At 58.4% G+C, this 57,671-nt stretch carries 41 protein-coding genes (1 of these 41 cut by a window edge); 19 read left to right on the top strand and 22 right to left on the bottom strand.

Translation table 11 applies throughout. The features are described from left to right. Nucleotides 1–1,920 carry the 5' portion of a transketolase gene (gene tkt / locus B4M48_RS00635; RefSeq protein WP_039380061.1) on the bottom strand. Its footprint begins 72 nt before the window's first position, so 1,920 of the gene's 1,992 nt are visible here — the first part of the coding sequence; the start codon lies at nucleotides 1,918–1,920; its stop codon lies beyond the left edge, outside the window. Nucleotides 1,921–2,192: 272 nt separating this feature from the next. On the opposite strand from tkt, the gene B4M48_RS00630 reads away from it, so the two are divergent. Continuing rightward, nucleotides 2,193–2,948, top strand: a complete 756-nt coding sequence (locus B4M48_RS00630; protein WP_039380063.1) for a M48 family metallopeptidase — start codon at nucleotides 2,193–2,195, stop codon at nucleotides 2,946–2,948. Between the two features lie 45 nt (nucleotides 2,949–2,993). Here the strand turns inward: B4M48_RS00630 and speB are convergent, their stop codons facing one another. The 7 genes from speB to speA form a co-directional block, all read right to left on the bottom strand. After that, a complete protein-coding gene (gene speB, locus B4M48_RS00625; protein ID WP_039380065.1) occupies nucleotides 2,994–3,914 on the bottom strand; it encodes an agmatinase in 921 nt (306 codons plus the stop codon). 144 nt (nucleotides 3,915–4,058) lie between these two features. Beyond that, nucleotides 4,059–5,255 carry an HlyD family type I secretion periplasmic adaptor subunit gene (locus B4M48_RS00620; protein WP_370513594.1) on the bottom strand — a complete coding sequence of 399 codons (1,197 nt, stop codon included), beginning with the start codon at nucleotides 5,253–5,255 and terminating at the stop codon, nucleotides 4,059–4,061. Between the two features lie 23 nt (nucleotides 5,256–5,278). Further along, nucleotides 5,279–7,456: a type I secretion system permease/ATPase gene (locus B4M48_RS00615; protein WP_288655754.1), complete on the bottom strand. Its 2,178-nt coding sequence runs from the start codon at nucleotides 7,454–7,456 to the stop codon at nucleotides 5,279–5,281. Next, the gene (locus B4M48_RS00610; protein ID WP_071668581.1) at nucleotides 7,453–8,904 is read right to left on the bottom strand and encodes a TolC family outer membrane protein; all 1,452 of its coding nucleotides are present in this window, start codon (nucleotides 8,902–8,904) and stop codon (nucleotides 7,453–7,455) included. Before B4M48_RS00610 ends, B4M48_RS00615 begins: the two co-directional genes overlap by 4 nt. Nucleotides 8,905–8,975: 71 nt before the next feature. Beyond that, on the bottom strand, nucleotides 8,976–23,516 hold the full coding sequence (locus tag B4M48_RS00605) for an Ig-like domain-containing protein (protein WP_288655753.1): 14,541 nt from the start codon (nucleotides 23,514–23,516) through the stop codon (nucleotides 8,976–8,978). Between the two features lie 304 nt (nucleotides 23,517–23,820). Beyond that, nucleotides 23,821–24,510: an EAL domain-containing protein gene (locus B4M48_RS00600; protein ID WP_071668583.1), complete on the bottom strand. Its 690-nt coding sequence runs from the start codon at nucleotides 24,508–24,510 to the stop codon at nucleotides 23,821–23,823. Between the two features lie 666 nt (nucleotides 24,511–25,176). Continuing rightward, nucleotides 25,177–27,156, bottom strand: a complete 1,980-nt coding sequence (gene speA / locus B4M48_RS00595; RefSeq protein ID WP_283341199.1) for a biosynthetic arginine decarboxylase — start codon at nucleotides 27,154–27,156, stop codon at nucleotides 25,177–25,179. Between the two features lie 785 nt (nucleotides 27,157–27,941). Between speA and metK the strand changes: the two genes are divergently transcribed. The 8 genes from metK to ruvX all read left to right on the top strand — a co-directional run bounded on the left by metK (nucleotide 27,942) and on the right by ruvX (nucleotide 35,408). Next, entirely contained in the window at nucleotides 27,942–29,093 is a 1,152-nt protein-coding gene (gene metK / locus B4M48_RS00590; RefSeq protein WP_071668584.1) for a methionine adenosyltransferase, read from the top strand. 612 nt (nucleotides 29,094–29,705) lie between these two features. Then, a complete protein-coding gene (locus B4M48_RS00585; RefSeq protein WP_065648236.1) occupies nucleotides 29,706–31,100 on the top strand; it encodes a sugar porter family MFS transporter in 1,395 nt (464 codons plus the stop codon). A gap of 98 nt (nucleotides 31,101–31,198) precedes the next feature. After that, on the top strand, nucleotides 31,199–31,711 hold the full coding sequence (locus B4M48_RS00580) for a SprT family zinc-dependent metalloprotease (RefSeq protein WP_283341444.1): 513 nt from the start codon (nucleotides 31,199–31,201) through the stop codon (nucleotides 31,709–31,711). Nucleotides 31,712–31,790: 79 nt separating this feature from the next. Further along, nucleotides 31,791–32,495, top strand: coding sequence for a deoxyribonuclease I (gene endA, locus B4M48_RS00575; protein WP_039380079.1), 705 nt, complete (start codon nucleotides 31,791–31,793; stop codon nucleotides 32,493–32,495). Nucleotides 32,496–32,569: 74 nt separating this feature from the next. Next, entirely contained in the window at nucleotides 32,570–33,301 is a 732-nt protein-coding gene (gene rsmE, locus B4M48_RS00570; RefSeq protein ID WP_039380081.1) for a 16S rRNA (uracil(1498)-N(3))-methyltransferase, read from the top strand. A gap of 96 nt (nucleotides 33,302–33,397) precedes the next feature. Continuing rightward, nucleotides 33,398–34,342 (top strand): glutathione synthase, encoded by a 945-nt coding sequence (gene gshB, locus B4M48_RS00565; RefSeq protein WP_071668587.1) that lies wholly within the window; start codon nucleotides 33,398–33,400, stop codon nucleotides 34,340–34,342. An 86-nt stretch (nucleotides 34,343–34,428) separates the two neighbouring features. Next, complete coding sequence (locus B4M48_RS00560; RefSeq protein WP_039380087.1) at nucleotides 34,429–34,992, top strand: YqgE/AlgH family protein; 564 nt, start codon at nucleotides 34,429–34,431, stop codon at nucleotides 34,990–34,992. Further along, entirely contained in the window at nucleotides 34,992–35,408 is a 417-nt protein-coding gene (gene ruvX, locus B4M48_RS00555; protein ID WP_039380089.1) for a Holliday junction resolvase RuvX, read from the top strand. The genes B4M48_RS00560 and ruvX overlap by 1 nt, the downstream gene beginning before the upstream one ends. 108 nt (nucleotides 35,409–35,516) lie before the next feature. On the opposite strand, the gene B4M48_RS00550 is transcribed toward ruvX, so the two are convergent. Next, nucleotides 35,517–36,524 (bottom strand): type IV pilus twitching motility protein PilT, encoded by a 1,008-nt coding sequence (locus tag B4M48_RS00550; RefSeq protein WP_286876653.1) that lies wholly within the window; start codon nucleotides 36,522–36,524, stop codon nucleotides 35,517–35,519. A 15-nt stretch (nucleotides 36,525–36,539) separates the two neighbouring features. On the opposite strand from B4M48_RS00550, the gene B4M48_RS00545 reads away from it, so the two are divergent. From B4M48_RS00545 to hemW, 4 genes are read left to right on the top strand one after another with little or no spacing between them, the layout of a single operon-like run. Beyond that, nucleotides 36,540–37,247: a YggS family pyridoxal phosphate-dependent enzyme gene (locus tag B4M48_RS00545; protein WP_039380094.1), complete on the top strand. Its 708-nt coding sequence runs from the start codon at nucleotides 36,540–36,542 to the stop codon at nucleotides 37,245–37,247. Between the two features lie 12 nt (nucleotides 37,248–37,259). After that, on the top strand, nucleotides 37,260–37,814 hold the full coding sequence (locus tag B4M48_RS00540) for a YggT family protein (protein WP_288655750.1): 555 nt from the start codon (nucleotides 37,260–37,262) through the stop codon (nucleotides 37,812–37,814). A gap of 20 nt (nucleotides 37,815–37,834) precedes the next feature. Beyond that, nucleotides 37,835–38,428 carry an RdgB/HAM1 family non-canonical purine NTP pyrophosphatase gene (gene rdgB, locus B4M48_RS00535; RefSeq protein WP_288655748.1) on the top strand — a complete coding sequence of 198 codons (594 nt, stop codon included), beginning with the start codon at nucleotides 37,835–37,837 and terminating at the stop codon, nucleotides 38,426–38,428. After that, the gene (hemW, locus tag B4M48_RS00530; RefSeq protein ID WP_071668589.1) at nucleotides 38,421–39,551 is read left to right on the top strand and encodes a radical SAM family heme chaperone HemW; all 1,131 of its coding nucleotides are present in this window, start codon (nucleotides 38,421–38,423) and stop codon (nucleotides 39,549–39,551) included. The genes rdgB and hemW overlap by 8 nt, the downstream gene beginning before the upstream one ends. Before the next feature lie 31 nt (nucleotides 39,552–39,582). On the opposite strand, the gene B4M48_RS00525 is transcribed toward hemW, so the two are convergent. From B4M48_RS00525 to trmB, 3 genes are all read right to left on the bottom strand, one after another. Beyond that, nucleotides 39,583–40,296 (bottom strand): DUF2884 domain-containing protein, encoded by a 714-nt coding sequence (locus B4M48_RS00525; RefSeq protein ID WP_071668590.1) that lies wholly within the window; start codon nucleotides 40,294–40,296, stop codon nucleotides 39,583–39,585. A 246-nt stretch (nucleotides 40,297–40,542) separates the two neighbouring features. Beyond that, a complete protein-coding gene (locus B4M48_RS00520; protein ID WP_071668591.1) occupies nucleotides 40,543–40,869 on the bottom strand; it encodes a YggL family protein in 327 nt (108 codons plus the stop codon). After that, nucleotides 40,869–41,588 carry a tRNA (guanosine(46)-N7)-methyltransferase TrmB gene (trmB, locus tag B4M48_RS00515; RefSeq protein WP_039380104.1) on the bottom strand — a complete coding sequence of 240 codons (720 nt, stop codon included), beginning with the start codon at nucleotides 41,586–41,588 and terminating at the stop codon, nucleotides 40,869–40,871. Before trmB ends, B4M48_RS00520 begins: the two co-directional genes overlap by 1 nt. Before the next feature lie 154 nt (nucleotides 41,589–41,742). Here trmB and mutY point away from each other — a divergent pair, with 154 nt between their 5' ends. Genes mutY through mltC form a run of 3 tightly spaced genes read left to right on the top strand, consistent with a single transcriptional unit; the run spans nucleotide 41,743 to nucleotide 44,234 of the window. Continuing rightward, a complete protein-coding gene (mutY, locus tag B4M48_RS00510) occupies nucleotides 41,743–42,828 on the top strand; it encodes an A/G-specific adenine glycosylase (protein ID WP_071668592.1) in 1,086 nt (361 codons plus the stop codon). Next, nucleotides 42,828–43,100 (top strand): oxidative damage protection protein, encoded by a 273-nt coding sequence (locus B4M48_RS00505; RefSeq protein WP_039380106.1) that lies wholly within the window; start codon nucleotides 42,828–42,830, stop codon nucleotides 43,098–43,100. Before mutY ends, B4M48_RS00505 begins: the two co-directional genes overlap by 1 nt. A 54-nt stretch (nucleotides 43,101–43,154) precedes the next feature. Continuing rightward, nucleotides 43,155–44,234 (top strand): membrane-bound lytic murein transglycosylase MltC, encoded by a 1,080-nt coding sequence (gene mltC / locus B4M48_RS00500; RefSeq protein ID WP_039380107.1) that lies wholly within the window; start codon nucleotides 43,155–43,157, stop codon nucleotides 44,232–44,234. Nucleotides 44,235–44,283: 49 nt separating this feature from the next. Here mltC and B4M48_RS00495 read toward each other — a convergent pair whose 3' ends face one another. Then, nucleotides 44,284–46,431 (bottom strand): ornithine decarboxylase, encoded by a 2,148-nt coding sequence (locus tag B4M48_RS00495; RefSeq protein ID WP_039380108.1) that lies wholly within the window; start codon nucleotides 46,429–46,431, stop codon nucleotides 44,284–44,286. 161 nt (nucleotides 46,432–46,592) lie between these two features. Between B4M48_RS00495 and B4M48_RS00490 the strand changes: the two genes are divergently transcribed. After that, nucleotides 46,593–47,594, top strand: coding sequence for an MDR family oxidoreductase (locus B4M48_RS00490; protein WP_288655745.1), 1,002 nt, complete (start codon nucleotides 46,593–46,595; stop codon nucleotides 47,592–47,594). Beyond that, nucleotides 47,587–47,868, top strand: coding sequence for a SelT/SelW/SelH family protein (locus B4M48_RS00485; protein ID WP_039380110.1), 282 nt, complete (start codon nucleotides 47,587–47,589; stop codon nucleotides 47,866–47,868). The genes B4M48_RS00490 and B4M48_RS00485 overlap by 8 nt, the downstream gene beginning before the upstream one ends. 34 nt (nucleotides 47,869–47,902) lie before the next feature. On the opposite strand, the gene B4M48_RS00480 is transcribed toward B4M48_RS00485, so the two are convergent. The 6 genes from B4M48_RS00480 to B4M48_RS00455 form a co-directional block, all read right to left on the bottom strand. Continuing rightward, on the bottom strand, nucleotides 47,903–48,694 hold the full coding sequence (locus B4M48_RS00480; protein ID WP_039380111.1) for a siderophore-interacting protein: 792 nt from the start codon (nucleotides 48,692–48,694) through the stop codon (nucleotides 47,903–47,905). Nucleotides 48,695–48,854: 160 nt separating this feature from the next. Further along, a complete protein-coding gene (locus B4M48_RS00475) occupies nucleotides 48,855–48,998 on the bottom strand; it encodes a cytochrome P450 (RefSeq protein WP_223811773.1) in 144 nt (47 codons plus the stop codon). A 250-nt stretch (nucleotides 48,999–49,248) separates the two neighbouring features. Continuing rightward, complete coding sequence (locus B4M48_RS00470; protein WP_039380113.1) at nucleotides 49,249–50,115, bottom strand: helix-turn-helix domain-containing protein; 867 nt, start codon at nucleotides 50,113–50,115, stop codon at nucleotides 49,249–49,251. 194 nt (nucleotides 50,116–50,309) lie between these two features. Beyond that, nucleotides 50,310–50,456 (bottom strand): DUF2474 domain-containing protein, encoded by a 147-nt coding sequence (locus B4M48_RS00465; protein ID WP_369826793.1) that lies wholly within the window; start codon nucleotides 50,454–50,456, stop codon nucleotides 50,310–50,312. Nucleotides 50,457–50,478: 22 nt separating this feature from the next. Continuing rightward, complete coding sequence (gene cydB, locus B4M48_RS00460; protein ID WP_039380114.1) at nucleotides 50,479–51,483, bottom strand: cytochrome d ubiquinol oxidase subunit II; 1,005 nt, start codon at nucleotides 51,481–51,483, stop codon at nucleotides 50,479–50,481. Further along, the gene (locus B4M48_RS00455) at nucleotides 51,484–52,908 is read right to left on the bottom strand and encodes a cytochrome ubiquinol oxidase subunit I (RefSeq protein ID WP_039380115.1); all 1,425 of its coding nucleotides are present in this window, start codon (nucleotides 52,906–52,908) and stop codon (nucleotides 51,484–51,486) included. Nucleotides 52,909–53,740: 832 nt separating this feature from the next. Between B4M48_RS00455 and treF the strand changes: the two genes are divergently transcribed. Beyond that, nucleotides 53,741–55,399: an alpha,alpha-trehalase TreF gene (gene treF, locus B4M48_RS00450; RefSeq protein ID WP_071668598.1), complete on the top strand. Its 1,659-nt coding sequence runs from the start codon at nucleotides 53,741–53,743 to the stop codon at nucleotides 55,397–55,399. 45 nt (nucleotides 55,400–55,444) lie between these two features. On the opposite strand, the gene B4M48_RS00445 is transcribed toward treF, so the two are convergent. From B4M48_RS00445 to B4M48_RS00435, 3 genes are all read right to left on the bottom strand, one after another. Further along, a complete protein-coding gene (locus tag B4M48_RS00445; protein ID WP_071668595.1) occupies nucleotides 55,445–56,269 on the bottom strand; it encodes an alpha/beta fold hydrolase in 825 nt (274 codons plus the stop codon). A 123-nt stretch (nucleotides 56,270–56,392) separates the two neighbouring features. Then, on the bottom strand, nucleotides 56,393–57,364 hold the full coding sequence (locus B4M48_RS00440) for a sensor domain-containing diguanylate cyclase (RefSeq protein WP_039380118.1): 972 nt from the start codon (nucleotides 57,362–57,364) through the stop codon (nucleotides 56,393–56,395). Between the two features lie 26 nt (nucleotides 57,365–57,390). Next, a partial coding sequence (locus B4M48_RS00435) for a hypothetical protein (RefSeq protein ID WP_288655744.1) occupies nucleotides 57,391–57,671 on the bottom strand: 281 nt, incomplete at its 5' end.

The raw sequence follows: 57,671 nt of genomic DNA, 5'->3' as shown, positions 1-57,671 counted from the left end.
CGGTGCAGATTCACCAAATGAGGTCATACCCACGACCGCACCGTGCAGGCCGGTATATTTAAACCAGTAATCGGCAATACCCGCTTCAATGGCAACGCGTGCGCCAACCGCTTTCGGCAGCACCGCTTCACGGTAGGCGGCATCCTGCTTATCAAACGCATCCGTTGATGGCATGGAGACCACGCGCACATTGCGGCCTTCGCTGCTGAGTTTGTCAGCGGCAGCTACCGCCAGCTCAACTTCAGAGCCGGTAGCGATCAGGATCAGTTCCGGCGTGCCGTTGCAATCTTTCAGCACATAGCCACCGCGTACCACATTTGCCAGCTGCTCAGCGGTACGATCCTGCTGCGCCAGGTTCTGGCGGGAGAAGATCAGCGCTGACGGGCCATCGACGCGCTCAATGGCATATTTCCACGCGACAGCAGACTCAACCTGGTCACAGGGACGCCACAGGCTCATGTTTGGCGTCGTACGCAGGCTGGCCATCTGCTCAACCGGCTGGTGCGTCGGGCCATCTTCACCCAGACCGATAGAGTCGTGGGTATAAACCATGATCTGACGGATCTTCATCAGCGCCGCCATACGCGCTGCGTTGCGGGCATACTCAACAAACATCAGGAAGGTCGCGGTATAAGGCAGGAAACCGCCGTGCAGCGCAAGGCCGTTGGCAATCGCGGTCATACCAAACTCACGCACGCCGTAATGGATATAGTTACCCGCTGCGTCTTCATTGATCGGTTTAGAACCGGACCACATAGTCAGATTGCTGGGTGCCAGATCGGCAGAACCACCGAGGAACTCCGGCAGCAGCTTGCCAAAAGCTTCAATCGCATTCTGCGAGGCTTTACGGCTGGCGATTTTAGCCGGGTTCGCCTGCAGCTGCTCAATAAACTGCTGCGACTCCGCCTGCCAGTTAGCCGGCAGCTCATTGTTAACGCGACGTGTAAACTCTTCAGCCAGCGCCGGGAAAGCCGCCTTATAAGCTGCAAATTTCTCATTCCACGCTGACTCTTTCGCCTGGCCCGCCTCTCTGGCATCCCACTGCGCATAGATATCGGCCGGGATCTCAAACGGCGCGTGGCTCCAGCCCAGCTGCTTGCGCGTCAGCGCAATTTCATCGTCGCCCAGCGGCGCGCCGTGTGAATCGTGCGTGCCCGCTTTGTTAGGTGAACCGAAACCGATAACGGTTTTACACATCAGCAGTGACGGCTTGTCAGAGACGCGCTTCGCCTCTTCCACCGCCTGTTTGATCGCTTCTGCGTCGTGACCATCCACGCCGCGCACAACATGCCAGCCGTAGGCTTCAAAACGTGCTGCGGTGTCGTCGGAGAACCAGCCATCAACGTGACCATCAATGGAGATACCGTTGTCGTCATAGAACGCGACCAGCTTGCCCAGCTTCAGCGTACCGGCAATAGAGCAGACTTCGTGCGAAATACCTTCCATCATGCAGCCGTCACCCATGAAAACATAGGTATGGTGGTCTACGATATCATGACCCGGACGGTTGAACTGTGCAGCCAGCGTGCGCTCGGCGATCGCAAAGCCCACGGCGTTGGCGATGCCCTGACCCAGCGGGCCGGTTGTGGTTTCCACGCCTGGCGTGTAGCCATATTCCGGGTGACCTGGGGTTTTAGAGTGCAGCTGGCGGAAGTTCTGCAGCTCGCTCATTGGCAGATCGTAGCCGGCAAGGTGCAGCAGGCTGTAGATCAGCATAGAGCCATGCCCGTTCGAGAGCACGAAGCGGTCGCGGTCAGCCCACTGCGGGTTAACCGGGTTGTGGTTCAGGAAGTCGCGCCACAGCACTTCAGCGATATCCGCCATGCCCATCGGGGCACCCGGGTGTCCCGATTTAGCTTTCTGTACTGCGTCCATACTTAACGCACGAATGGCGTTGGCAAGCTCTTTACGAGAGGGCATGTTCTACTCCAGATCGGATTAAGGCTCCGCCGCGCTTAACGTATTGTAATTAATCAGTTATAAGGCGAAGCGTGAAAGAAGTCGCCCATCAATGTACATGAAAATCGCCACAAAAGTACATGCATCCGCGTGCTAATTATCATGGCTGCGATTGCATTTTAAGCCGCGTCTGCTAGCAACCGCGAAACGGGCGCGCTATAAACATCGGGTTTATACATCTGGCCTGCTTTCAGGTGTCTGTTTTTACGACGAGTTACTTAAAGGATGATGATATGAAAATCCGGGCTACGGTTACGGCAATCGGAGTGGCAGCGCTACTGAGCGGCTGTCAGGGGTTTGATAACAACGCGCTGCTGCAGTCGGGCGCGCAGGCGTACCAGGCCTATTCGCTCAGCGATGCGCAGGTAAAACAGCTGAGTGACCAGTCCTGTGCGCAAATGGATAAAGAGAATCAGGTCGCGGCGGCAAACAGCAGCTATCAGCAGCGTCTGAATAAGATCGCTGCCGCGCTGGGCGACAATATCAACGGCACGCCGGCGAACTACAAGGTGTACGTCACCAAAGATGTCAACGCCTGGGCGATGGCTAACGGCTGCATCCGCGTTTACAGCGGCCTGATGGATATGATGACCGATAATGAAGTGGAAGGCGTGCTGGGCCATGAGATGGGTCACGTCGCGCTGGGCCACACGCGTAAAGCGATGCAGGTTGCCTTTGCCACCGAAGCCGCACGCGGGGCTGCCGCCTCGGTCGGCGGTATTATTGGTTCGCTGTCGCAGTCGCAGCTGGGCGATATCGGCGAGAAGCTGGTTAACGCGCAGTTCTCGCAGACTCAGGAGTCGCAGGCAGATGACTACTCATATGATCTGCTGAAAAAGCGCGGCATTAACCCGCTCGGTTTAGCCACCAGCTTTGAGAAGCTGGCGAAGATGGATCAGGGGCATCAGAGTTCGATGTTTGACTCCCATCCTGATTCAGAAGCGCGCGCGCAGCATATCCGCGATCGTATCGCCGCAGACGGCAAATAAGCGCCTGATGCAGCCCTTCTCCCGGCGGGAGAAGGGCTGCCGCTATCAGCCTTTGTTCGCTGCCTGCACGTGCAGCATATCCAGCGCCAGCGTAGCCGCTGCCAGCGCGGTCAGATCGGCGTGATCGTAGCCCGGTGCCACCTCAACCAGATCCATGCCGACAATATTCATTCCCTGCAGGCCGCGCACCAGTTTGGTCGCTTTGTCGCTGCTCAGGCCGCCAATCACCGGCGTGCCGGTGCCTGGCGCGTGCGCCGGATCGAGGCAGTCGATATCAAACGTCAGGTAGACCGGCAGGTCGCCCACGGTGCGCTTCACCTCGGCCAGAATATCATCCACGCTGCGATCGTTAACCTGCGCCGCGTCCAGCACGTTAAAGCCCAGACTCTTATCAAATTCAGTACGAATACCGATCTGCACCGAGTGCTGCGGATCGATCAGCCCCTCTTTTGGCGCAGTGAAAAACATGGTGCCGTGGTCAAACGTCGGGCCGTTAGAGTAGGTGTCGGTATGCGCATCAAAATGCACCAGCGCCATTTTGCCGAAATGCTTCGCGTGAGCGCGCAGCAGCGGCAGCGTAATGTAGTGGTCACCGCCAAAGGTCAGCATGCGCTTGCCGCTGGCCAGCAGTTTTTCCGCATGCGCCTGCAGTTTGTCTGAGAGATCCTGCGAGTCGCCAAATGCGTACACCAGGTCACCGCAGTCCACGACATTCAGGCGCTGACGCAGATCAAACTCCCACGGCCAGCGGCACCCTTCCCACGCCAGGTTAGTGGAGATCTGACGAATCGCGCCCGGCCCCAGACGGCTGCCCGGACGGCCCGACGTAGCGGCGTCAAACGGCACACCGGTGATCACCCATTCAGCATCGCTGTCATACGGCTGGAAGTTGAGCGGAAAACGCATGAAGCCAAAGGCGTTGGAAACCAGAGAGTTGTCATACTGATTGCCCAGGGTGTTATACATAATTCATCCTCTTTACGTCAGGCAGCACCGGCCTGGTTACGGGTCAGCTATAAAAAAATCCCTTCCGCGTCGTTAAGCCCGACGAGGAAGGGATTGATGGCGTGATTATCACCGGGAATATACTCCCCTGCAATCCTCATCCGCTTAGCGCTCGCGCATCGCCTCTTCAGCTTTATTAAACGGCTTAACCAGATAATCCATCACGGTTTTCTCTCCGGTTTTGATATCCACCGTGGAGACCATGCCGGGCGTGATAGAAAAGCGCCGGCCCGCTTTGTTCTGCACATAGTCGTTATCGGTGCGGATAAACACCCGATAGTAGTAGATCTCTGGTTTCACCTCATCCTGGATAGTGTCAGGTGAGATGCTCTCCACTGCGCCGTTGAGGCCGCCATAGATGGCGTAATCGTAGGCGGAGATCTTCACCACCGCGCGCTGCCCCGGATGAATAAAGGCGATATCGCGCGGCGACAGGCGCGCCTCCACCAGCAGCCGGTCGTTGAGCGGGACAATGTTCATCAGCTCGCCGTTAGGCGGCACCACGCCACCGACCGTGGAGACTTTGATATTTTTAACGATACCGCGCATCGGGGCGCGGATCGTCAGTCGCGTCACCGTATCTTCGCGTCCTTTAATCACTTCAGCGAGGCTGTCCGCTTCCGCGCTCGCTTTGGCCAGCTCTTCACGCGCCTGGACATAATATTGCGAACGCATATCGGTCAGCTTCAGCTCCAGATCGGATTTTTCACGCTGCAGGCGCAGCACCTCCACATTGCTGGCAGCCCCGCTCTTTGCCAGCCGCTGCGTAATCGCCAGCTCGCGGTTAGCCAGCGCCAGCGACGCGTTAAACTGCTTCGTCGCGTCGTTGAGCTGTGCCCGTTTAGTATTGTAGAGACGGGTTTCTGCCGCGATCAGATCGGGCCAGCCGCTGAGCTCATCCGGAAAAGTCAGCCGGGTGTCGTTAACCTCTGCCCGCAGGCGTGACGCCGCCGCCAGCGCGGCGCGATAGCGTGCCGCGCTCTCACCCACGCTTGACTGGGAACGGGTCGGATCGAGCCGCGCCACCACCTCACCCGCCTGCACCTGATCGCCCTCATGCACGTACAGCTCCGTCAGAATACCGCCCTCCAGCGACTGCAGCACCTGCTCGCGCGAGCTGGGGATCACCTTGCCGGTCCCGGTTGAGACTTCATCCAGCACGCCAAACCACGCCCAGATCAGCGCGACCAGCATCAGCGCGGCGCTGATAACAATCAGCCGCACCGCCCCGCTGTAGTGCGTTTCCGATTTCAGTTCGCCCAGCAGATCGTCTGACGCATCTGTTTCAGCAGCCGTGACCAGCCGCAGTTTTGCCGGCAGCTGCTTCATGCGTTCACCTCCGGCAGATTTCCGCCGCTGCGCGCTGGCGGCAGCGCTTTCTCTTTCGGACTGTCCATAACCAGCTGTCCCTCTTTCAGCACCAGTATCCGATCCACGAGCGACAGAATCGCGGCGCGATGAGTCGCCACGATCAGCGTGCGGCCGTTCAGCCATGCGCCGAGGCGCTCAATAAACTCTTTCTCCGTATGGTCGTCGAGCGCGGCGGAGGGTTCATCCAGCAGCACGATATTCGGATCGCGCAGCAGCATGCGCGCCAGCAGCAGCGACTGCCGCTGTCCACCGGAGAGGCCAGTGCCTCCCTCCATGATCGGGTGATCCAGCCCCAGCGGCAGGCGGCGAATAAATTCCGCTCCGCCGCTCACCGTCAGCGCAGAGAAGATGGCGTCGTCGGTAGCGTGCGCCGCGCCGAGCGTCAGGTTTTCACGCAGCGTACCGTGAAACAGGCGCGCGTTTTGCGTCAGCAGCCCGACATTACGCCGCACGTCGGCCACGTCAATGTGCGGCAGGCTGAGGTTATCAAGCCGCAGCTCACCGCTCACCAGATCCATGCCGCCCGCCATCGCCTGCAGCAGCGTGGATTTACCGGAGCCGTTGCGGCCCAGCACCGCAATACGCTCCCCAGGCTGAATGGTCAGGGATTTAATGCGCAGCGCCATGGTCAGCGAGTCGCTGTAGTAGCGAAACATGGCGTCGGTGAACTGATAGTGGCCAAACAGCACCGGACAGTGAATACGCGTCTCATCGCTGCTGTTCTCTACCGGCAGATTCATCAGGCCGTCGAGGCTGGTTTTCGCCGCCCTGACCTGCTGCCAGCGCGCCAGTACGCCGCACAGCGTTGCCATCGGCGCAATCATGCGCGAGGAGAGCAGCGACGCCGCGACAATCGCCCCGGTGGTGATATCGCCGTTGATCACCATCGGCGCGCCCACCACAATGACGCTGGCGTAAACCAGCCCCTGCACCGTTACGCCCCAGCTAATGAGCGAGTGCATCACCTTACGCATCGCCACGCCCGACTGCGCGGTGATACGGATATAGCTGTTCCACTGCTGCAGAAAGCGATCTTCCGCCTGCATCAGCTTGATATCCTCCAGCCCCTGTACGCTCTCCACCAGCACTGCGTTACGCAGCGTGGACTCTTTCAGCGCCTGCTGCGCCAGCTTCGCCAGTTTTTTCTGGCTGAGCAGGCCCGGCAACACCATCAGCAGCACCGCCACCGGGGCGATCCACGCCAGCTGTGGCGCGATAATCGCCATAACCAGCAGAAACAGCAGGAAAAATGGCATATCGACAATCGCCGTCACGGTGGTTGAGGTCACCATTTCCCGGATCGCCTCCAGTTCACGCAGCTGGGAGATAAAAGTGCCGGTAGAGCGCGGCACCACGCTGTTGCGCAGCCGCAGCGCATGACCAAACACCCGATCGGAGACGCGCATATCGGCGCGCTTGCCCAGCAGATCGGTGACGTGATCGCGGCCCACGCGCAGAATATAGGTAAATACCACCGAAATGATCACGCCAGCATAGAGGACATAGAGCGTGGGATAAGATTGCGCCGGGATCACCCGGTCATAAACCTGCATCGAAAACACAATCCCTACCAGCGCCAGCAGATTGATCAAGAAGGACGCCAGCATCACATAGCCGTAGGGACGCAGATCGTGCAGCACCAGCCGCCGCAGCCAGTCGGGGCGAACGGTGGCGAGATAGCGATCGACCCGGCTATCTTTCGCCGCCGCCACCGGTCGCAGCGCGGCCACCACGCGGAGGGCGGGCAGCAGATCGGTGAGCATCACCGGCGTCGGCTGTTCATCGCCGGAAAAGTGCACCCGAACGCGGTCATCACCATCAAACGCCGTCACCACGCCGACCTGGCCATCATCCAGCTCTACTGCCAGCGGCAGGCGCCAGCGCGTGATCTCCCGGCTCTCCTCTGCAAACAGCTGCAGCGACAGCCCCGCCTGACGTGCCAGATGGCGCAACGCTTTATCGCGCGTCTGTTTGCCCTGCCACTCCGCTGCTGCCATGATCATGCCCGGCGAACAGGGCAGCCGGTAGTGGGTGGCGATCTGAATAATGGCCGTGGCCCAGCCGTTAAGCGGCAGCTCGCCGCCGCTGGCGGACTGGCCCTCAGGCGCGTCCGGAATCGGTAATTGGGTCATGGCTGAATCTCCACGGTCTGGATGCGCTGGTTATTAAGCGTAAAGGCTGAACGGATCTGTCCGGTGCTGTAGAGGCAGTCGAGCTGCAGCGATCGCAGCTGGCTTACGGTCTGCTGTAGCGTAAAGCGGGTCTGCCACACCTCCTGTTCGGCATTCAGTACGTCCAGCAGCGGGCGCGTGCCGAGCTGCAGATACTGATCCTGATAGAGCTGGCGGGTTTTCTCGCCCAGCGCCTGCTGGCGCCCCATGATCGCCAGACTCTGCGACAGGCTGAGCGCTTCATTCTGCGACTCGCTCAGCTGCTGACGCGCTTTCAGCCGTGCCGAATTTACCGCTGCGTTCGCCGCCTGTAGCGCGCTGGCGGCGGCGTCACGCGCGGCGGTGATCCCGCCGCCCTGATAAAGCGGCATCTCGACTTTGACAAAGGCAGAGTACTGCGTGCGGTCCAGCGACTGACTGCCGGCGTAGCGATCGTTGAGATAGTGGGTAACCTGCGGTTCCAGCGAGATAGTCGGCAGGTTCTGCGCGCTGGCGTTATCAAGTTTGGCCTGCGCCTGATTAGCCTGCGCCCACGCGGCCAGCACCGCCGGATTGGTTTTGTCATCCGCTTTGCCACTGGCGCAGCCGCGGGTCAGCGTTGCGGGAAACTGGTCGCTGACCTGCTTTACCAGCGGCCAGCCCAGATAGGTGGCTAAGGTTGCGCGCCAGCGGTTAAGGCTCGCCTGATACTGCGTCAGGGTGGTGCGCGCGCCTTCAATACGCGCATCGGTCTGGGTCGCGTCGGAGAGCGAGGCCGCGCCCTCCTCATTACGCTGCCGCGCCAGTACGCCAATCCGGCTCAGGGCGCTGAGCTGATCGCGGGCAATCTTTACCAGCTGCTGATAGCCCTGCACCTGAACCAGTGCCGCTGCGGTATCGTGCGCCACGCTATCGATACTCACCAGCACGTTTGCCTGCTCCTGCGCCACGCCCGCCTCGGCAGAGCGCACCGAGCTGCTGACTTTGCCAAAGTCATAAAGCATCTGCGACACCGACAGCACAAATGAGGGGCTGAAGCCGCTGCCGCTGTAACTGTTGCTATAGCCATTGTTCATGCCCGCACTGATTTGCGGATAATATTTTGCTTTTGCCACATCGACCTGATTCGCCTGCTCCAGCATGGTGCCAATCGCCTGCGCGATATCAGGATGCCACTGCACCGCACGCTGCACCGCCTGCTCAATTGTCAGGGTGTCCGGCACGCTGCCCAGCGCCGGTTCGGCGACTTCGCCCGCGAGCGACGGCAGCTCCTGCTGCTGAACCAGCTCGCTTTGCGTAATAGATCCAGCGCGTATCAGCGTCTCACTGGCGGCACTAAGATGCGCACTGTAAAACAACAGAAAGCCCGCGCTTACTGCGGCGGGCAGAGAGGAACGGCGAAAAGGTGCGCCGGATTGCATCAGATCCATCGATTATCCACCAGTCAGAATAGAGAAAGGGCACCTCCTGTGCCCGTGATGCTTCCCTGCGTCACACACCACTATGCCGTGTGGTTTTGGTGCGGTTGCTGCAGCAGCTCCTCCAGTGACACGTTAACGCCTTCCAGCGTGATCAGCTGCGTAGTGCTGTAGCCCGTCCCGCTACCGTCACGATCGATTGAAAGCACGGTGCTGCCATCAGAAGTATGGTCCACTTTCACGAAATCATTAATATTACTTGTGGAATCATTCCAGCCGATCAGCAGTTCACTGATATCAATCTTGTCTCCCTGGGCGACGTTAAAGTCGGTCCAGGTGTCGTGGCCGTTGCCGCCGGTGGCGTCAGCGCGATCCAGCAGATGGTAAACCAGCGTATCTGCGCCGGCGCCAGCGGTGATGGTGTCATCGTAGGCGCTGCTGGTCAGCGTATCGTTACCGCCGGTTCCGTTAATGGTCGGGTGCAGCTCAATGGTGAAGCTGTGGCTGGTCAGGGTGCCGTCCCGGCCCGCCAGGGTGTAACTGAATACCTCCTTATGCGTAATGTTCTGGACGTTAACATCCGCATTGAGTGAGTAGGTGTAGCTTCCGCTGGCGCTGACCTGCAGCACGCCGAACTCACCGGCTACCTGCGTCATACCGGCCGCTCCCACCGTGGTTTCTGCCCCCAGAGCATTAGTGATGGTTAAGGTTCCGCTGTGCGTGCCGGCGCTGTCAGCCCAGATGCTGCCGCTCGCGTCATGCTCAGCGCTGCTGCTTTCCGCCAGCAGACTGGTGGCGGCAAACAGCGTGGCCGCCGGGCCGTTATGCAGCGTTACCGTCAGCGTGGCGGAGGTTACCGTGCCGCTGGCGTCCCGCACTGAATAGGTAAAGGTATCCGTCGCCGGCAGCGTGTCGATATTCAGTCCCGCTTTCAGCGCATAGGTATAGTTGCCTCGCGCATCCAGGGTCAGCGTACCGTAGCTGCTGTTGATCACCGTATTACCCGTGCCAGCAACCGTTGCGCCGCCCGCCGTTGTAACCGCCACACCGGCCGGTACCGTACCGGCTATCGAACTGGTGTCGTTCGCCAGCAGATTACCGGTGACGGTGGCCGCCGTGGTCACCGCCAGCGTGGTGTAGTCTGACACCGTGCTCACGGTAGTGGTGGGCAGTACGCTGAGGTTGGTATTCGCGCCGACCACTACCGCGTAGTTACCGGTACTCAGATTGCTGTAGGTGACGTTACCGCCGCGAATCGTTCCGATTGAGAGCAGAGAGCTGATGTAGTTGCTCTGCGAACTCACCAGCTGCCAGGAGCCGTTACTCAGCTGCGTGTAGAGGTTTAGCGAGTAGTTAGCCGCCACGCCGATACTGTTTACTGAGCCGTAGAGCGTTACCGTGCGGAAATCGTCCTGACCCACATTGAAGATATAGGCGTTACCGTTATTGAGCACGCTGGCGCCCAGTAGCGAGCCGACCCCCAGGGTAAGCAGCGCCGTGTGCGAAGAGTTCACGGTGCCGTTATTGATGGTGGCCTGCGTGGTGCCGTAATCAACCTCGCTAACATCGTTGGTCGCCACAACGCGGATGGCTCCCAGCAGCGACGCCGATGGCGAAACGTTGCCCGCTCTGTCGCTCTGCGTCACCGAGAGCGTGGCACCGGTAGTCTGCGCAGTGCTCAGCGCCACTGACCAGCTGCCGCCGCTGCCCACCGTGGTGGTGCCGAGCGTGACGCCGCTGGCGTCGCGGACCGTCACCGTTGCGCCGACCTCGCCGCTGCCGGTGACGCTGGTGCCGGCGCTGTTGATCAGCAATCCGGATACCGCCGCCGGTGGAACCGTGTCAACGGTGATGGTGGTCGCTACGTTGGTGCTGCTGACGTTACCTGCCGGATCAGTCACCGTGGTGCTCAGGGTATGCGCCCCGTTGCTCAGCGCCGCGGTGGTAAAGCTCCAGCTGCCGCCCGTACCCACCGTGACGGAACCCAGTGCGGTCGTGCCGTCAAAAATGGTCACCAGCGCGCCCGCTTCTGCCGTACCGCTCAGCGTCGGCGTGGTATCGCGCGTAAAGGCACCGCTGGTCAGCGTTACCGGCGCGCTGCCCGCATCATCCGTAATGGTGAGCGTGCTGGCCACCGGCGCTACGGTGTCAACCCGCAGCGTGACCGAAGCCTGCGGGCTGACGTTACCCGCCGCGTCGGTCTGCGTCACGTTGAGCGTATGGGGGCCATTACCCAGCGCTGGCGTGATGAAGCTCCAGCTGCCGCTGCCGCCGACGGTCGCAGTTCCCAGTAGCGTAGTGCCGTCGTAAACGCTGACGCGTGCACCCGCCTCGCCCGATCCGCTCAGCAGCGGCGTGCTGTCATTGGTCACGCCGTTGTTGGGGATAGCGATCGCCGTACTGCCATTGTTATTAGCCAGGGTCAGGCCGGTTACGGCAACCGGCACCGTGGTGTCGATAATCGCCGTCGAACTGATGCTGCTGCTGACGTTACCCGCGGCATCAGTGGCGGTGATGCTGAAGGTGTGCGATCCCTCGGAGAGGGCTGTTCCCGGCGTGAAGCTCCAGCTGCCGCTGCTGCTGGCGGTCACCGACCCCAGGACAGTGGTGCCGTCGCGCACAATCACCAGACTGTTTGCCTCGGCCGTGCCGCTCAGGGTTGGCGTGCTGTCGCGCGTCGCGCCGCCATTTACCACCGTGGTGTTGTTAATGTCGTTGGTGACCACCAGCGTTGGCGCAGCGGGGGCCACAGTATCAACGGTAATCGACACCGCCGGCGTCGCCGGGCTGACGTTGCCCGCGGCGTCACGTACCGTCGTGCTCAGCGAATGCACGCCGTTGCTCAGCGCAGCTGGCGTAAAGCTCCATGCGCCGTCGCTGCCTGCCACCACCGATCCCAGCACCGTGCTGCCGTCATACACCGTGACGACCGCGCTCGCCTCCGCCGTCCCGCTCAGCGTTGGCGTCGCGTCATTGGTGACCGCGCCATTTGCCAGCGGTCCGGTCACCGGCGCCACATCGTCCGTGATCGTCAGGTTACTGACCGCTGCCGGCGCCACCGTATCCACCGTCAGCGTGATGCTGGCTGGCGGACTGACGTTTCCGGCGGCGTCGGTCTGGGTCACGTTCAGGGTGTGGCTGCCTTCACTCAGCACCGGGCTGACAAAGCTCCAGCTGCCGTTACTGCTGACAATCGCCGTGCCCAGCGCAACATTGCCGTCAAGGAGAGTTACGCGTGCGCCCGCCTCACCGGATCCGGTCAGCAGCGGCGTGCTGTCACTGGTCACGCTATTATTGGGAATCGCGATCGCCGTACTGCCGTTGTTGTTGGCGGCAGCCAGACCGGTAACCGCACCTGGCGCAACGGTATCAATGATCGCCGTTGAGCTGACGCTGCTGCTGACGTTGCCTGCCGCATCGGTGGCGGTGATGCTGAAGGTATGCGATCCCTCAGCGAGCGCTGTAGCAGGGGTAAAGCTCCAGCTGCCGGTACCGCTGGCGGTGACTGAACCGAGTAGCGTGGTGCCGTCGCGGATAATCACCAGGCTATTGGCCTCGGCGCTGCCGCTCAGGGTTGGCGTGCTGTCGCCGCTTGCTGCGCCGTTCGCCACCGTGGTGTTCGCCACGTCGTTAGTCACGACCAGCGTTGGCGCAGCCGGCGCTACGGTGTCCACGGTGATTGCGACCGTGGGCGACGCCGCGCTGACGTTGCCTGCCGCATCACGCACCGTGACGCTCAGCGCATGCGGACCATTATTCAGCGCGGGCGACGTAAAGCTCCACGCGCCGCTGCCGTCGGCCACAGCGGAACCCAGTACTGCAGTGCCGTCATAGACGGTGACCACGCCCCCCGCCTCTGCCGTACCGCTCAGCACCGGCGTGGTGTCGTTGGTCACGGCGCCGTTAGTCAGAGGACCGGTGTTCGGCGCGGCGTCATCGGTGACCACCAGATTGCTTACTGCGGCTGGCGGAGTGGTATCGACCGTCAGCGTCAGCGTCGCATTCGGGCTGACGTTACCGGCCGCATCGCTGGCGGTAACGTTAAAGGTGTGTGCCCCCTCTGCCAGCGCCGGCGTGACAAAACTCCACGCGCCGCCGCTGCCCGCCGTTACCGATCCGAGAACGGTGTCGCCGTCGCGGATCGTCACCACGCTGCCCGCCTCTGCCGTGCCCCTGAGCAGCGGAGTGGCATCGCTGGTGGTGCCGCCGGCGGCAATTGCCACCAGCGCGCTGCCGTTGTTGTTAGCCGCGTTCAGGCCGCTCACGGCGACCGGCGCCACGCTATCCACAATCAGCGTGGTGCTGGTCGCGCCGCTGACGTTGCCCGCCACATCGGTGGCGGTGACGCTCAGGGTATGCAGTCCCTGGTTCAGCGTAGTGCTGACATAGCTCCAGCGTCCTTCCGCATCAGCGGTCACCGAGCCCAGCACCGCGTTACCGTCGCGTACCGTGACAATGGCGTTCGCTTCCGCCACGCCGCTTAAGGTCGGCGTCGCATCGCTGCTGTAGCCACCCGCCGGGATGGTTGCGCTGGTCACATCGTTGGTCACCACCAGCGTTGAGGTGGCTGGCGCAGTGGTATCCACTACTACGGTAAAGCTCACCGGATCGCTGCTGCTGCCCGCCGCATCGCGTACCGTGACGCTGAGCGGATGCGTACCTTCGCTCAGCGCGGCAGGGGTGAAGCTCCAGGCTCCGTCGCCGTTTGCCACCACCGATCCCAGCACCGTAGTGCCTTCACTGATCACCACCACGCTGTTTGCCGCGGCGCTGCCGGAGAGCGTTGGCGTGGTATCGTCAGTCGGCGTACCGCTGGTCAGCGGCCCCTGAATCGCGCCGGCGTTATCCGTTACCGTCAGTGCCGTGACCGGGGCAACCGCTGCGGTCAGCACCGTAAAGCTAATATCGCTCGCCGGGCTGACGTTGCCCGCCGCATCGGCGGCGCTCACGCTCAGCGTATGCGGACCATCCGCCAGCGCGGCGGTGGTAAAGCTCCATGCGCCGTTGGTGCCGGCGGTGACCGAGCCGAGCACGGTGGTGCCGTCACGCACGGTAACGATGCTGCCCGCCTCAGCGGTGCCGCTCAGCTGCGGCGTGTTGTCGCTGGTGGTGCTGCCAGCCGCGATAGTCAGCGGCGTGCTGCCGTTGTTATTGACCGCCGTCAGGCCGGAGATGGCCGCTGGCGCCACGGTATCCACCACCACCGTGGTGACGGCAGAGGCGATACCGGTATTACCGGCCACATCGGTGACGCGCACGCTCAGGGCGTGACTGCCCTCGCCCAGCGCGGCAGGGGTAAAGCTCCAGGCGCCCGCGCCGCTGGCGATAGCGGTACCGAGCAGCGTGGTGCCGTCATACACGCTGACCGTGGCGTTTGCCTCCGTGGTGCCGCTCAGCGCTGGCGTACTGTCGTTAATGGTTTCCCCGCTGGTGAGCGGCGTAGCTGAATCACCCGCGGTGACGTTCACCGTGCCGGCCACAGGGGCTACCGTATCGACCGTAATGTTCAGCGCGCCGGAGCGAGCGCTGACGTTGCCCGCCGCATCGGTCACCGTCACGCTGAGCGCGTGCGCGCCCTGGCTCAGCAGCGGCAGCGTGGTGCTCCATGCGCCGTCGCCGTCAGCAGTGACCGAAGCGATTACCGTATTGCCATCGTAGATGGTCACCAGCCCGCCCGCTTCCGCTGTGCCGCTGAGCTGTGGCGTACTGTCGTTAGTCACGCCGTTATCCGTTACCGGCACCGGCGTGGCACCGTTGTTATTGGCCGCCGCAAGATCGGTGACGACGTCGGGCACGACGGTATCGACAATGAAATTAATCACCGCTGACGGATCGCCAGGATTGCCGGTTTCATCCGTGCTGACTACAGAAATCGCGTGTGCGCCCTCATCCAGTACCGGATCTGGCGTATAGCTCCACTGTCCGTTCGCGTCTATCGGCAGAGTAGCCAACACTGTACCGTTATCAGAAATGGTTACAGTGCCATTTGCCGGGCCCGTTCCCTGCAGGACCGGCGTGTTGTCACGGATAGCGGCCCCGTCTGTTACCGTTACCAGCGTGCTGCCGCTGTTATCGGTGATCTGCAGCGTGCTGTCGACCGGTGGCAGATCGGCTTCAATCGTCAGCGTAAAGGCGTCGGTAGCCGGGCTGACGTTACCCGCCGCATCGGTCACGGTAAACGTAAAGCTATGCTCGCGGTTTGACAGCGCAGCGTCTGGCGTAAAGCTCCAGCTGCCGTTTTCGTCAGCGGTGGCCGTTCCCAGCAGCACGTTGTCGTCATAGACCGTTATCGTGCTGCCCGCCTCCGCCGTGCCGCTGAAAGCCGGGAGATTATCATCAGTGATCGCGCCTGACGTCAGCGGACCTTCAGCGCCGCCGACGCTGTCGGTAACAAGCAGATCGTCAATTGCCTCCGGTGCCACCGTGTCGATAGTGATGGTAATCGGGCCGGTAACCGGGCCGGCGGTGCCCGCCGCGTTGCTGACCGAGACGCTGAAGGCATAGGTTGCATCGTCCAGCGCTGCGGATTCATAACGCCAGACGCCATTCTCACCCACGGTTGTGGTGCCAACGATGGCTCCATCCTGAATGATATTCACTACCGTGCCGGCGACGCCGGTTCCGCGCAGCACCGGCGTGCTGTCACTGGCGAAGCCGTTGTTCGCGACCAGCACCGGCGTGGTGCTGGCATTGTTGTAGATATCAAAGCTCAGCACCGCGGCTGGCGTACTGGTATCGACCGTAAAGCTGACCGTCGACGCCACCTCGCTGACGTTGCCCGCTACATCGGTGGCGGTCACCGTCAGGGTGTGCGCCCCCTCAGCCAGCGCGCTGGTGTTGAGGCTCCAGGCCCCCTGAGGATCGGCGGTGGTTCTGCCAACCTCCTGCGCACCGTCATACACAATAATGGTCGCTCCTGCCTCTGCGGTACCGCTGATGAGCGGCGTCGCATCAGGAGTTACGCTGTTGCTATTGATGGTTACCGGCGTCGCTTGTATATCATTCTGCAGCAGCAGATCGCCTGCCGGCTGCGGCGCAGTGGCATCAATATTGATGGTCAGCGCACCGGACGGTGCGCTGACGTTGCCCACTTCATCGGTGACCGTGGCGCTCAGCGTGTGCTGGCCGTCGGTCAGTACCGGTGAGCTGAAGCTCCAGCTGCCGTCGCCGTCCGCCGTCACCGAGCCAATCACTACTCCGCCGTCATACAGCGTAATCAGGCTGTCGGGTTCCGCGGTGCCGCTCAGCAGTGGCGTATTGTCCGTGGTCAGCGCGCCGTTTGTCAGAGGCTGCGGTGTCGTACCGTTGTCGTTACTGACCACCAGCGATGTGGCATCCGGCAGCGTGGCGTCCACGGTAAAGGCGACAGGAGCAGAAGCCGGACCGGTGTTACCGGCCGTATCGGTCACCGTGGTGGTGAGGCTGTAGCTGCCATCGTCCAGCTGCGGCAGCTGATAGCTCCACTGTCCGTTACTGCCGGTGGTCACGCTGGCCAGTATTGCGGTTCCGTCCAGAATCGTTACCACGCTGCCCGGCTCTGCGGTGCCGCTGAGGAACGGCGTATTATCCGTGGTGATGCTGCCGCTGGCGATAGCCACCGGCGTGGTGCCGTCGTTGTTCGTCAGCGCGATGTTCGCTGCCACCGCCGGCGGCGTGGTATCAACGATCGCACTGAAAGTCACCGGTGCGCTGACGTTACCAAGCGTATCGGATGCCGTGGCGGTAAAGGTGTAGCTGCCGTCCGCCAGCGCGGTGGCAGGCGTAAAGCTCCAGCTTCCCTGTCCGTTTACCGTGGTGGAACCCAGCAGCGTACCGCTCTGATCGGTAAGGGTAATAATGCTGCCCGCATCCCCGCGACCGCTGAACAGCGGCGTGCCATCATTAGTGAGGCCCCCGTTGGGAACGGCTACCGGCGCAGTGCCGTTATCATTACTCAGCGTCAGCTGCGTAACGGCGGAAGGCGCCGTGGTGTCCACGGTAAAGGCGATCGGCGCACCCGGCGCGCTGCTGTTACCGGCAGCATCGGTGACCGTCACGCTCAGGCTGTGCGGGCCGTCGCTGAGGATCGGCGAGAAGCTCCAGTTACCCTGTGCATCGGTCGTGGTGGTACCGAGGATCAGATTGCCATCAGACACGACGATGGTGCTGCCAGGCTCTGCGCGACCGGAGAACTCAGGCGTGTTGTCACCGGTGGTGGAGCCGGATGTAATCGCCTGCGGCGTAGCGCCATTGTTGTTCACCAGCGCGATCTCAGTGGCCGCAGCCGGTGCGACCGTATCCACGGTAAAGGTGATTGTGGGCGAAGCGGGGCTGGTGTTCCCGGCTGCGTCGCTGACAACGGTGCTCAGGTTATGCTCGCCCTGCGTAAGCGCGCCGGTCGTGAACTGCCAGCTGCCGCTGCTGTTCACGGTAACCGAACCGATTTGCGTAGCGCCGTCATAGATCAGCACCACGCTGCCCGGCTCGGCTGAACCGATCAGCTGCGGCGTCGCGTCGTTGGTCACGTCACCGCTGTTGATCGGCACCAGCGTACTGCCTTCATTGTTGTTAACCAGCACGTTCTGCGCTGCTTCCGGTGCCTGCGTATCCACGTTAATCGTGGTTACGGCCGAGGCCGGACTGACGTTGCCCGCTGGCGTCGTCTCCGTAATGCTCAGCGCATAGCTGCCATCATCCAGGGCTGCGGGCGTATACTGCCAGCCGCCATCGCCACCGGCTACCACGCTGCCGATAGCCGTGCCGTCATTATAAATAGTGATGAGACTGCCGGCGGCGGCCGTACCGCTGAGCTGCGGCGTACTGTCGCTGGTGTAGCCGTTACTGGCAACCGGCACGCCTTCGCCGGAAGTGACGGAGAAAGCAGGTGCAGCCGGCACGCTGGTATCCACCGTCAGGGTCACAGAGTTGCCTGTAGCGCTGACGTTGCCTGCGGCGTCGGTCGCGGTGGCCCGTAAGGTATGTGCGCCATCGGTCAGGACCGTGTCGCTAAAGCGCCAGGCCCCGTCTGCGTCTGCCCGGACAGAGCCGATAGCGGCTGTTCCGTCATAGAGCGTTACCAGGCTACCTGCCTCAGCGCTGCCGCTCAGCACCGGTGTGGCGTCGTTGGTGACGCCGGTGATCGGTACGTTATTGTCATCCCTCGCGGTCAGGTCGACTACGGCGCCAGGGGCTGTGGTATCGATGGTGAAGTTATATGCAGAGGAGGCCGCGCCGGTGTTACCGGCGGCGTCAGTCACTCGCGTGGTCAGGCTGTAATCGCCCTCAGCCAGCGGCGCATCCGGCGTAAAGCGCCAGCCGCCGTCACTACCTGCAGTAACGCTGCCCAGTACTTCGCCGTTGTTATACACGGTCACGATGCTGCCCGCTTCCGCCGTGCCGCTTACCACCGGCAAGGTGGTATTGGTTGCACCGGCCTCATCGACAGGGCGCGCCACGCCGCCCGCCTCATTGCTGACCTGCAAAGCCTCTGCAGCTTCGGGTGCCGTTGTATCAATGGTGAAATTCAGCGGTGCCGATGGCGCGCTGACGTTGCCCGCCGGATCGGTAACGGTAGTGGTCAGGCTGTAATCGCCCTCAGGCAGCGGTGCCTCTGGCGTGAAGCTCCAGCTGCCGTCTGTACCGGCGGTTACGCTGCCCAGCACCGTGTCGCCATTGGAAACGGTGATCAGCGCACCCGGTTCGGCGCTGCCGCTCAGCACCGGCGACGTCGTGTTGGTCACGCCGTTATCAACCGGCAATGGCGTTTCGCCGTCGTTGTTACTGAGCTGCAGCTCGCCTGCCGCCGCTGGCGGAATAGTATCAACGGTAAACACCAGCGCAGCAGAAGGCTCGCTGACGTTACCCGCCGGGCTGGTTACCGTAGCCGTCAGGCTGTGCGGACCCTCGCTCAGCGGCGACTCTGGCGTAAAGCGCCATGTACCGCCGTCATCCACGACCACGCTGCCCAGCACCGTAGTGCCGTCAAGTACCGTTACCGTGCTGCCCGCAGCCGCCGTGCCGCTCAGCACCGGGGTAGTATCACTGGTAGTCCCGTTGGTGACCGTCACCAGCGTGCCGCTGCTGTCATTACTCAGCACCAGATCGTCCGCCACAGGCGGCGGCGTGGTTTCAACCGTAAAGTTAAGCGGTTCAGACTCATCGCCGCGGTTACCCGCCGCATCCGTGACCGTAGTAGTCAGGCTGTGCGGTCCGGCTGCCAGCGGCGTTTCCGGCGTAAAGCGCCACGCTCCGGTGCCGTCAGCGCTGACGCTGCCCAGCAGCGTGCCGTTATCATAGACGCTGACCGTGCTGCCTGGCTCAGCGCTGCCGCTCAGCGCCGGCGAGGTGTCGTTAGTTACGCCGCCGGCGTTGATGGCGTTACCGTTTTGATCGTTACTCAGCTGCAGGCCGCCTGCCGCAACGGGCGGTGTAGTATCAATGGTCAGCACCAGCGGTGCAGAAGGCGCACTGCTGTTCCCTGCCGGTGAGGTGGTGACGGCCGTCAGGCTGTGCTCGCCATCTGCCAGCGGTTCGTCTGGCGCAAAACTCCAGCTTCCCCCCTCTCCCACGGTAACGGAGCCCAGTACCTCATCCCCATCTGAAATTGTCACCACGCTGCCTGCGGCCACGCCGCTGCCGCTCAGCAGCGGCGTGGCGTCATTCGTCAGACCGTTGTTAACCGGAACCGGCGTAGTACCTTCATCGTTAGCCGCCTGCAGAGCAGCGGGTGCCGCTGGCGCAGTCGTATCGATGGTAAACACCACTGCCGTGGACGCTGCCCCGCTGTTGCCAGCCGGATCGGTGACAACCGTGGTCAGGCTATGTTCACCCGGCTGCAGTACCGGTGAGGTAAAGCTCCAGCTGCCGTCGCTGCCGGCGGTGGTGCTGCCCAGCACGTTACCGTTATCAGAAACGGTGACGGTACTGCCTGGCTCAGCGCTTCCGCTGAGTACCGGCTTAGTGCTGTTAGTGATGCCGGTGATTTCGTTACCGTTTTGCCCGTTGCTCAGCAGCAGATCGCTGGCGATCGCGGGTGCAGTAGTGTCGATCACCACGCTGACCGGGGCACTGACCGGCCCGGTGTTGCCCGCCGTATCGGTTACGGTGGTGGTAAGCGCGTGCGCGCCTTCATCCAGCGGCTGCGGCGGCGTAAAGCTCCAGCTGCCGTCGCCGCCCGCCACGGTACTGCCCAGAACGTCGCCATTATCAGAAACGGTGATGACGCTGCCCGGCTCGGCGCTGCCGCTGAGGGTCGGCGTGGTTTCATTCGTGGCACCGCCCGCCGGCAGCGCGTTACCCTCCTGGTTGTTCAGCTGCAGACCGCTGGCGGCGGCCGGTGGCTGCGTGTCTACCGTTACCGCCACCGGTGCAGAAGCGGGGCCGGTATTGCCGGCCGCATCGGTGACCGTGCTGGTCAGCGCGTGTTCGCCATCGCTGAGCGGCGGCGTGGTATAGCTCCAGTTGCCCTGAGCATCCGTGGTGGCGGTGCCAAGCACCGTATCACCGTCGCGGACGGTCACCGTGGAGCCAGGCTCCGCGGTGCCGCTCAGCGTCGGCGTAGTGAGACTGGTGCTGCTGCCTGGCGTAACCGGATCGCCATTTTCATTGCTGAGCTGAACGCCGGACGGCGCGGCGGGCACGCTGGTATCGATGGTGATATTGATAACCGATGAGGAGGTCTCCGCCCCCGCTGCGCTGGTGGCAACCGCCCGGAACGCATAGGGGCCGTCGGCTAACGCGGCAGGCGTAAAGCGCCACTGGCCGTCACCGTCTGCGACGACGCTGCCCAGTAGCGTAGTACCGCTATAGAGTCTGACCACGTCGCCAGCGGTGGCGACGCCGCTCAGCACCGGGGTGTTATCGCCGGTGCTGTCGTTATCTGCCAGCGTAACCAGCGTGCTGCCGCTGTCATCTGTTACCTCCAGTGAGCTGGTTGCCGGCACGCTGCCGGCATCAATCGCCAGCGTAAACGCCGGTGACGCCGGGCTGACGTTCCCTGCAGCGTCGGTCACGGTGGTGGTAATGTTATGCTGACCGTTGCTCAGCGCCGGCAGCGTCAGGCTCCAGCTGCCGTTGCTATCCACAACGGCGCTGCCCAGCAGCACGTCGCCGTCATAAATGCGCACCACGCTGCCCGCTTCGGCCGTGCCGCTCAGCGTCGGCGTGTTGTCATCGGTGAGCTGGCCTGAAGTCAGCGGGCCGGTACTAGCGCCTGCGTTATCAGTGACCTGCAGATTGCTGACCGCCGCTGGTGCGACTGTATCTACGGTAAAATTCAGCGGCGCAGAGACGGGGCTGCTGTTGCCAGCCAGATCGGTCACGGTGGTGGTCAGGCTGTGGCTGCCCTCACCCAGCTGCGGCGTGGTAAAGCGCCAGCTGCCGTCGCTGTTGGTGGTCACGCTGCCCAGCACGGTGTCGCCATCACGAATCGTCACCAGCGCACCCGGTTCCGCCGTGCCGCTCAGCACCGGCCGGGCATCGTTAACGGTGCTCTCCGGCGCGATATTGACTACGGTGCTGCCGTCACTGCCGGTTAGCGTCAGCGCATCAGCCGCTGCCGGTGCCACGCTGTCGACGGTGATATTCAGCGGCGCGCTTTGCGTGACGTTGCCTGCGCCATCGGTAGTACGCAGGTAGAAACTGTGCAGCCCCTGGAACAGACCGCGCAGGGCAAACGACCACTGGCCGTTGCTATCGGCGACAACGCTGCCGATTTCAGTGTTTCCGTCAAAGAGTGTAATCAGGTTGCCCGGCGTGCTGACGCCGCTTAGCGTTAACTCCTCGCTGCGCGTGGTCGCGCCGTCGGTCAGCGGCTGCAGCGTATTATCACCGGTGCTTACCGCTTCCAGCGGCGTGGTCGCTGGCGGCAGATCCGCCTGGACGTTAAGCGTGAAAGGTGTGCTGGCCGGACCAATGTTACCGGCCGCGTCAGTGCTGATAACGGTGAAGCTGTGCGCGCCGTTGCTGAGCGCAGGGGTGGTAAACTGCCAGCTGCCGTTAACGTCAACCAGGGCCACACCAAGCAGTACGTCACCATCGTAGATGCTGACCGAGGCGCCCGGCTCCCCGCTGCCGCTCAGCACGGGCGTATTGTCATCAGTAGTGGCGTTTTGCGCCAGCTCAACCTGGCTGTCGCCCGCGTCGTCAAAGACCCGCAGATCGGTTATCGCCTCCGGAGCCGTGGTATCAACCGTCAGCTGCAGCGGAGCGGAAGCGGGGCCGGTATTGCCTGCCGCATCCGTCACGGTAGTAGTAAGAGTATGGCTGCCTTCACTCAGCACCGGGGTGGTAAAACTCCAGCGCCCGTCGCTGTCTGCGATAGCGCTGCCCAGTACCGTCGTGCCGTCACGTACGGTGATGACGCTGCCTGGTTCAGCGCTGCCGCTTAACACCGGCGTGGTATCACGGGTCACGCCATTCGTGGCAATTGGCGCGAGCGGGCCGCTGCTGTCGCTGCTGAGCAGCAGATCGCTGGCGACGGCTGGCGGCACCGTATCAATAGTAATGGTCAGCGTAACGGATGATGTGCTATTTCCGGCGGCATCGGTGGCTACCGCGCGGAAGGCGTAGCTGCCATCCGGCAGCGCTGCAGGCGTAAAACTCCACTGCCCGCTTGCGTCGGCAAGCGTGCTGCCAAGTACGGTAGTGCCGTTATAGAGCGTAACCAGCTCATTGGCGCCCGCCAGCCCGCTCAGGGTTGGGGTGGTGTCACGCGTGCTGGACCCGTCCGGCAGCGTACGCAGCGCAGGGCTGCTGTCATCGGTGATTTCCAGCGTGCTGCTGGTAGGTACGATGCCGGCGGCGACATTGATCACGAATCCGCTGGTGGCGGGACTAACATTGCCTGCCGCATCGGTGACCGTCACGCTTAGCGTGTGGCTGCCGTTATTCAGTGCCGGTGTGGTAAAGCTCCAGCGCCCGTCTGCTCCCGCCGTGACGCTGCCAAGCAGAACGGAACCGTCATACACTTTAACCACGGCTCCCGCTTCCGCCGTACCGGTCAGCGTTGGCGTATTGTCATCGGTGGTTTGCCCGTTGAGTAACGGCCCCTGGCTGCTGCCGACATTGTCGCTGACCACGATATTTCCGGCCGGATCGGGTGCGGTGGTGTCGCCGTTACCAGGATTGCCGCCACCGTTGCCGGGATCGCCGCCGCCAGGATTGTTGCCTCCGTTACCGGGATTAGTGCCGCCGCCGGAATTACCCGTATCGTCATCGCCACCGCCACCGCCGCCACCGCCGCCGGTCGCAAACAGCGCCCCGATACCGGCCAGAGCCGCGCCGCCAATACCGAATGCGGCAATCGTGCCGTTATCCGTTACGTTTTCTGCCAGCAGACCTTCAGTGCTGTCGATCGACACATACTGAAAGCCCTCTGTGCCGGGATCTTCAACCCACCAGAGCGCACCGCGATCGTCCTGCAGGACCAGATCGCTGTCGCCATTGGCGCTGTAAAAATCATGAATAACAAGTGTTTCACCTGATTTAGTGGTTACGACTAAATCATTACCATTGCGTGTGAAAGCCTTAATGTCAGCCTGATTCAGGTTAAGTTTAACCACACTGGGTGCGTTCAGCGTAACCTGAGTACCGCTCACTTCGTTAGCAATCGTCCCACCTTTGGGCGTGATAGAAATATTGTTCATGTTATCGGGATCCCGCGCAGATATAAGTTTATGAGCGTTACTGGCACGCCCGGTATCATCAGATACCGCTTGCTATCGCAAGTAATTCAGGGAATTACTTACATCCTTCATCGGCCGTTCTTATTCCGGTAAAAGAGTAAGAACAGCGCTGAACAGGTTTAATTGCGGATTCAGAAAGGACATCAGGCGTTATGCGGAATACAGAAGCGTGATTCAGAAGTGAATATAAGCGCAGCAGGCACGCTTACCTTTTCAGCTGAAATGACTTTCTGCGCAGACCATAATCGCAAAGCTGTGTGCTGAATTACGCAAATAAATCATCAAGATAAACACTCTGCCAGTGGTAACCCTGCATGCCATAAACGGGCTTATGCGCAAGCAGATCCACATAGTGCTGATTTTCAACCCCCTCAACAATGACGCCGCGGCATAATTGATTAAGGTGATTAAGCAGAATGTCAAAGGTGCGGTCTTCGCTGAATTGCCAGAAAAACGCTTTATCAATCTTGACGATCTCAAATATTCCGCTGTCAAGCATGGTCAGGCTTGAATAACCCGGACCAAAATTGTCTAGCCAGAGAGGAGCCGGCGTAATTTTCGCTACGCCTTTAAGGGTCAGCAGATCCTCACTATTAAAACGCGAGGTGAAAAATGCAGAGATTTCCAGCCGCAATAATGCAACAGACGCCAGTTTTTCCTGAATGACTTCGTCTGCAAATATGCCGGCAACAATATCTCTGTCTACGTTTACGCTGATAACCTGGTTAAACCCCTGCTGACTAAGCTGAATAATATTTTCGACCTGGTGAAGGAATAGCTGCCATTTCTCATCGGCAGAAAGCAGAGAGAAAAAATGCTCTTCTCTGTCGGGATTGCGTTGTGTAGTTGTCGCTTTTTTTTCTTTAAAACGTGTCAGCAGCTCCCATGAAGTCACCTCTCCGGTCAGACTATGAACGGGTTCCAGCAAGAAAACCGGATTAAAACGCTCGGTCATGGCACCCTTCCTGAAGACGCTGCTGATAAGACTCTAAATATCAGATTTATTCATGTTATCTGAAATCGAAACATCGACAAAAATTACTATAGCAACTGGAGATTAGCCTGCAATTTACATTTTGAAAAATAGTTTTCAGCTAAAAATGGCCCTGAAATGATAGCTAAAACCAATCATTTTCTGACAACCGTTCCGGTAATATTCTATAACTGGCACCTGTAAATAAGCCTATTCTCTTGCACTGCGCGAGCATTAGCGCCTCAATTAGCGTTATATTGCTGATTTTAAGTTAAATTAATGTTAAGGCGCAGCGTTATTAGCGTTTCACTTTAGCAATAACCGGCTATTTTTCAGGAAGCCTGGCGCCAGTAAATGCGCCAGATGCATCACGGCTAAAAACATCTCGTATTTATTAAAAACATAAATAAATTATGATTTAAAGATAAGCGAAACATAAAAAAACTTATCAATACATAAGAAAATGCAGAGCCAGAGCGAGCGATATCGGTAGAGGATATTGATTTTTAAGCCAAATTGATTGGACAGCAGCGGCAGAAGAAAACGAGGAAGTGGCGCTCGTATGAAATAGTGAATTACGTCACAAACCAGAAAAAATTTTACAGCAAAAAAAAAAGGGCCCCGCAGGGCCCGATACGTTATTACTGATTATTCATCTTCAAGATAGGTATAGCCATAAAGGCCGCTTTCAAACTCGGCAAGGAACTGCGATTGCAGCTCTTCATCTATATCCTGCTGCTGCTTCACCTGATCGCGGAATAGCGTCATCAGATCGTCCGGATTCAGCTGCACATATTCCAGCATGTCAGCGACGGTATCCCCTTCATCTGATAACTGCACTTCCACGCTGCCATCCTGGAAAGCAAACACATCTACTGCTTCGGTGTCACCAAATAGATTATGCATGTTGCCGAGGATCTCCTGATAAGCACCCACCATAAAGAAGCCCAGCATTGGCGGATTATCCACATCATATTCAGGCATCGGCATAGTGGTTGCGATCCCGTCACCGTCAACGTAATGGTCGATTGTCCCGTCGGAGTCACAGGTAATATCCAGCAGCACAGCGCGACGCTGCGGCATCTTGTTCAGACCTTCCAGCGGCATAACCGGGAAGAGCTGATCGATACCCCAGGCATCCGGCATCGACTGAAACAGAGAGAAGTTAACGTAGATTTTATCTGCCATACGCTCCTGCAGCTCATCGATAATCGGGCGGTGTGCACGATTGCTCGGATCCAGATGCTGCTGGATATAGTGACAAATGCTCAGATAGAGCTGTTCCGCCCACGCGCGCTGTCCCAGATCGTAGGTGCCGGATGAGTAACCGGTGTGGATATCAAACAGATCCATCTGGCTGTCATGCAGCCATTCACGCAGCGAACGGCGCACATTGGGCTCATGCATCTCCTGCCAGGTATCCCACAGGCTCTGAATCGGGCGCGGTGCATCCGTATCAGGTGCGACCGGCGTGCTGAATTCGTTACGCTCTACGCCGATGATGTTAGAAACCAGCACGGTATGGTGTGCCGTTACGGCGCGGCCTGACTCAGTGATCACCGTCGGATGTTCAAGACCATGCTCTTCGCAGGCGTCGCCAATCGCCCAGATAACGTTATTGGCATACTCATTCAGGCCATAGTTTACCGAGCAGTCAGACTGGGAGCGGGTGCCTTCATAGTCCACCCCCAGGCCGCCGCCGACGTCAAAGCATTTGATATTTACGCCAAGCTTTGCCAGCTCAACATAGAAGCGGGCAGATTCGCGTACGCCAGTCGCGATATCGCGGATATTCGCCATCTGCGAGCCGAGATGGAAGTGCAGCAGCTGCAGGCTGTCAAGCCGGCCAGCTTTGCGCATGATATCCACCAGCTGCAGCACCTGAGATGCCGCCAGGCCAAACTTCGATTTCTCACCACCGCTCGACTGCCACTTACCCGAGCCCTGCGAGGCCAGGCGCGCGCGGATGCCGAGACGCGGTACCACATTCAGACGCTCCGCCTCTTCCAGTACCAGACGGACCTCGGTCATTTTTTCCAGCACCAGGTAGACTTTATGGCCGAGCTTTTCACCGATCAGCGCCAGCCGGATATATTCACGATCTTTATAGCCATTACAGACGATAACGGTGCGCGTTTTGCCCGCGTGCGCCAGTACCGCCATCAGCTCTGCTTTTGAGCCCGCTTCAAGGCCCAGCGGTTCACCCGAGTTAACCAGCGATTCAATGACGCGCTTGTGCTGATTAACCTTGATCGGATAAACCAGGAAGTAGTCGCCTTTATAACCATAGGATTCGCGTGCGCGCTTGAACGCCGCGTTGATGGAGCGCAGGCGATGCTGCAGGATCTGCGGAAAACAGAACAGCGCCGGCAGACGCTGACCGTCAGCCTCGCGCTCTTTGACCAGCTTCGCCAGGTCAACCCGCACCTCAGGCCGATCGGGATCCGGACATACGCTGATATGGCCCAGCTCGTTTACGTCGTAATAGTTGTTGCCCCACCAGGCGATGTTATAGGTGCGCAGCATACGGCTCGCTTCCTGATCGCTTATCGCCACCTCCTGCATTGAGCGGAGGACACCCTGTTCGCCAGCTGACGAACCCTTGATATTCTTCATGTCGTCAGACATCGCGAACCTCAGTTTTCTGTTGAAATAGTAGAGAGTTATCAGGTACTGCTGGTGCGTTTGCGGCTAAAAACTTATTCATGCTGCGTGTCCCGCCTCATCAGGTTACCCCGGGTGTTACTGCCAGTAAGTGTAAAACATCGTGCTGCAGTCAGTGGAAATCCAATCGGATTTGGCACGGCTGCGGGTATAAATCACGCGCGTGTGCTGGTGTCTGATTTCAGCCGCAGTTTAATGGCTATGCATGTCGTCATGATTGCGCGGCGGCAAACATCGACAGAAAGAACAGGAAGAGTGAACAGCAGAAAGAGAGGCCAGCGCGCAAAATATGCGCTGTGAACCAGAGAGCAGATGGGAACGGTTCATTACTTTACTCACCTCCAGCGCCTGCGGGCAGCATGCGGAAACGGAGCGGAAAAAAATCAGACACGGTATCTGATCGTGCAACGCCTGACGGCGTCCTGGCATCAATAGCGGCGTTTTATACCGCCAGCCGGGTAAAATTGCAAAATCTTTGTCCCCGCCCTGCGCGCGCTGTCAGCAAAAGCTTCCAGTAAGCCGCTTTTTGAAACAAACCGAATCAGAAAAAGCTCTGGTAAAATGCACATCGGGTAACCTAAAATAGCCGTCCAGATGGTTTTCCATCTAAACTGAATAAGTTCCAGGCGGTGTGAGCCTGGCGTGCTGACACTCCCTGCTGCTCGTGGCTTTGCCTGAAGGGGCGCTAAGCAGGTTTTTCACTGGCGCTATGCAGTCGAATTCAACCCATTTCTAAGGTAAAGAACAGAATGGCTAAACACCTTTTTACATCTGAGTCCGTATCAGAAGGACATCCTGATAAGATCGCTGACCAAATTTCCGATGCCGTGCTGGATGCCATCCTCGAACAGGATCCGAAAGCGCGCGTGGCCTGCGAAACTTACGTCAAAACCGGTATGGTACTGGTAGGCGGTGAAATCACCACCAGCGCCTGGGTCGATATTGAAGAGATCACCCGCAATACCGTACGTGAGATCGGCTATGTTCATTCTGATATGGGCTTTGATGCCAACTCCTGCGCCGTACTGAGCGCCATTGGCAAGCAGTCACCTGATATTAATCAGGGCGTAGATCGTACCGATCCGCTGGAGCAGGGTGCGGGCGATCAGGGTCTGATGTTTGGTTACGCAACTAACGAAACAGATGTGCTTATGCCTGCGCCGGTTACCTATGCGCACCGTCTGGTGCAGCGTCAGGCTGAAGTGCGTAAAAATGGCACGCTGTCCTGGCTGCGCCCGGACGCCAAAAGCCAGATCACCTTCCAGTATGATGGTGGCAAGATTGTTGGCATCGACGCTGTCGTGCTCTCAACCCAGCATTCAGAAGAGGTTTCTCAGGCCGATCTGCGTGAAGCGGTGATGGAAGAGATCATTAAGCCGGTGCTGCCTGCTGAGTGGATCAACGCCAGCACTAAATACCATATCAATCCGACCGGTCGCTTTGTTATTGGCGGCCCGATGGGTGACTGTGGCCTGACCGGCCGTAAAATCATCGTTGATACCTACGGCGGCATGGCTCGTCACGGTGGCGGTGCTTTCTCCGGTAAAGATCCATCAAAAGTTGACCGCTCTGCAGCCTACGCCGCGCGCTATGTGGCAAAAAATATTGTTGCTGCCGGCCTGGCCGATCGCTGCGAGATTCAGGTTTCCTACGCTATCGGCGTGGCAGAGCCAACGTCGATCATGGTAGAAACCTTTGGTACTGAGAAAGTACCGACCGAACAGCTGACGCTGCTGGTTCGTGAATTCTTTGACCTGCGCCCTTACGGTCTGATTCAGATGATGGATCTGCTGAAACCTATCTATAAAGAGACCGCCGCCTACGGTCACTTTGGCCGCGAACACTTCCCGTGGGAGCAGACGGATAAAGCCGCCCTGCTGCGCGAAGCCGCTGGCCTGTAAGCGCAGAGTATTCTGTTTAATAGCCCGCTCTGTGCGGGCTTTTTTATGCCTGAACGTACCCCACCGCTCTGATTTCGTAACTCATCCGGACCAGGGGTGGGTCATGTGTAACCACAGGGGCGGCATTTATGCCGCCCTGGTTACGTACATCATCTGAACCAGGGGCGCATTAATGCGCCCCCTGGGTGCCGTGCCGTTAATCGCCCTGCGTGCTCCCTGCCGGGTGAAATCCTGCGGCATAGCTGGCTTCAGGCTTTCCCGGGCATAAAATTTTTCACTGGCTACACTCTTATCACCGCTGTGATAACAAAGTGTTAACGATTACATTCTAAAACTCTTTTTTAATCTGTAATTTAGAGATTTTTCAGCGTAGTCATCACTCTGAAAATGCGTTATTTTCAGCGTCGTCTGATAGGCAATATTTAAAGCGATGTCAGAAACTTGAAGGGTGCTATACCTTACTGGCGAAGAGACTGTTCCGGGCAAAAAATGCTGGATTACAGGGTTTCGGCGTGTGTAAGCGGTTACATTGGCGTGATCGTGCTCACTTTTTATCGTGTACAGGTCTCTTAGCATTAATAAAAAACAAGACAAATAACTTTCGGAGGCTTTATGCCTGGTAATACTCACAAAAGCAGAACCTCAAACAAGGCGATGACCCTGTTTGTCTGCTTTCTGGCGGCGTTAGCCGGCCTGCTGTTCGGGCTGGATATCGGTGTCATCGCAGGTGCCCTGCCCTTTATCGCTAAAGATTTCAACGTTACTGCCCACCAGCAGGAGTGGATTGTCAGTTCGATGATGTTTGGCGCGGCGGTCGGTGCAATCGGCAGCGGCTGGATGTCATCACACCTGGGTCGTAAAAAGAGCCTGATGGCCGGCTCTGTGCTGTTTGTTATCGGTTCGCTGTGGTCCGCTATGGCGCCAAACCCGGAGATGCTGATTGCTGCCCGCGTAGTACTGGGCCTGGCAGTTGGCGTGGCTTCTTACACCGCTCCGCTCTATCTCTCTGAAATTGCACCAGAGAAAATCCGCGGCAGTATGATTTCGCTCTATCAGCTGATGATCACCATCGGTATTCTGGGCGCCTACCTCTCTGATACCGCGTTCAGCGCATCCGGAGAGTGGCGCTGGATGCTGGGCGTGATCACTATCCCTGCGATTCTGCTGCTGGTTGGCGTCTTCTTCCTGCCAAACAGCCCGCGCTGGCTGGCTGCGAAAGGTAACTTCCGCGATGCGCAGCGCGTGCTGGATCGCCTGCGCGACACCAGCGAACAGGCAAAACGTGAGCTGGATGAGATCCGTGAGAGCCTGAAAGTAAAACAGTCTGGCTGGCAGCTGTTCCAGGGCAACAGCAACTTCCGTCGTGCGGTGTTCCTCGGCGTGCTGCTGCAGGTGATGCAGCAGTTCACCGGCATGAACGTCATTATGTATTACGCGCCGAAAATTTTTGAAATTGCCGGCTTCGCCAACACCACGCAGCAGATGTGGGGTACGGTGATTGTTGGTCTGGTCAACGTTCTGGCGACCTTTATCGCTATCGGTCTGGTCGATCGCTGGGGCCGTAAGCCGACGCTGGTGCTGGGCTTTATGGTCATGGCGGCCGGTATGGGCGTTCTGGGCACCATGCTGCACCTGGGCATCCACTCTCAGGGCGCACAGTACTTCGCCGTGGCGATGCTGCTGATGTTTATCATCGGCTTTGCCATGTCAGCCGGCCCGCTGATCTGGGTGCTCTGCTCTGAGATTCAGCCGCTGAAAGGACGCGATTTCGGGATTACCGTCTCGACCACCACGAACTGGATCGCCAACATGATCGTGGGCGCCACCTTCCTGACCATGCTGAACACGCTGGGCAACGCGCCGACCTTCTGGGTCTATGCCGGCCTGAACCTGTTCTTTATTGTGCTGACGCTGGTGCTGATCCCGGAGACCAAAAACGTCTCGCTGGAGCACATTGAGCGTAACCTGATGGCAGGTAAAAAACTGCGCGACATCGGTCAGCAGTAATGTTTTTCTGAATGACAAGGGCTGCCTGCGGGCGGCCCTTTTTTATGGGTGCGACTGCGCGCTGCCGCGCCAGCGCAGCGTATGGTATGCTGCCCGCCATGAAAACTACCCGCGTACCTGTCGCCTTTCAGCAGGCGGTCATGCGATCGCTGCGGCACTTTTTGCAGCTCGCCGCACAGCGCCTTGAATGCACCTTTGATGAACCCGCGCTGCTCTACCAGCAGCGCGGCACTGCCGCAGGCACCGCCTGGCTGGAGAAGTGGGAGATCCGGCTGAATCCGGTGCTGCTGCAGGAGAATCTGCAGGCGTTTACCGACGAAGTTGTGCCGCATGAACTGGCGCATCTGCTGGTGTGGAAGCGCTTCGGGCGCGTTGCGCCGCACGGCAAAGAGTGGAAGTGGATGATGGAGACGGTGCTCGGCGTGCCGGCACGCCGTACGCATCAGTTTGCCCTGAACTCGGTGCGCACCAACACCTTCACCTATCGCTGCAGCTGTCAGCAGCATCAGCTGACCGTGCGCCGGCATAATCGCGTGCTGCGCGGAGAAAGTGAATATCGCTGCGTTCGCTGTGGTTCACTGCTGCAGCCCGGCGAATTCAGCAGCATATAGCGCGCTAATCCCATTTCCCCGCTCCGGTCATTCTGCTACCCTGCCGCCCTTTTTTGGGTATCGGGTAAATTTCTGGAATATGTCTCGCAAAACGCTGTTACTTCTTCCTCTGCTGCTGGCACCGCTTAGCGCGTACAGCCTCAGCTTCTCTTCGTTTCATCAGAATAATTTTCGCCAGGCAAAAGTGGTTGCATCGCAAATCAACGCGGATGCGCCCGATTTCTACTGCGGCTGCACGATCAGCTGGCAGGGAAAAAAAGGCGTGCCCGATCTTAAAAGCTGCGGCTATAGCGTACGAAAAAATGCCAACCGCGCCGGGCGCATTGAATGGGAACATGTGGTTCCGGCGTGGGAATTTGGCCATCAGCGCCAGTGCTGGCAGGAGGGAGGGCGAAAAAACTGCGCCAAAGATCCGGTCTATCGCCGTATAGAGAGCGATCTGCATAATCTTCAGCCCGCTATCGGCGAGGTTAACGGCGATCGAAACAATTTCCAGTACAGCCAGTGGAACGGCGGCGAGCAGCCTTACGGGCAGTGCGCGATGAAAGTGGACTTCAAACAGAAGCTGGCTGAACCGCCGGCCCGCGCGCGCGGCGCCATTGCACGCACCTACTTTTACATGCGCGATCGCTATCAGCTGCGCCTCTCCCGCCAGCAGACTCAGCTGTTCAGCGCCTGGGATAAGCTCTATCCGGTCAGCGTCTGGGAGTGCGAGCGCGACAGCCGTATTGCTCAGGTGCAGGGAAATCACAACCCGTATGTACAGCGCGCTTGCCAGCGCTAAAAGCGCTACCCTAAACTAGCTTATTATTTTTGCGCCGCATCACGGGATGCGGCAATAACGCTGGCAGGAACCGCATGCGTATACCCCGCATTTATCACCCCGAACCGCTCTCTGTTGACAGTGAAATCTTTCTTGAAGATGACGCGGCTAACCACGTTGGCCGCGTGCTGCGCATGGGCGCCGGGCAGATGCTTGAACTGTTTGATGGCACTAATCTGACTTTTAACGCCGAAATCACCCAGGCGGATAAAAAGCGTGTAAAAGTAAGGGTTCTTAGCGGTCAGCCTGATGACCGGGAATCCCCCTTGCATTTACATCTGGGTCAGGTGATGTCGCGTGGTGAAAAAATGGAATTCACCATCCAGAAATCGATAGAGCTGGGCGTAAACGTGATTACGCCCTTGTTTTCTGAGCGCTGCGGCGTGAAGCTGGATGCAGAAAGGCTGGCAAAGAAGATCCAGCAGTGGCAGAAGATTGCTATCGCCGCCTGCGAGCAGTGTGGCCGCAACCGCGTACCGCTGATTCGTGACGCGATGACGCTGGAAGCCTGGTGTGCCGAAGCTGATGAGGGCATCAGGCTGAATCTTCATCCACGCGCCAGCCACAGCATCAACACCCTGCCGCAACCGGTTGAGCGGGTGCGGCTGCTGATTGGCCCTGAAGGGGGATTATCTGCTGAGGAGATCGCCATGACGGCGCAGCAGGGCTTTACGGATATATTACTGGGGCCGCGCGTGCTGCGCACGGAAACCACTGCCCTCACCGCTATAACGGCACTTCAGGTGAGGTTTGGCGATCTCGGTTAAGGGATAATTCGGGCCGTAAAAGAGACGCAGACTACTACACAGCACGACGCTTTCGCATGGAAGGACGTCGCTGATATCCCCTCTGAGGAGAGAATAATGATTAAGCTTGGCATTGTGATGGACCCGATTTCGTCTATCAATATTAAAAAAGACACCAGCTTCGCCATGTTGCTGGAGGCACAGCGTCGTGGCTACGAAATTCATTACATGGAGATGGGCGACCTCTCTCTGCGCGGCGGCGTGACCTGGGCCCGTACGCGTCTGCTGAGCGTGGAGCAGAATGCTTCGCAGTGGTATGAGTTTGGCAGCGAGCAGACTATCCCGCTGGCCGATCTCAACGTTGTGCTGATGCGTAAAGATCCACCTTTTGACACCGAGTTTATTTACGCGACCTATCTGCTGGAGCGGGCTGAGGAGCAGGGTACGCTGATTGTGAACAAACCGCAGAGCCTGCGCGATTGTAACGAAAAGCTCTATACTGCATGGTTTGCAGATCTGACGCCGGATACGCTGGTCACGCGTAATAAAGAGCAGCTGCGCGCTTTCTGGCAGGAACATGGTGATGTCATTCTGAAGCCGCTTGACGGTATGGGTGGCGCATCCATTTTCCGCGTTAAGCAGGATGACGCAAACTTTGGCGTGATCACAGAAACCCTGACCAATCACGGCCAGTTCTTCTGCATGGCGCAAAATTATCTGCCGGCGATTAAAGAGGGCGATAAGCGCGTCCTGGTCGTCGATGGCGAGCCGGTACCTTACTGCCTGGCGCGTATTCCACAGGGCGGCGAAACGCGCGGCAACCTTGCAGCCGGTGGTCGCGGCGAAGCGCGCCCGCTTTCTGACAGCGACTGGGAAATTGCACGACGTGTCGGTCCCACGCTGAAAGCGAAGGGGCTGATTTTTGTTGGCCTGGATATCATCGGTGATAAACTTACTGAAGTGAATGTCACCAGCCCAACCTGCGTACGGGAAATTGAAGCGGCGTTCCCGATTTCAGTTACCGGAATGCTGATGGACGCGATCGAAAAACGTCTGGGCTGAGGACGCAGCCGGAGTGCAAACTCCCTAACCCCTTTGATACCGGCGCTGCCGCACTGGCGCCGGTTCTCTTCGGTAAATGAATGACAATGAATTTACAGCATCATTTTTTGATAGCGATGCCCTCTCTGCAGGATCCTCTGTTCAAACGCTCTGTTGTCTATATCTGCGAGCATAATGAAGAGGGTGCGATGGGTTTGATTATTAATAAACCGATGGAGAACCTGACGGTAGAGGGTATTCTGAAGAAGCTAAAAATCACTCCGTCAGAGCGCGATCCGGCGATTAAGCTCGATAAACCGGTGTTTGCCGGCGGTCCGCTGGCGGAAGATCGCGGTTTTATTCTGCACTCTGCGCAGCATACTTATGCCTCCAGTATTCGCATCTCAGACAACACCGTGATTACTACCTCGCGCGATGTGCTGGAAGCGATCGGCACTGCTCAGCAGCCGGAGAATGTGCTGGTCGCACTCGGCTACTGCGCCTGGGAAAAAGATCAGCTGGAGAACGAGCTGCTGGAGAACGCCTGGCTTACGACCCCGGCCGACACGCAAATTTTGTTCCAGACGCCGATTGCCGGACGCTGGCGCGAAGCCGCCCGCAGCATGGGTGTCGATATTCATAACATGACCAGCGATGCGGGACACGCCTGATGCAGAATGCAACGCTGCTCGGCTTTGATTTTGGCACCAAAAGCATCGGTGTTGCCGTGGGTCAGCAGCTCACCGGCACCGCACGTCCGCTGACAGCGCTGAAAGCTCAGGAAGGCACGCCAGACTGGAACCTGATTGAGAAACTGCTGAAGGAGTGGCAGCCTGACTACGTGGTGGTCGGCCTGCCGCTGAATATGGACGGCACCGAACAGCCGCTGACTGCCCGCGCACGCAAATTTGCCAATCGCCTGCACGGCCGTTTTGGCGTACGCGTTGAGCTGCAGGATGAGCGCCTGAGTACCGTTGAGGCGCGCGCCGATCTCTTTAAGCGCGGCGGCTTTCGTGCACTGCAGAAAGGACAGGTAGACTCACAGTCGGCCGTGATTATTTTGCAGGACTGGTTCGAAACCCACTGACGCTGCAAGCAGCGTAAACGCGATAAAGCGCACTCCGGTCAGCAGGTGTAGCCGATGCCGGGAGCTGACCGGGCGCACAGCTGCAGCATCAGTGCTGCTTCAGCTCCGCTATCCGCTTGCCTGGTCAATAATGCCCTCCGCGCGGCGTGCCTGTTCACTTTGCGCAAAGGTCTGCATGCCATGCTGCGCACCGGTCTGCAGCACGCCCGGCAGCTGATGTCCTTTGCCTTCACGGATCAGGCTGGCTACCGCAGGCGTGGCGATCAGCACCTCATACAGCGCAACACGTCCGCCCGCTTTCGCCGCCACCAGCCGCTGCGCCACTACCGCTTTCAGGCTGCCCGCCAGCTGCGTGCGCACCAGGTTTTTCTCTTCGGCCGGAAAGACATCAACCAGACGATCAACCGCCTGCGCCGCGCTGCGGGTATGCAGCGTAGCGAGCACCAGATGCCCGGTCTCAGCGGCGGTCAGGGCTAAACGGATCGTCTCACTGTCGCGCAGTTCACCCAGCAGAATAACGTCGGGATCTTCACGCAGCGCCGCTTTCAGCCCGTGCTGAAAAGAGAGGCAGTGCGTCCCCACTTCACGCTGCTGAATCAGCGAACGCTGACTCCGGTGCACAAACTCGATCGGATCCTCCAGAGTGATGATATGCCGCGCCTGCTGCTGGTTCAGCGCCTGTACCAGTGCAGCCAGCGTCGTCGACTTGCCGCTGCCGGTTGCACCGCTAATCAGAACCAGTCCCTCCTGCAGCTGCAGGAGCTGCTGCACGGCAGGCGGCAGGCGCAGCTGCGCCAGCGGCGGGATCGTCTGCGCAATCAGCCGCAGCGCCAGTGATAATCCGTGCCGCTGGGTGAAAAGATTGGCACGCAGCCGTATGCCGCTGCTGAGCGTCAGGGCAAAGTCCGCCTGTCCGGTGACGTCAAGCTCCGACTGCTGCGCAGCGCTGAGAAACCGCGTAGCAAACCTCTCCAGCCATGCAGATGGCAGCGGCAGCTGCTGCGGCACCGGCTCCAGCACGCCCTGCCGCCTCCAGTGCGGTAAATGTCCGCTGCACAGGTGCAGATCGGCGGCGTTATGCTTTACACTAAGGGCCACAATTTCATCTAAATCCATTTATTTCTCCTGACTATGACTTCCATTGAGCACAACTTACATCAGGTACGCGAGCGTATCGCTGCCGCTGCCGTGCGTTGCGGCCGGGCGCCAGAAGAGATTACGTTGCTTGCAGTAAGCAAAACCAAACCTGCGAGCGCTGTCGCAGAAGCGGTTGCCGCCGGGCAGCGCGCGTTTGGCGAAAACTACGTGCAGGAAGGGGTGGAAAAGATCGCGGCGCTGATGACGGAAGGCGATCTGCAGTGGCACTTTATCGGTCCGCTGCAATCCAATAAAAGCCGTCTGGTCGCAGAACATTTTGCCTGGTGTCATACCGTTGATCGCCTGCGTATTGCGCAGCGGCTTAACGACCAGCGTCCGGCGCACCTGCCGCCGCTGAACGTGTTAATTCAGGTAAATATCAGTGACGAAAACAGTAAATCTGGCATCATGCTGGAGGCTGTTCCGGCGCTGGCCGCGGCTATCGCCGCCCTGCCCCGCCTGAGCCTGCGCGGCCTGATGGCGATTCCGGCTCCCGAGCAGGATTATGCACGCCAGCTGGCCGTCTGCCAGCAGATGGCCAGTGCGTTTCATGCGCTGCAGCGCGACTATCCCGCCATTGATACGCTTTCACTGGGCATGAGCGACGATATGGAAGCGGCAATCGCGGCCGGCAGCACTATGGTAAGAATTGGCACCGCCCTGTTTGGCGCGCGGGATTATGCGCGACCTTCACAACAATAACTGAGGAACTCCATGTTAACACTGACGTTTTTAGTCAAAACGCTGATCGATCTCTACGTCATGGTACTGCTGCTGCGTATCTGGATGCAGTGGTCACGCTGCGACTTCTACAATCCGCTGGCGCAGTTTGTGGTGAAGATTACGCAGCCGGTGATCAAACCGCTGCGTCGCGTGCTGCCCGCTATCGGCCCCATCGATACCGCCTCGCTGCTGCTGGCGTTTGTGCTGACCACGCTGAAGTATCCGATTCTGCTGCTGATTCAGGTCGGCGCTTTCTCGGTTGATCCCACCAATCTGCTGGTAGGACTGCTGTCGCTGCTGAAGTCAGCCGGTAATCTGGTGTTCTGGGTCATTATTATCCGCTCGCTGATGAGCTGGATCAGTCAGGGACGCGGGCCGCTGGATCACGTGCTGATACAGCTTACCGAACCGCTGATGGCACCTATTCGCCGTATGCTGCCCGCTATGGGCGGTATCGACTTCTCCGCCATGATTGTCATTCTGATGCTCTATGCGCTGAATTTCCTTGGCATGGACCTGTTCCCGGGTCTCTGGTATCTGCTGTAATTTGTTAATCTGGAACTGTTATGCAAAAAGTTGTTCTCGCAACCGGTAATCCGGGCAAAGTTCGCGAACTGGCCGATCTGCTCGCTGATTTCGGGCTGGATATCGTGGCGCAAACGGAGCTTGGCGTGGAGTCAGCCGAAGAGACCGGTCTGACCTTCATTGAAAATGCGCTGCTTAAATCGCGTCACGCGGCGCAGATAACCGGCCTGCCGGCTATCGCGGATGATTCCGGTCTGGCGGTAGATGCGCTGGGCGGCGCGCCCGGCATCTACTCCGCACGCTATGCTGGCGCAGAAGCCAGCGACCAGCAAAATCTGGAGAAGCTGCTGCTGGCGCTGGAAAATGTGCCGGATGGCGCGCGTCAGGCGCAGTTTCACTGTGTGCTGGTCTATGTGCGGCACGCCGCTGACCCGGTACCGCTGGTGTTTCACGGCAGCTGGGCGGGCGAAATTACCCGTACGGCGGCTGGTGAAGGCGGCTTTGGCTACGATCCCATCTTCTTTGTACCGGAAGCGGGTAAAACCGCCGCTGAACTGAGCAAAGAGGATAAGCGTGCCCTCTCCCACCGGGGTAAAGCGTTAACGCTGCTGCTGGACGCGATGCGCAATGGCTGAGTTACCACCGCTGAGCCTCTACATCCATATTCCGTGGTGCGTACAGAAGTGCCCCTACTGCGACTTCAACTCACACGCGCTGAAAGGGGAAGTCCCGCATCTGGAGTATGTGCAGCACCTGCTGCAGGATCTTGAGCAGGACCTGCCTCTGACCGCCGGACGCGAGGTACGCACCATCTTTATTGGCGGCGGCACGCCAAGCCTGCTGAGCAGCCACGCGATGCAGACGCTGATGGATGGCGTACGGGCGCGCCTGCCGCTGGCGGCTGATGCGGAGATCACCATGGAAGCGAATCCCGGCACGGTGGAAGCCGATCGCTTCAGCGGCTATCAGGCTGCGGGGATCAATCGCATTTCCATCGGCGTGCAGAGTTTTAGTCCGCAGAAGCTGGAGCGGCTGGGGCGTATTCATGGACCGCAGGAGGCGAAACGCGCCGCTGAACTGGCCGCCGCGCTCGGGCTGCGCAGTTTTAATCTGGATCTGATGCATGGCCTGCCTGACCAGTCGCTGGAAGAGGCGCTGGACGATCTCCGTCAGGCAATTGCGCTTAACCCGCCCCATCTCTCCTGGTATCAGCTAACCATTGAGCCGAACACGCTGTTTGGTTCCCGACCACCGCAGCTGCCGGATGATGATGCGCTGTGGGATATTTACGAGCAGGGGCACCAGCTGCTGACGGCTGCCGGCTATCAGCAGTATGAAACCTCAGCCTACGCGAAGCCGGGCTATCGTTGTGAGCACAATCTCAACTACTGGCGCTTCGGTGATTATCTCGGTATCGGCTGCGGAGCGCACGGTAAGCTGACGCAGGCGGATGGCCGCATTGTGCGGACGGTCAAAACCCGTCATCCGCGCGGCTTTATGAAGGGCAACTATCTTGATAAGCAACATGAAGTGGCGGACGAAGATAAGCCGTTTGAGTTCTTTATGAACCGGTTCCGCCTGCTGGAAGCGGCGCCGCGCGCGGAGTTTCAGCGTTATACCGGGCTGGATGAACAGACGATCCGCCCGCAGATGGAGCAGGCTATCGCCGCAGGCTATGTCACTGAGAGCGCCAGCGAGTGGCAGATCACCGAGAAAGGCAAACTGTTCCTGAATTCGTTGCTGGAACTGTTTATGTAATCAGAGCGGCCCGGTGGCCGCTCTTTTTTTGCTAGTTAATACTCTTCACCAGCGTTTTACGCTGGTTTTCCAGCGCGATGACCCGGTTGCAGACCTCATGGCCAAAGTTCTGGAAATCGCGCTCCTGGTTGTTCCATTCAGTCTGAATCGACTGCTGCAGACCACCCAGATTGCCCATCAGCGCCTGCAGCGGATTACTGCTGCTGGTCGCCTGCTGCGTGCCCATCTCATTCAGGCTATCCTGCAGTACGCCGCCCAGCGTGCTCTGTACCAGCTTCTGTCCGTCAGCGCGCACCTGGTTTATTGCCTGGTGGTGGAACGTCAGGCCATCCTGGCGCTGCTCAATGATGCGATTCATCTGCTGCTTCAGCTGGCTATCCAGCGTGGTCAGGCGGTTGCGCACATTGCTGTCGCTGCCCAGTTTCTCAACGATCACTTTATCCAGTGCGGCGCGCCCGCGTTCAAGGCGCGTTTTTGCGCCGTTGCTGACCCACGGCAAATCGCGACGCAGCGCGCTCTGGTAATCAATCGCCTGCTGACGTGCCGCGTTATCAACGGTAACCGTTTTGCCGTTAAAGGTGACATCACCCTGTGGGGTCATCGTGAGATTGCCGTTGCTGCCGACAACCTGAACGCTTTGTGGGGTGATCACCACATCATCCTGCGGATTAACGCTGCACTGGTAGTCAGCGTGTGCCTGCGCTGCCGTCAGCAGTAGCGCGGCGAACAGAGCCTTACGAATCATGAGATCTCCTGAATGTGCTGTGCGGGGTGGGTATTGTGCGGCCAATGGCGCGGGCGCCATGAATGGCGCCCCTGCGGCAAATTACATTGTAGGGGGCGCATTAATGCGCCTCTGGCGCGGTGTTACAACGGGCGCCATGAATGGCGCCCCTGCGGCAAATTACATCGCAGGGGGCGCATTAATGCGCCCCCTGCGCAGTGCAGTACAGGGCGCGCAGAAATGCGCACCCGCATGTCGCACTACAACTTAGTCCCACCAGACGTCGAAGAGTTCCGTTATCTGGATATCAGACAATTCACGCCCTTCCAGCCACTTGCGCACCAGTTCACGATGCTCATCGGTGCACTTTCCGGTCTGCTGCATGCAGACCAGGCCTTCCCATACCAGATAACCACTGCCGTCATAAGCCAGACCGTTTGGATCGATCACCTCAGTGATAAACTGATCCAGCGTGGCATCAATCTGCTCTTCGGTGGTTCCCTCGGCAAAACGCCATGCTACGGAGAAACCCAGCTCCTGAAACTCATCAATATGCAGTTTCTTACGTAAACGACGACTGCGCTGTACGGCCATTATTTTACCCTCTCAAACATCAGATCCCACACGCCATGGCCCAGTCGCTGCCCGCGCTGCTCAAATTTAGTCAATGGACGCGTCTCAGGACGCGGCACGTAATCCTGGGTGGCTGACTGATTAACGTAACCCGCTACGCTGTTCATCACCTCCAGCATATGGGTCGCGTAATCTTCCCAGTCGGTGGCCATATGAAACACGCCGCCAAGCTTCAGCTTACGGTGCACCAGTTCAGCAAACGGCGCCTGCACGATACGGCGTTTATTGTGACGCGCTTTGTGCCACGGATCCGGGAAGAAAAGCTGCACCATGCGCAGAGAGTTATCCGGGATCATATGCTCCAGCACTTCTACCGCGTCATGGCACATGACCCGCAGATTCTCTACGCCCGCTTCCTTCGCAGATGCCAGGCAGGCACCTACGCCCGGCGCATGCACTTCAATGCCCAGGAAGTTCTGCTGCGGATTATTTTGCGCCATGGTGACCAGCGAGGCGCCCATACCAAAACCGATCTCCAGCACCAGCGGTGCGTCGCGCCCGAACAGCGCGGTCATGTCCAGCGGCGCGGGCTGATACTCAACGCCCATCACCGGCCAGTATTGATCCAGCGCGAGCTGTTGGCCTTTCGTTAACCGCCCCTGGCGGCGTACGAAGCTGCGGATACGGCGCAGCGGCCGCCCGTTTTCATCAAATTCCGGAGTGATGACGTCATTTATCATGTTGAAGCCTGCTGGTTAGCCTGTTCGGGGAAACGGGCATTATGCAAAGTTAAAGGTCAGAAGCAAGCCTTTGCAATCTTCCGGTTTACACCCCTGACGCTCTGTGCTGCAATTCCTGCCTGATTGTAGAGTAAACACGGAAAATTTCCTTCATATGATGCAGGCGTCGCAATTCGCGCAACAGGTGCTGAAGTGGTATGACCGCTTTGGCCGTAAAACGCTGCCGTGGCAGCTGGAAAAGACGCCCTACAAAGTGTGGCTTTCAGAGGTCATGCTGCAGCAGACGCAGGTTGCCACGGTTATTCCCTATTTTGAACGTTTTATGGCGCGCTTCCCCACCGTGCGCGATCTTGCTGCCGCGCCGCTGGATGAAGTGCTGCATCTCTGGACCGGCCTCGGCTACTATGCGCGGGCGCGCAACCTGCATAAAGCGGCTAAACAGGTCGTGGATCAGCACGGCGGTGAGTTCCCGCCGGACTTCACGGCAATTGCTGCTCTGCCGGGCGTGGGTCGCTCGACCGCCGGGGCGATCCTTTCACTGTCGCTTGGCCTGCATTTTCCGATTCTGGATGGCAACGTCAAACGCGTGCTGGCGCGCTGCTACGCCATAGGCGGCTGGCCTGGCAAAAAAGAGGTTGAAAAGCAGCTGTGGCAGATCAGCGAAGCAGTGACGCCAGCGCAGGGTGTCAGCCAGTTTAATCAGGCGATGATGGATCTCGGCGCGCTGGTCTGCACCCGCTCGCGACCAAAGTGTGAAATCTGCCCGCTTAATAGCGGCTGTGAAGCGTATGCCAGCCAGAGCTGGGCTGACTATCCGGGCAAAAAGCCCAAAGTCACTCTGCCGGTACGCAGCGGCTGGTTTTTGCTGATGCAGGATGGCGATAATGTCTGGCTGGCGCAGCGTCCGCCCACGGGACTGTGGGGCGGCCTTTACTGCTTTCCGCAGTTTAGCAGCGAGGATGCACTGCGGGAGTGGCTGACACAGCACGGTATTAGCGGCAATCTGCAGCAGCTGACGGCATTTCGCCACACCTTTAGCCATTTCCATCTGGATATTGTGCCGATGTGGCTGGCAGAGCCATCCGCCGGGTCGCTGATGGATGAAGCGGGCGGTCTCTGGTATAACTTAGCGCAACCACCGTCAGTGGGCCTTGCTGCCCCGGTAGAGCGTTTACTGCATGAATTACGCCATCCGCAGCAGCTGTCACTGTCATCGCGCGCGATCGAAGAGGAAGAGTAATGAGCCGCACCATTTTTTGTACCTATCTGCAACGTGACGCTGAAGGCCAGGACTTTCAGCTCTATCCCGGCGAGCTGGGCAAGCGCATCTATAATGAGATTTCTAAAGAAGCCTGGCAGCAGTGGATGTCGAAACAGACCATGTTGATCAACGAGAAAAAGCTCAACATGATGAATCCGGAAGATCGCAAAGTGCTGGAAAAGGAGATGGTCAATTTCCTGTTTGAAGGCAAAGATGTGCATATCGAAGGTTTTACCCCGCCAGAAAAATAACCGTTCCGGGCCTTCCTTTGAGGCCCGCTTTTTTGAGTCAGGCACAGATTCACGATGAATAAAAAACTGATAGCCCTGCTGGCGATCGCGCCGCTATTAATCTCCTGCTCCGGACAAAAAAAATCGCAGTATCACGAAGAGTGGGTTAAAGATACCAACGGCTTTGACATTCTGATGGGACAGTTTGCCGCCAATATTGAAAATATCTGGGGCATTAATGAAGTCCTTATCGCCGGGCCGAAAGATTATGTGAAGTACAGTGACAGCTACTACACCCGCAGTCACATCAACTTCGACAAGGGTAGTATCACCATTGAGACCATCTCCGGTACCGATCCCATGGCCAGCCTGCGCCAGGCGATCGTCACCACCCTGCTGATCGGCGACGATCCGGGCAATGTCGATCTCTACTCTGACGCCAACGATATTAAGATCAGTAAAGAGCCGCTGCTGTATGGCCAGGTGCTGGATAATACCGGGCAGCCAATCCGCTGGCAGGGGCGCGCCGCCAGCTTTGCGGACTACCTGATCCAGAACAAACTGCAAAAACGCACCGCCGGGCTGCATGTGATCTGGTCGGTAACCATTCCGATGGTGCCGAACCATCTCGACAAGCGTGCACATAAGTATCTGCCGATGGTGCGCAAATCTGCTGAGCAGTATGGTGTCGATGCCTCACTGATTCTGGCGATTATGCAGACCGAATCGAGCTTTAACCCCTATGCGGTCAGCCACGCTGATGCGCTGGGGCTGATGCAGGTGGTGCAGCATACTGCCGGCGTTGACGTCTTCCGCATGAAAGGTAAATGGGGCAAGCCGAGCCGCAGTTATCTGCTGGACCCGGAAAACAACATCGATGCCGGTACGGCTTATCTGTCGCTGCTGCAGAAAAGCTATCTGGGCGGCATTCAGGATCCCACTTCGCGTCGCTATGCGGTGATCACCGCGTATAACGGCGGTGCCGGCAGCGTACTGCGCGTCTTCTCCAGCGATAAAGACCGCGCATTTTCGCTGATCAACGATATGTCGCCAGCCGATGTCTACCAGACGCTGACCAGCCGCCATCCTTCTGCCGAGTCGCGTCGTTATCTCTATAAAGTTAACCAGGCGCAGCGCAGCTATCACCGCTATTAAATGCGCCGGATTGTCGCGCCCTGCCCGATCGGGTCAGGGCGCGATACGCTCAGGTCAGCATATTCGCCACCAGCTGCTTATAGCCGCTGCTCTGTTCCGCGATATAAACACCCTGCAGCTCCGGTGAAAAGCCCGGCAGCTGGTTGATGCCCGCTTCCAGCGCGAGGAAGTAGCGCTGTACCGCCCCGCCCCACACCTCGCCGGGCACGACGCACAGCACGCCCGGTGGATAAGGTAGTGCCCCTTCCGCCGCGATGCGCCCTTCCGCTTCTGCGACCGGCACCAGCTCCACTTCACCGCGGATATAAGCCTGATGCGCATCCTGCGGATTGACCGCTACCGGCGGGAAACAGTCAGCGCGGAACATCGCTTTCTGCAGATCTTTAACGGCAAAACTGACGTAGAGATCGTGCATCTCCTGACAGAGGCGGCGCAGCGTATAGCCGCGATAGCGCTCCGCATGCTTGCGATACAGGCTCGGCAGCACTTCCGCCAGCGGCGCATCTTCGCGCACCTGCTGTTCAAACTGCTCCAGCATCGCCACCAGATGCGCCATCTTCTCCGCGCTTTCTGCCGGCGTCAGCAGGAACAGAATGGAGTTGAGATCGCACTTCTCCGGCACGATGCCGTTCTCACGCAGATAGTTCGCCAGTATGGTGGCCGGAATGCCAAAGTCGCTGTACGCGCCGCTGCGTGCGTCGATGCCCGGCGTGGTAAGCAGCAGCTTGCAGGGGTCAATCTGATACTGGCCCGGCGCATAGCCGCTGAAGCCGTGCCACTCTGCGTCGGGCTCAAAGCTAAAGTAAGCCGGATCGCGGGCGATAGCGGCGCTGTCTGCCTGCTGCCACGGCGCGCCGTGTACCTGAGCAGGCAGAAACGGTTTAATCATGGTGCAGCGCTGCAGGATCGCTTTACGCGCATCAATGCCCTGTATGACGCAGTCGTGCCACAGGCTGCGTCCTGCCTCGCCCTGGTGCATACGCGCGTTGATATCCAGCGCGGCAAACAGCGGATAAAACGGGCTGGTTGAGGCGTGCAGCATAAAGGCGTTGTTCAGCCGCTTATGCGGGCAAAAGCGCTGCTGACCACGGATATGATTATCCTTTTTATGGATCTGTGAGGTCTGCGAAAAGCCCGCCAGCTGTTTGTGTACTGACTGGGTGACAAAGATCCCCGGATCGTCTTCCGTCAGGGTAAGCGTCAGCGGTGAACCCGCCGCCATCAGCGGAATAAACTGTTCATAGCCGAGCCACGCGGAGTCAAACAGAATGTAGTCGCACAGATGACCGATGCGGTCCACCACCTGACGCGCGTTGTAAACGGTGCCGTCATAGGTGCCGAGCTGGATAATCGCCAGCCGGAATGGCCGCGCCTGCCTGGCGCGTTCAGGGTTAACCTTTGCGATCTCTGCCCGCAGATAGCTTTCATCGAAACAGTGCGCGTCGATGCCGCCAATCAGGCCAAACGGATTACGTGCCGCCTCCAGGTAGACTGGCGTGGCGCCCGCCTGCAGCAGCGCGCCGTGATGGTTGGATTTATGGTTATTGCGATCGAACAGAACCAGGTCGCCGCGCGTCAGCAGCGCATTGGTGACGACTTTATTAGCGCTTGATGTTCCGTTCAGCACAAAATAGGTTTTGTCGGCGTTAAAAACGCGGGCTGCAAACTTTTGCGCATCTTTCGCCGAGCCTTCATGGATTAGCAGATCGCCCAGCCGGACATCTGCATTACACATATCAGAGCGGAACAGGTTTTCCCCATAAAATTCATAAAACTGCCGCCCGGCGGGATGGCGGCGGAAAAACGCCCCGCCCTGATGGCCCGGGCAGGCGAAGGTGCTGTTCTGCATATCGACGTAGCGCGTCAGGGTATCAAAGAAAGGCGGCAGCAGTGCGGCCTCATACTGCTGCGCAGCCTGCTCCAGCGCCTGCCACTCTTCAGCTGCGCCGTTGATTTCTCCGGTCACGCCAGGCAGATCCAGCACTGCGGTATCAAACGCGTTAGCCACAAATACCGGCAGGTTAAATCCGGTCTGGCGCAGCAGCATCAGTACGCCGCTGCGCGTATCCGCCAGCGAGAGCACCACCGCGGCAACGTCGGTAAAGTCAGTCGTGTCGAGCGTCACGACATCGCGGGTGGTATTCAGGCTCAGGCCCGGCGCAATTGCCACGCTGGCAGCTATTTTCAATGGGTTCATAACTCAAATCCCCGGCATAACAGGATGAGTGGGTGCCAGTGGCACAGAAAGGAACGGCGTGACCGGTGCAGGACACCCGCCGGTCGCGATAATGGCATTTTTTGCTGCCGCTCACAATCAGGGGTACTATTGGCTGCACACTTCCCATCGCCGGAGGCGGCATGTTCAAAGCATTAGTCATTGAAAATGATGCGCAGGGGTATCGCACCTCCCTGCAGGATCTCTCCGAGCAACAGCTTCCCGATCGGGATGTTATCCTCGATATCAGCTACTCCACGCTGAATTACAAAGATGCGCTCGCCATCTGCAACAAAGGGCCGATCGTACGCCAGTTTCCCATGGTGCCAGGCATCGACTTTGTGGGCCGCGTGACCCACAGCCGCCATCCGGCGTGGCAGCAAAACGATCTGGCGCTGCTGACCGGCTGGGGCGTGGGTGAAAAGCACTGGGGAGGACTGGCGCAGAAAGCCAGCGTCTCCGGCGACTGGCTGGTCAGCGTGCCGGATGCGCTCAGTCCGCAGCAGACGATGGCGATAGGCACCGCCGGCTTTACCGCGATGCTCTGCGTGATGGCGCTGGAAAAACAGGGCATCACCCCGCAGCACGGCCCGGTGCTGGTAACGGGAGCCAGCGGCGGCGTAGGCAGTTTTGCGGTGAGCCTGCTGGCACGCCTGGGATATGAGGTGGTCGCCGCCAGCGGACGCGCAGCTGAGCGCGACTACCTGTGCAATACGCTGGGCGCCACAGCGGTAATCGATCGTGCTGAACTCAGCGAACCGGGTAAACCGCTGGCAAAAGAGCGCTGGGCTGCCGCCATTGATACCGTGGGCAGCCACACGCTGGCCAACGTGCTGGCAGGGATGCGGCGCGACGGTGTGGTGGCCGCGTGCGGAATGGCGCAGGGGCTGGATCTGCCGGGCAGCGTGGCCCCCTTTATTCTGCGCGGCGTCACGCTGACCGGTATCGATAGCGTCATGTGTCCGCAGACGCTGCGCCAGCAGGTGTGGCAGCGGCTGGCAGAACAGGCCGACAGCGCGCTGCTGCAGCAGATAACCCGCATCATCCCGCTCAGCGAAGCGCAGGAAGGTGCCAAACAGCTGCTGGCGGGCAACGTGCGCGGCCGGCTGATAGTGGATTGCCGTCAGGGAGTTAACGATGTCTAAGCCCGCGATTACCCTGCACTACTGCACCCAGTGCAACTGGATGCTGCGTTCAGCGTGGATGGCTCAGGAGCTGCTGCAGACGTTCAGCGACGATCTCAGCGCGGTCACGCTGCAGCCTGGTACCGGCGGCGTCTTTGAGATCAGCGTGGATGGTCAGGTTATCTGGGAGCGCAAACGCGACGGCGGTTTTCCGGATGCGGTCACGCTGAAACAGCGCGTGCGCGACTACTGCTGGCCGGATCGTTCGCTGGGTCATGCCGACAAACGGCGCTAGCGCCGCTCGCCGGCAGCGGGATATCTGCCGCTGCTTACTTTTCAGGTGACTTTTGATGCCAGTAGGCGACGGCGCGGACAAAGTCCGTATCCGCGCCGCGCTGCTGCGTAAAATAGTCGCTGAGCTGCTTCACCGCATTGCCTTCTCCGGTCAGCCAGACAAAATAGTCATCGCCGGTAAAATCGATGGCAGCCAGTTCTGCCGTCAGCTGCGCTGGCGTAGTGGTCGCCATACGGTTGCTGCCCAGCCAGTGGACGGTAACGCCCTCCATCTCTTCCAGATAGTCGTGTCCGATAGCGGCATCCGTAAACGCCAGCAGGTGAACGTGCTGCGCCTGCAGCTCCGCATAGCGCCGCTTAAAAGCAGGCAGCCCGGTTTCATCGCAGACATACACCTGGCAGGCGTAATCCACCGGCATAATGCAGGAGCCGCGCGGCCCGCCCATCGCGATCCGGTCGCCAGGCTTAGCCGCAGCTGCCCAGCCGCTCGCCACTCCGTCATCATGCATATAGAAATCGAGCGTCAGAGAGTCGACGCCGTTAAACGCCAGCGGCGTGTAGTCACGCGCGGCGGGACGCACGCCCTCAGGCCAGACGATGCCCTCTTCACTCAGCTGCGGCAGCGCAACATCGCAGCCCGGCCCGGAGGGAAAAAAGACTTTGATGTGATCGTCAAACGAGGGGGAATGAAAGCCTGCCAGATCGGCCCCGGTAAATACAATGCGCCAGAAGACGCCGGCAACACGGGTTTTGCTGGCTACCGTCAGATGACGAAAGCGCAGCTCATTACGCACTCGCTGCGGTGCACGACTCTTTTTCTGTGACAATTCACTTCTCCCGGCAGCGGCAGCAGCGCACTCCGCCTGTGCCGCCACGCTAAATTAATGTAAATAATTCTCATTACGTGGCGAAACGATAGCGGTGACCGCGCCGGGAAACAATGTCGAAAAATGCGGTTGCCGCATTAGCGGAGAGCGGCGGCAAGTGTCAGGCGTGCAGATCGCTGCAGCAGAGAGAAACGTTCTCACTGTTTTCATACTGAGGCAGTGCGTTATCACCCACAATTTCCTGCTGAGCACAGCGCTGCTGGTGCGGATGCAGGCCACCGGGGGGTGAAAATGGCTCAGCCATTTGCGCACCGGCCAGCGATGAAAAAACGGCAAGCGCCGCGGACAAGAACAACGGTAAAAGTCGCATGATAATTTAGGGTTTCATTTAAAGATCCGGAGCGGATCGGGAATGCAGAGAGCCATCCAGCCTGATGCTGCGCTGCCAGCACATGGCGCGGCAGGTCAGGCTTCGGAGCAGAATTTTACGCCGCTACCGGCGCAGGGTTTATAAAATTGTGCGGTTTGTCACATTTAGCCGCACAATTTGCTGATTATTCCAGTGCTACCGGAATATGAAAGGTGCCCTGCAGCAGCTGCGGCGTACTGTATTTCAAATCGAGCCTGAGCAGATCTTTACCGGGCCGGCGTGCCACGCCGAGCGCGGGCAGATGGTTGTAGTAAATCTCGGCGGTGAAGGCGTTGATCTCTTCCGGCGCGCCATGCCAGTCGATCTCTGCATACAGCCCGCTCTCGCCGGTCCAGTTCTGCACATGCTGCGGCAGAACGTCAGCGTGCTCACTCTCCAGCGCCTGAAACAGGCTGATATGCTGCTGATCGAGCGAGCTCACGCCGGGACTGAACTGAAAACCGAGCCAGCCGCGCGTGGCGTGCTGTCCGGCAAAGGCGATAAAGTCGCGTGTATGCTGCGCCACAATATGATTGTGATGGTCAATATATTCGCCAAAGCGGCACTCCCACTCCACCACCTCTCCACTCAGACGAATTTCCGGCTTCTCGGCGAGCCGTGTTTTAACCCACGGGCGCGGCGCAGAGATGCGGCTGTGAAAAGCTTTCATGCGCATTTCCGGAATACGACGATAGGCGCCAGGCGTCAGCGAGAAATGGCTTTTGAACACGCGGGTAAAATTTTGCTGATTGTCGAAGCCAAAACGTACGGCGATGTCGATCAGCGGCATGCTGGTTAAGCGAAGCGCCATAGCGGATAAAGTCAGGCGGCGTTTGCGCGTGTAGGAGGCCAGCGTCTGGCCGGTCATCTCCTTGAACATGCGCTGCATATGCCATTTGGAATAGCCTGATTTCAGGGTGATAAGATCGATATTAAGCTCATCGGTCAGGTTGGCTTCAATCCAGTCAACCAGGTCAGAGATATACTGCTTTTTCAGGTTCAGGCTAAGCATGGTTCTAATTGAATGAGTCAGGAAAGTGCGCGTTAATGCGTTATTTGTCACATAAATATAACAAAATCGCCTAACCAACGTAAGGAAGAGTAAAGGATCCGCTCAGGGCGGCGCACTAATTGCTTAGGTTACTAACTTTTTTTAACGCAAGGCGAGCGGCACGCTGTGCTGTGCCGCTCTGCTGCAGACAGATATTAATGCGAACGCATACCTGCCGCGGTCATCATCATACGAAACAGGGATGCCACCACGCCGAGTGCCAGCACGCTTGCACCATAGATGATCACCAGCCACATCACCCGCTTCCAGAGCGGCGCTTTGTGTTCAGTGTGCTGTTTCATGTTGCTGACCTCCGTTTGCATCTCAATGGTATCCTGCGTCAGCTTTGATTTTTCCGCGGAACACATAGTAGCTCCAGAAGGTATAGCCCAGAATCATCGGGATAATCAGCAGGCTGCCCACCAGCATAAAGGCCTGGCTCTGCGGCGGCGATGCCGCTTCCCAGATAGTTACGGATGGCGGAATAATGTTTGGCCAGACGCTGATGCCAAGCCCGGAGAAGCCGAGGAAAATCAGCGCCAGCGTCAGCAGGAACGGCGAATAGTGCGCCTCACGTTTGATGGCGCGCATGATCCCCCACGAGCAGAGCAGAACCAGTACCGGCACCGGCAGGAACCAGAACAGGTTTGGCCGGGTAAACCAGCGCTGCGAAATCGCTTCGTGAGCAAACGGCGTCCACAGGCTGATAATGCCGACTATCACCAGCAGCGCAATCACCAGCGGCGTAGCCAGCGCAGACATTTTACGGTGCAGTTCGTTTTCGGTTTTCATGATAAGCCAGGTGCAGCCCAGTAGCGCATAGGCCACGACCAGACCCACGCCGCAGAACAGCGGGAACGGGGCCAGCCAGTCCAGAGCTGAACCGGCAAACTCACGTCCTTTAACCGGGAAACCGTTGATCATCGCACCGACCGCCACGCCCTGGCTGAAGGTCGCCAGCAGCGAGCCGGCAATAAACGATTTATCCCAGAATGCACGATGCTCTTCGGTCGCCTTGAAGCGAAATTCAAACGCCACACCGCGGAAAATCAGGCCGATCAGCATAGCCGTCAGCGGGATCGCCAGTGCATCAGCGATCACCGCATAGGCGAGCGGAAAGGCACCATACAGCCCTGCTCCGCCCAGCACCAGCCAGGTTTCATTACCATCCCAGACCGGCGCCACGGTGTTAACCATCATGTCGCGCTCAACGGCATCTTTGTTAAACGGAAACAGAATACCGATGCCCAGGTCAAAGCCATCCATCACGATATACATCAGCGTGGCAAAGACGATGATGGCGAACCAGATAACGGAAAAATCGATCATTTATTTACCCTCCTGCGAAGCATCCAGGCTCTCATGTGCAGCAGAGAGCGGGCGCGCTGGCGTCTTATCCTGACCCGGACCACCGTGACGGACATCTTTCCCTTCACCGGTGTGCGGACCTTTTTTGATCAGGCGCATCATATAGACATAGCCCACGCCAAACACCGATGAGTAGACCAGGATAAAGGCCAGCAGGCTGATACTCATATGCAGGTCGCCATGCGCTGAAACCGCATCAATTGTGCGCTGCACGCCGTAAACCACCCACGGCTGACGTCCGATTTCAGTGGTGAACCAGCCAGCAAGGATAGCGATCAGGCCCGATGGTCCCATCAGCAGCGCAAACCACAGGAACGGTCGTGAGCTGTAAAGACGCTGTTTATAACGCAGCCACAGGCTGAACACGCCGAGCGTGATCATCAGCAGCCCCATCGCCACCATGACGCGGAACGACCAGAAGATCACCAGCGAATTAGGCCGATCCTCTTTCGGGAAGGTTTTCAGTGCCGGAACCTGTTTATCAAGACTGTGCGTCAGGATCAGGCTGCCGAGATAAGGAATTTCCAGCGCATACTTCGTACGCTCCTCTTCCATATCCGGAATACCAAACAGGATCAGCGGCGTGGCTTCACCCGGCGGGTTTTCCCAGTGTCCTTCAATGGCAGCAATTTTTGCCGGCTGATGCTCCAGCGTGTTCAGGCCGTGCGCATCGCCAATCATCGCCTGAATCGGAGCAACAATCAGCGCCATCCACAGCGCCATTGAGAACATCTTGCGGATCGCCGGGTTGTCATTGCCGCGCAGCAGATGCCATGCCCCGGACGCGCCCACAAAGAAGGCGCTGGCAAGGAATGCCGCCACCGACATATGGAACAGCCGATAAGGGAATGAGGGGTTAAACACAATTTTGAACCAGTCTTCCGGCACCACAATACCATTCTGGATGATGTAGCCCTGCGGCGTGTGCATCCAGCTGTTTGATGCGAGGATCCAGAACGTGGAGATCAGCGTACCTAACGCGACCATACAGGTGGCGAAGAAGTGCAGGCCTGGTCCGACGCGGTTCCAGCCAAACAGCATGACGCCGAGGAAGCCCGCCTCAAGGAAGAAGGCAGTCAGCACCTCATAGGTCAGCAGCGGACCGGTAATACTCCCGGCAAACTGCGAAAACCCGCTCCAGTTGGTCCCGAACTGATAGGCCATAACCAGACCTGAGACCACCCCCATACCGAAGTTCACCGCAAACACTTTCGACCAGAAGTGATAGAGATCGCGATAGGTTTCGTTACGGGTTTTCAGCCACATCCCCTCAAGCACTGCCAGAAAGCTGGCAAGCCCGATAGTGATGGCCGGGAAGATAATATGGAAGGAGACAGTAAACGCGAACTGTATCCTGGCCAGATGAAAAGCATCTAATCCAAACATTGCTTACCTCATTGCCACAAAATTACGCGGAATTTTTACTTATTATTAACAAAGATGGCGCACAGAATAATTTCTGCTACGCCGTCATCAATTCCCGCCAAATGTGAGAAACCGGCAGGAACAAACGGAAAAGTAGGAGTGAATAAAACTATACCAGTAAATCTTGATTAAGATCATTGTTTTTGCGAGAAACTATCTGTTTAAAATCACTGAGTTAAGGTTAATTATCCTGCTCTATTGTGACAATGTTGTTATTAAGCTTAGCGGCTGTAAAAGAGATTACTTCTTTAAGCAGTTCATTTGATTGTTAATTACGGTAACAACCAAAACGGCAGCCTGATGTTTGCGCCAGCGCAGTGTAAAAATTATTGCACGGCCGTTTTTTAGTTAAATTAAAATTAAAAAAAACCTGTTTATAGCGAAAGGTAATTAATAACGTTTTCGCTTAGCGCCTGCTCATCTGGCAAAAAATTTACCGCGGCGAGGTCCTGTGCAGATTCCGGATGTACAGACACCCGGATGGCTGTAACGCGTAAGTCGCGCACCGGGTGCAGAAAACAACCGCATAAATTGATCAAGAAAAAAGGGAGAGCGGCGCCTGAAATTGGCGATTTTCTTATTTGCAGATTAATCCGGTGCGCTTTCTGAAGGTATATTTAAGAAACACCTTAAATATCTTTAAATACAGGCCGTTGTTAATATTGCAAAAAAGGCAAAAACGGCGATCCATCGACAATATTTATTACGTTCATAGATATTTCGCATTGTTGTCTGCAACCGCGAACCCTCTATAATTTGTCTTTTGAGCAACCAGGAATTTCAGGAGGCCGTTATTAATACTAACCACCAGCCACGCCATGTGTTCGGGGAACACGAAGCCCATGCTGATCTGGAGTATCAATACGATCCTCATGAGTTCGTGCGTGAAGGCGCAGAGGATTCGGAGCCAGAACCTGAGCTGATTCAGGGACTGCCAGCACCGGATGCGCTGACGCCTGCCGATCGCTATCTGGAGATGTTTGAACACGTTCAGACCTCTCATATTTTTGCTGACAGCAAAACATTTCCCGACTGCGCGCCTAAATTCGATCCGCTGGATATTCTTATCCGCTATCGTCGCCGCAAACGGGCGGGCGATCTCGATCTGGAAAAGTTTATTCATGAGCACTTTTACCTGCCGCAGGTAAATGAGAGCTTTTATGTCTCAAATCCGGATAAAACGCTGAAAGAGCACATCGATGATCTGTGGCCGGTGCTGACAAAAATGCCTCAGCAGCATATGCCACACTCCTCGCTGCTGCCGCTGCCAAAACCTTACGTGGTACCCGGCGGCCGCTTTGGCGAAACCTATTACTGGGACTCCTATTTCAGCATGCTGGGGCTGGCTGATGCCGGACGTGACGATCTGCTGCGTCATATGGCGGACAATTTTGCCTGGCTGATCGATAACTACGGTCATATTCCTAACGGAAACCGTACTTACTATCTCAGCCGCTCGCAGCCACCGGTATTTGCCCTGATGGTGGAGCTGTTTGAAGAGGATGGCATTCGCGGTGCCAAACGCTACCTTGACCAGCTGATGAAAGAGTATCAGTTCTGGATGGATGGCGCAGGTGAGCTGATGCCGCATCAGGCTTATCGTCACGTTGTGCGCATGCCCGACGGCTCTCTGCTCAACCGCTACTGGGACGATCGCGACACACCGCGTGATGAATCCTGGGTGGAAGATGTGGAGACGGCCAGCAAGTCGAGCCGTCCGGCCAGTGAGGTTTACCGCGATCTGCGCGCCGGTGCTGCATCCGGCTGGGATTACTCTTCACGCTGGCTACGCGATCCGCAGCGACTGGCGAGTATCCGTACTACGCAGTTTATCCCGGTCGATCTCAATGCGTTTCTCTACAAGCTGGAGCTGATGATCTCCACGCTATCGCACGCCCGGGGCGAAGAGCTGACGGCGCTGGCGTGGCAGAAAAAAGCGGATGCGCGCAAGCAGGCGATTAACCGTTACCTCTGGGATACCACCGCAGGCGTTTATCGTGACTACGACTGGCGCAACGAGCGGTTTGGCGCCTTTACTGCCGCTGCGGTTGTACCGCTGTTCCTCGGCCTCGCTTCGCCTGAGCAGGCGCATCTGCAGGCGATTGCGCTGCGCCAGCTGCTGCTGACGCAGGGCGGACTGCTGACCTCGATGGTCGAGAGCGGCGAGCAGTGGGACGCGCCTAACGCCTGGGCACCGCTGCAGTGGATGGCCGTAGTGGGGCTGAATCATTACGGTGAAGAGACGCTGGCCACTGAGATTGCGGTGAACTGGCTGACGACGGTGAAAAACTTCTACTCGCTGCATCACAAGCTGGTTGAGAAATATGATATCAGCGGCGATCGGGCGCGTCCGGGCGGCGGCGGCGAATATCCGCTGCAGGACGGTTTTGGCTGGACCAACGGCGTGACGCGTCGTCTGCTGACGATGTATGGTCATCTGCTGGCAGATTAACTCTGCCCTGCAGTTCAGAGGAGGTCGCCCGCAGGCGACCTTTTTTTATTTCTGCTGCTGCAAAAAGGCGAGCAGGTCGGCGTTGAGTCGATCCTGATGAGTAACAGCAAAGCCGTGCGGTGCATTGTCATACACTTTCAGCTGTGAATGTTTAATCATCTCATGCGCCAGCTTGCCGGTCGCCTCAAAGGGTACGACCTGATCGTTACTGCCGTGGATCACCAGCGTGGGCACATCGACTTTAGCGATATCATCCCGGAAGTCCGTCTCTGCAAACGCCGTAACGCAGTCGATAGTCGCTTTCAGCGAAGCGAGCAACGCGATATTGAGCGTCTGGGTCAGCACCCCGTCTGAAACCTGCTGTCCGGCATTCAGACCATAAAACGGCGTGGCAAAATCGCTGATGAACTGCGCACGGTCCTGACGTAATCCCGCCCTGATATCATCAAAGACCGCCTGTTCCGGGCCTTCCGGATGATCCGCTTTCCGGCCAAACACCGGCGTCACGGCACCCAGCAGCACCAGCGATTTTACTTTTGCGCTGCCGTAGCGGCCAATGTAGCGCGTGACATCGCCTCCGCCCATTGAAAACCCTACCAGCGTAATCTCTTCCAGCTGGAGATGTTCGATCAGGTCATGGATATCATCAGCGAAGGTATCGTAGTTATACCCTTCCCACGGCTGCTCTGAGCGGCCAAAACCGCGACGGTCAAACGCGATAACCCGATAGCCCCGCTCCGCGAGGAAAGTCAGCTGGCTGTCCCACATATCCGCATCCAGCGGCCAGCCGTGGCTGAACAGCACTGGCTGGCCGCTGCCCCAGTCTTTAAACCAGAGCGTAACGCCATCTTTAGTCTGAAAGGTGCTCATCTCATTCTCCGTGTGTGGCCGATAACAGGCAGTTTTATTGCCGGCAGAGATCGCTGCAGCAATAATCACAGACAAGTTTAGGCGCATTACGCGAACAGGGGTGACAGCGGATGCGTTTAATAATTAAATGTCGCGTCTCTCCTGCCCGGAGGCAGCAAGCCTTATCCCCTGCTTTCCGTTACGCTTCACCTGATACATCGCCTCGTCCGCCCGTTTCAGCGCATCATCAAAGCTCTCTTTTGCCCGTACCTGAGCCACCCCGATTGAAGCGCCAATCTGTGCGAGACCGTTGTCGACATCAAACGGCTGCAGCGCCGCCTCCAGCACCGCCTGCGCCAGAATCCGCACTTTAGGGTAGTCGATCAGGAATGGCATCAGCAGCACAAACTCATCACCGCCGAGCCTGCCTGCCAGCACCACAGGCGGCAGAGCGTCCAGCATCCGCTGGCTGAGCTGGATCAGCACTTCATCACCGCTGCGATGACCGAGCGTATCATTGACGTGTTTGAAGTTGTCCAGATCGATAAACGCCACACAGAGCGGCCCTCCGGCCTGCATCTGCGCAAACTGAACGGAGAGCGCATGGCGATTGGCGAGACCCGTCAGCGGATCGTGATGCGCCAGCAGCGCAAGCTGAGCCTCATAATTTTTCTCTTTGGTCATATCGATATGCGTACCGGTCACACGCAGCGGATTACCCGCCGCATCCCACTCGCTGACGCGACCGCGGTCCAGCACCCAGGTAATTTTGCCATTTTTGCCAATCATGCGGTGCAGCGCCTCATACCACGGTGCCCGCCCTTCGATATGGTCGTAAAACGCCCGCAGCACCTCATCAGCATCTTCCGGATGCAGGCACTCCCGCCAGGCATCAAACCGCGCTTTGGTCTCTTTCGGCTGAAAGCCGAGCATCGCCCCCCAGCGCCGGTTGAATATCACCAGTTTGCCGCTGGGAATGTCCAGCTGCCACAGGCAGAGTCCGGTGCCATCCAGCGCAGCGCTGAGTTTATTGCGCGCATCATGCGCAATGCGCTTCAGGCGCGCGTTGTGTTTTTTCAGGTTCTGGATCTGCTGACGCAGGGCTTCTTCAGACATAGTCAATTACGGTGAGAAAATAAACGCTATTTTGCCTGCCCTGAATTTTCTGTAAACAGACGAGGTGAAAAGCCGACGAGTTTCGGAAAATTGTCCCAACCGCAGAAGTAATGGCGCATTATCGGCCAGTTTTCAGTTTGCTTTGTCTGTTGGGGCTGGGCGCGAAGCAGCGCGGGGCTGAGAAAATAGCGCGGAGCTTTGCGCTGAGCAGCGCGAGGCTGGGTGCGGCAGCGCGCGGCACTGAGAGGTTCCGCCCGCCAGGCTTCTGGCAGTTTCAGCGGCGCTTGCGCACGCGGACGGGCTAAGG

This window comes from Pantoea sp. UBA6567 (assembly GCF_002434165.1).
GTDB classification, from domain to species: domain Bacteria; phylum Pseudomonadota; class Gammaproteobacteria; order Enterobacterales; family Enterobacteriaceae; genus Pantoea; species Pantoea eucrina.
Note: the sequence above shows the minus strand (reverse complement) of the source record. Positions and strands in the feature narration are given on the sequence as shown.

Coding starts and splice junctions, on each gene's coding strand:
- B4M48_RS00630 (WP_039380063.1), top strand. CDS start 2,193: ATGAAAATCCGGGCTACGGTTACGGCAATCGGAGTGGCAGCGCTACTG.
- speB (WP_039380065.1), bottom strand. CDS start 3,914: ATGTATAACACCCTGGGCAATCAGTATGACAACTCTCTGGTTTCCAAC.
- B4M48_RS00615 (WP_288655754.1), bottom strand. CDS start 7,456: ATGACCCAATTACCGATTCCGGACGCGCCTGAGGGCCAGTCCGCCAGC.
- B4M48_RS00610 (WP_071668581.1), bottom strand. CDS start 8,904: ATGGATCTGATGCAATCCGGCGCACCTTTTCGCCGTTCCTCTCTGCCC.
- B4M48_RS00605 (WP_288655753.1), bottom strand. CDS start 23,516: ATGAACAATATTTCTATCACGCCCAAAGGTGGGACGATTGCTAACGAA.
- B4M48_RS00600 (WP_071668583.1), bottom strand. CDS start 24,510: ATGACCGAGCGTTTTAATCCGGTTTTCTTGCTGGAACCCGTTCATAGT.
- speA (WP_283341199.1), bottom strand. CDS start 27,156: ATGTCTGACGACATGAAGAATATCAAGGGTTCGTCAGCTGGCGAACAG.
- metK (WP_071668584.1), top strand. CDS start 27,942: ATGGCTAAACACCTTTTTACATCTGAGTCCGTATCAGAAGGACATCCT.
- B4M48_RS00585 (WP_065648236.1), top strand. CDS start 29,706: ATGCCTGGTAATACTCACAAAAGCAGAACCTCAAACAAGGCGATGACC.
- B4M48_RS00580 (WP_283341444.1), top strand. CDS start 31,199: ATGAAAACTACCCGCGTACCTGTCGCCTTTCAGCAGGCGGTCATGCGA.
- endA (WP_039380079.1), top strand. CDS start 31,791: ATGTCTCGCAAAACGCTGTTACTTCTTCCTCTGCTGCTGGCACCGCTT.
- rsmE (WP_039380081.1), top strand. CDS start 32,570: ATGCGTATACCCCGCATTTATCACCCCGAACCGCTCTCTGTTGACAGT.
- gshB (WP_071668587.1), top strand. CDS start 33,398: ATGATTAAGCTTGGCATTGTGATGGACCCGATTTCGTCTATCAATATT.
- B4M48_RS00560 (WP_039380087.1), top strand. CDS start 34,429: ATGAATTTACAGCATCATTTTTTGATAGCGATGCCCTCTCTGCAGGAT.
- ruvX (WP_039380089.1), top strand. CDS start 34,992: ATGCAGAATGCAACGCTGCTCGGCTTTGATTTTGGCACCAAAAGCATC.
- B4M48_RS00550 (WP_286876653.1), bottom strand. CDS start 36,524: ATGGATTTAGATGAAATTGTGGCCCTTAGTGTAAAGCATAACGCCGCC.
- B4M48_RS00545 (WP_039380094.1), top strand. CDS start 36,540: ATGACTTCCATTGAGCACAACTTACATCAGGTACGCGAGCGTATCGCT.
- B4M48_RS00540 (WP_288655750.1), top strand. CDS start 37,260: ATGTTAACACTGACGTTTTTAGTCAAAACGCTGATCGATCTCTACGTC.
- rdgB (WP_288655748.1), top strand. CDS start 37,835: ATGCAAAAAGTTGTTCTCGCAACCGGTAATCCGGGCAAAGTTCGCGAA.
- hemW (WP_071668589.1), top strand. CDS start 38,421: ATGGCTGAGTTACCACCGCTGAGCCTCTACATCCATATTCCGTGGTGC.
- B4M48_RS00525 (WP_071668590.1), bottom strand. CDS start 40,296: ATGATTCGTAAGGCTCTGTTCGCCGCGCTACTGCTGACGGCAGCGCAG.
- B4M48_RS00520 (WP_071668591.1), bottom strand. CDS start 40,869: ATGGCCGTACAGCGCAGTCGTCGTTTACGTAAGAAACTGCATATTGAT.
- trmB (WP_039380104.1), bottom strand. CDS start 41,588: ATGATAAATGACGTCATCACTCCGGAATTTGATGAAAACGGGCGGCCG.
- mutY (WP_071668592.1), top strand. CDS start 41,743: ATGATGCAGGCGTCGCAATTCGCGCAACAGGTGCTGAAGTGGTATGAC.
- B4M48_RS00505 (WP_039380106.1), top strand. CDS start 42,828: ATGAGCCGCACCATTTTTTGTACCTATCTGCAACGTGACGCTGAAGGC.
- mltC (WP_039380107.1), top strand. CDS start 43,155: ATGAATAAAAAACTGATAGCCCTGCTGGCGATCGCGCCGCTATTAATC.
- B4M48_RS00495 (WP_039380108.1), bottom strand. CDS start 46,431: ATGAACCCATTGAAAATAGCTGCCAGCGTGGCAATTGCGCCGGGCCTG.
- B4M48_RS00490 (WP_288655745.1), top strand. CDS start 46,593: ATGTTCAAAGCATTAGTCATTGAAAATGATGCGCAGGGGTATCGCACC.
- B4M48_RS00485 (WP_039380110.1), top strand. CDS start 47,587: ATGTCTAAGCCCGCGATTACCCTGCACTACTGCACCCAGTGCAACTGG.
- B4M48_RS00475 (WP_223811773.1), bottom strand. CDS start 48,998: ATGGCTGAGCCATTTTCACCCCCCGGTGGCCTGCATCCGCACCAGCAG.
- B4M48_RS00470 (WP_039380113.1), bottom strand. CDS start 50,115: ATGCTTAGCCTGAACCTGAAAAAGCAGTATATCTCTGACCTGGTTGAC.
- B4M48_RS00465 (WP_369826793.1), bottom strand. CDS start 50,456: ATGAAACAGCACACTGAACACAAAGCGCCGCTCTGGAAGCGGGTGATG.
- cydB (WP_039380114.1), bottom strand. CDS start 51,483: ATGATCGATTTTTCCGTTATCTGGTTCGCCATCATCGTCTTTGCCACG.
- B4M48_RS00455 (WP_039380115.1), bottom strand. CDS start 52,908: ATGTTTGGATTAGATGCTTTTCATCTGGCCAGGATACAGTTCGCGTTT.
- B4M48_RS00445 (WP_071668595.1), bottom strand. CDS start 56,269: ATGAGCACCTTTCAGACTAAAGATGGCGTTACGCTCTGGTTTAAAGAC.
- B4M48_RS00440 (WP_039380118.1), bottom strand. CDS start 57,364: ATGTCTGAAGAAGCCCTGCGTCAGCAGATCCAGAACCTGAAAAAACAC.